Source organism: Mesorhizobium sp. P2_C7 (genome assembly GCF_056404515.1).
Map to the genome: position 1 here is coordinate 282,791 of NZ_JBFUDW010000004.1, position 57,671 is coordinate 340,461.

42 protein-coding genes (2 of these 42 running past the window's edge) are annotated in these 57,671 nt (G+C 60.7%); 22 read left to right on the forward strand and 20 right to left on the reverse strand.

The genetic code is table 11. The features are described from left to right. Positions 1–432, forward strand: partial view of an SMI1/KNR4 family protein gene (locus AC1D2G_RS11295; RefSeq protein ID WP_477225824.1) — the 3' portion only. 120 nt of this gene lie to the left of the window's left edge; the window shows 432 of its 552 coding nt (coding positions 121–552); its start codon lies beyond the left edge, outside the window; the stop codon is at positions 430–432. A 22-nt stretch (positions 433–454) separates the two neighbouring features. Next, entirely contained in the window at positions 455–1,417 is a 963-nt protein-coding gene (locus AC1D2G_RS11300; RefSeq protein WP_477225823.1) for a type VI immunity family protein, read from the forward strand. Here AC1D2G_RS11300 and AC1D2G_RS11305 read toward each other — a convergent pair. Genes AC1D2G_RS11305 through AC1D2G_RS11315 form a run of 3 tightly spaced genes read right to left on the reverse strand, consistent with a single transcriptional unit; the run spans position 1,395 to position 5,270 of the window. Then, complete coding sequence (locus AC1D2G_RS11305; protein ID WP_457155070.1) at positions 1,395–2,504, reverse strand: HEAT repeat domain-containing protein; 1,110 nt, start codon at positions 2,502–2,504, stop codon at positions 1,395–1,397. The two genes, AC1D2G_RS11300 and AC1D2G_RS11305, sit on opposite strands and share 23 nt — an antisense overlap. After that, entirely contained in the window at positions 2,504–2,932 is a 429-nt protein-coding gene (locus tag AC1D2G_RS11310; protein WP_457155069.1) for a DUF6484 domain-containing protein, read from the reverse strand. Before AC1D2G_RS11310 ends, AC1D2G_RS11305 begins: the two co-directional genes overlap by 1 nt. Positions 2,933–2,942: 10 nt before the next feature. Then, positions 2,943–5,270, reverse strand: a complete 2,328-nt coding sequence (locus tag AC1D2G_RS11315) for a type VI secretion system Vgr family protein (RefSeq protein ID WP_477413968.1) — start codon at positions 5,268–5,270, stop codon at positions 2,943–2,945. 249 nt (positions 5,271–5,519) lie between these two features. On the opposite strand from AC1D2G_RS11315, the gene tagH reads away from it, so the two are divergent. The 8 genes from tagH (at position 5,520) to AC1D2G_RS11355 (ending at position 20,114) form a co-directional block, all read left to right on the forward strand. After that, on the forward strand, positions 5,520–6,581 hold the full coding sequence (tagH, locus tag AC1D2G_RS11320; RefSeq protein ID WP_477225821.1) for a type VI secretion system-associated FHA domain protein TagH: 1,062 nt from the start codon (positions 5,520–5,522) through the stop codon (positions 6,579–6,581). A 333-nt stretch (positions 6,582–6,914) separates the two neighbouring features. Continuing rightward, positions 6,915–8,432, forward strand: coding sequence for a type VI secretion system protein TssL, long form (gene tssL / locus AC1D2G_RS11325; protein ID WP_477413970.1), 1,518 nt, complete (start codon positions 6,915–6,917; stop codon positions 8,430–8,432). Between the two features lie 22 nt (positions 8,433–8,454). Further along, positions 8,455–12,015 carry a type VI secretion system membrane subunit TssM gene (gene tssM, locus AC1D2G_RS11330; RefSeq protein WP_477413972.1) on the forward strand — a complete coding sequence of 1,187 codons (3,561 nt, stop codon included), beginning with the start codon at positions 8,455–8,457 and terminating at the stop codon, positions 12,013–12,015. Positions 12,016–12,145: 130 nt separating this feature from the next. Next, positions 12,146–12,919 (forward strand): PP2C family protein-serine/threonine phosphatase, encoded by a 774-nt coding sequence (locus tag AC1D2G_RS11335; protein WP_095080748.1) that lies wholly within the window; start codon positions 12,146–12,148, stop codon positions 12,917–12,919. A 5-nt stretch (positions 12,920–12,924) separates the two neighbouring features. Further along, positions 12,925–15,417, forward strand: coding sequence for a serine/threonine-protein kinase (locus AC1D2G_RS11340; RefSeq protein WP_477413974.1), 2,493 nt, complete (start codon positions 12,925–12,927; stop codon positions 15,415–15,417). 108 nt (positions 15,418–15,525) lie between these two features. Then, the gene (locus AC1D2G_RS11345) at positions 15,526–15,936 is read left to right on the forward strand and encodes a DUF1036 domain-containing protein (RefSeq protein WP_167391941.1); all 411 of its coding nucleotides are present in this window, start codon (positions 15,526–15,528) and stop codon (positions 15,934–15,936) included. Beyond that, the gene (locus AC1D2G_RS11350; RefSeq protein ID WP_477413976.1) at positions 15,933–18,263 is read left to right on the forward strand and encodes a M23 family metallopeptidase; all 2,331 of its coding nucleotides are present in this window, start codon (positions 15,933–15,935) and stop codon (positions 18,261–18,263) included. Before AC1D2G_RS11345 ends, AC1D2G_RS11350 begins: the two co-directional genes overlap by 4 nt. 204 nt (positions 18,264–18,467) lie before the next feature. Then, the gene (locus AC1D2G_RS11355) at positions 18,468–20,114 is read left to right on the forward strand and encodes a caspase family protein (RefSeq protein ID WP_477413978.1); all 1,647 of its coding nucleotides are present in this window, start codon (positions 18,468–18,470) and stop codon (positions 20,112–20,114) included. Positions 20,115–20,151: 37 nt separating this feature from the next. On the opposite strand, the gene AC1D2G_RS11360 is transcribed toward AC1D2G_RS11355, so the two are convergent. Next, on the reverse strand, positions 20,152–20,688 hold the full coding sequence (locus AC1D2G_RS11360) for an OmpA family protein (protein ID WP_477414122.1): 537 nt from the start codon (positions 20,686–20,688) through the stop codon (positions 20,152–20,154). A gap of 191 nt (positions 20,689–20,879) precedes the next feature. On the opposite strand from AC1D2G_RS11360, the gene AC1D2G_RS11365 reads away from it, so the two are divergent. Continuing rightward, complete coding sequence (locus AC1D2G_RS11365; protein WP_477413980.1) at positions 20,880–21,458, forward strand: DUF6931 family protein; 579 nt, start codon at positions 20,880–20,882, stop codon at positions 21,456–21,458. 22 nt (positions 21,459–21,480) lie between these two features. Here the strand turns inward: AC1D2G_RS11365 and AC1D2G_RS11370 are convergent, their stop codons facing one another. From AC1D2G_RS11370 to AC1D2G_RS11385, 4 genes are all read right to left on the reverse strand, one after another. Continuing rightward, on the reverse strand, positions 21,481–22,725 hold the full coding sequence (locus AC1D2G_RS11370) for a caspase family protein (protein ID WP_477413982.1): 1,245 nt from the start codon (positions 22,723–22,725) through the stop codon (positions 21,481–21,483). 19 nt (positions 22,726–22,744) lie between these two features. Then, entirely contained in the window at positions 22,745–23,854 is a 1,110-nt protein-coding gene (locus AC1D2G_RS11375) for an OmpA family protein (RefSeq protein ID WP_477301017.1), read from the reverse strand. 253 nt (positions 23,855–24,107) lie between these two features. Beyond that, a complete protein-coding gene (locus AC1D2G_RS11380; protein WP_477413984.1) occupies positions 24,108–27,605 on the reverse strand; it encodes an autotransporter in 3,498 nt (1,165 codons plus the stop codon). Between the two features lie 241 nt (positions 27,606–27,846). Then, positions 27,847–28,572 carry a hypothetical protein gene (locus AC1D2G_RS11385; RefSeq protein WP_477225811.1) on the reverse strand — a complete coding sequence of 242 codons (726 nt, stop codon included), beginning with the start codon at positions 28,570–28,572 and terminating at the stop codon, positions 27,847–27,849. Between the two features lie 191 nt (positions 28,573–28,763). Between AC1D2G_RS11385 and AC1D2G_RS11390 the strand changes: the two genes are divergently transcribed. Then, the gene (locus tag AC1D2G_RS11390) at positions 28,764–30,224 is read left to right on the forward strand and encodes a caspase family protein (RefSeq protein WP_477413986.1); all 1,461 of its coding nucleotides are present in this window, start codon (positions 28,764–28,766) and stop codon (positions 30,222–30,224) included. 128 nt (positions 30,225–30,352) lie between these two features. Here AC1D2G_RS11390 and eglC read toward each other — a convergent pair whose 3' ends face one another. Further along, positions 30,353–31,744: an endo-1,3-1,4-beta-glycanase EglC gene (eglC, locus tag AC1D2G_RS11395; protein WP_477413988.1), complete on the reverse strand. Its 1,392-nt coding sequence runs from the start codon at positions 31,742–31,744 to the stop codon at positions 30,353–30,355. A gap of 233 nt (positions 31,745–31,977) precedes the next feature. Further along, on the reverse strand, positions 31,978–34,554 hold the full coding sequence (locus AC1D2G_RS11400) for a glycosyltransferase (RefSeq protein ID WP_477413990.1): 2,577 nt from the start codon (positions 34,552–34,554) through the stop codon (positions 31,978–31,980). Between the two features lie 86 nt (positions 34,555–34,640). Between AC1D2G_RS11400 and gmd the strand changes: the two genes are divergently transcribed. Next, complete coding sequence (gene gmd, locus AC1D2G_RS11405; protein ID WP_477413992.1) at positions 34,641–35,681, forward strand: GDP-mannose 4,6-dehydratase; 1,041 nt, start codon at positions 34,641–34,643, stop codon at positions 35,679–35,681. A gap of 16 nt (positions 35,682–35,697) precedes the next feature. Here gmd and AC1D2G_RS11410 read toward each other — a convergent pair whose 3' ends face one another. Continuing rightward, positions 35,698–36,489, reverse strand: coding sequence for a sulfotransferase family protein (locus AC1D2G_RS11410; protein WP_477413994.1), 792 nt, complete (start codon positions 36,487–36,489; stop codon positions 35,698–35,700). Between the two features lie 140 nt (positions 36,490–36,629). Here AC1D2G_RS11410 and AC1D2G_RS11415 point away from each other — a divergent pair, with 140 nt between their 5' ends. From AC1D2G_RS11415 to AC1D2G_RS11425, 3 genes are read left to right on the forward strand one after another with little or no spacing between them, the layout of a single operon-like run. Then, positions 36,630–39,383, forward strand: a complete 2,754-nt coding sequence (locus AC1D2G_RS11415) for a hypothetical protein (RefSeq protein ID WP_477413996.1) — start codon at positions 36,630–36,632, stop codon at positions 39,381–39,383. Continuing rightward, positions 39,380–40,291 carry a UbiA family prenyltransferase gene (locus tag AC1D2G_RS11420; protein WP_477413998.1) on the forward strand — a complete coding sequence of 304 codons (912 nt, stop codon included), beginning with the start codon at positions 39,380–39,382 and terminating at the stop codon, positions 40,289–40,291. Before AC1D2G_RS11415 ends, AC1D2G_RS11420 begins: the two co-directional genes overlap by 4 nt. Before the next feature lie 51 nt (positions 40,292–40,342). Beyond that, positions 40,343–41,113 carry a glycosyltransferase family 2 protein gene (locus AC1D2G_RS11425; protein WP_477414000.1) on the forward strand — a complete coding sequence of 257 codons (771 nt, stop codon included), beginning with the start codon at positions 40,343–40,345 and terminating at the stop codon, positions 41,111–41,113. 48 nt (positions 41,114–41,161) lie between these two features. Here the strand turns inward: AC1D2G_RS11425 and AC1D2G_RS11430 are convergent, their stop codons facing one another. Further along, positions 41,162–43,099: a sulfotransferase family protein gene (locus AC1D2G_RS11430; RefSeq protein ID WP_477414001.1), complete on the reverse strand. Its 1,938-nt coding sequence runs from the start codon at positions 43,097–43,099 to the stop codon at positions 41,162–41,164. 286 nt (positions 43,100–43,385) lie between these two features. Between AC1D2G_RS11430 and AC1D2G_RS11435 the strand changes: the two genes are divergently transcribed. The 3 genes from AC1D2G_RS11435 (at position 43,386) to AC1D2G_RS11445 (ending at position 46,977) form a co-directional block, all read left to right on the forward strand. Then, complete coding sequence (locus AC1D2G_RS11435; RefSeq protein ID WP_477414003.1) at positions 43,386–44,102, forward strand: class I SAM-dependent methyltransferase; 717 nt, start codon at positions 43,386–43,388, stop codon at positions 44,100–44,102. A 238-nt stretch (positions 44,103–44,340) separates the two neighbouring features. Further along, positions 44,341–44,814, forward strand: coding sequence for a hypothetical protein (locus tag AC1D2G_RS11440; protein WP_477301031.1), 474 nt, complete (start codon positions 44,341–44,343; stop codon positions 44,812–44,814). An 84-nt stretch (positions 44,815–44,898) separates the two neighbouring features. Continuing rightward, positions 44,899–46,977, forward strand: coding sequence for a sigma-54-dependent Fis family transcriptional regulator (locus tag AC1D2G_RS11445; protein WP_477414005.1), 2,079 nt, complete (start codon positions 44,899–44,901; stop codon positions 46,975–46,977). 111 nt (positions 46,978–47,088) lie between these two features. On the opposite strand, the gene AC1D2G_RS11450 is transcribed toward AC1D2G_RS11445, so the two are convergent. The 8 genes from AC1D2G_RS11450 to AC1D2G_RS11485 form a co-directional block, all read right to left on the reverse strand. After that, complete coding sequence (locus AC1D2G_RS11450; RefSeq protein ID WP_095080707.1) at positions 47,089–48,132, reverse strand: NAD(P)-dependent alcohol dehydrogenase; 1,044 nt, start codon at positions 48,130–48,132, stop codon at positions 47,089–47,091. Between the two features lie 45 nt (positions 48,133–48,177). Next, positions 48,178–49,809, reverse strand: coding sequence for a chaperonin GroEL (gene groEL, locus AC1D2G_RS11455; protein ID WP_477225801.1), 1,632 nt, complete (start codon positions 49,807–49,809; stop codon positions 48,178–48,180). 77 nt (positions 49,810–49,886) lie between these two features. Beyond that, entirely contained in the window at positions 49,887–50,684 is a 798-nt protein-coding gene (locus AC1D2G_RS11460) for an iron-sulfur cluster assembly protein (protein WP_477414007.1), read from the reverse strand. 5 nt (positions 50,685–50,689) lie between these two features. Next, positions 50,690–51,712 (reverse strand): amidohydrolase family protein, encoded by a 1,023-nt coding sequence (locus AC1D2G_RS11465; protein WP_457154225.1) that lies wholly within the window; start codon positions 51,710–51,712, stop codon positions 50,690–50,692. 74 nt (positions 51,713–51,786) lie between these two features. After that, the gene (locus AC1D2G_RS11470; RefSeq protein ID WP_095080699.1) at positions 51,787–52,158 is read right to left on the reverse strand and encodes an MmoB/DmpM family protein; all 372 of its coding nucleotides are present in this window, start codon (positions 52,156–52,158) and stop codon (positions 51,787–51,789) included. Between the two features lie 16 nt (positions 52,159–52,174). Beyond that, positions 52,175–53,233, reverse strand: coding sequence for an aromatic/alkene monooxygenase hydroxylase subunit beta (locus AC1D2G_RS11475; RefSeq protein WP_477414009.1), 1,059 nt, complete (start codon positions 53,231–53,233; stop codon positions 52,175–52,177). Positions 53,234–53,280: 47 nt separating this feature from the next. Next, positions 53,281–54,342, reverse strand: a complete 1,062-nt coding sequence (locus tag AC1D2G_RS11480; protein ID WP_095080695.1) for an NADH:ubiquinone reductase (Na(+)-transporting) subunit F — start codon at positions 54,340–54,342, stop codon at positions 53,281–53,283. A gap of 54 nt (positions 54,343–54,396) precedes the next feature. Beyond that, on the reverse strand, positions 54,397–56,070 hold the full coding sequence (locus AC1D2G_RS11485) for an aromatic/alkene/methane monooxygenase hydroxylase/oxygenase subunit alpha (protein WP_477414011.1): 1,674 nt from the start codon (positions 56,068–56,070) through the stop codon (positions 54,397–54,399). A 555-nt stretch (positions 56,071–56,625) separates the two neighbouring features. Here AC1D2G_RS11485 and AC1D2G_RS11490 point away from each other — a divergent pair. The 3 genes in view from AC1D2G_RS11490 to AC1D2G_RS11500 are tightly spaced (at most 13 nt apart) and all read left to right on the forward strand, a layout consistent with a single transcriptional unit that may run on beyond the window. After that, the gene (locus AC1D2G_RS11490; RefSeq protein ID WP_477301045.1) at positions 56,626–57,099 is read left to right on the forward strand and encodes a hypothetical protein; all 474 of its coding nucleotides are present in this window, start codon (positions 56,626–56,628) and stop codon (positions 57,097–57,099) included. Beyond that, positions 57,096–57,419 carry a hypothetical protein gene (locus AC1D2G_RS11495; protein WP_477414012.1) on the forward strand — a complete coding sequence of 108 codons (324 nt, stop codon included), beginning with the start codon at positions 57,096–57,098 and terminating at the stop codon, positions 57,417–57,419. Before AC1D2G_RS11490 ends, AC1D2G_RS11495 begins: the two co-directional genes overlap by 4 nt. 13 nt (positions 57,420–57,432) lie before the next feature. Further along, a protein-coding gene (locus AC1D2G_RS11500; RefSeq protein WP_477414014.1) for a WD40 repeat domain-containing protein crosses the window boundary here: on the forward strand, positions 57,433–57,671 show its 5' portion. It continues 889 nt past the right edge of the window; only the first 239 of its 1,128 coding nucleotides appear in the window; the start codon lies at positions 57,433–57,435; its stop codon lies beyond the right edge, outside the window.

Here is a 57,671-nt window from a genome sequence, read left to right on the forward strand (position 1 = left end):
GAAGAGATCGCCAAGCTTGAGAAACGGCTGGGCATACCGCTGCCGGAATCATATCGCGAATTTCTGAAGCTCCACAATGGCTGGAGTGATTTCGATGCTGGCGGCAAGCTGCTGTCCACGCAGGATCACGACAGCAAATGGGTAAAAGACAAAATCGAGTTCTGGGGCGACCTGTGGCCGGATGACGAGGACAACCCTTTCGACAACGGTGCGATCCCGGTCATGTTTGGCGAAGATCTGAGCCATTTCCTGGTACTTGATCCGTCCCGCGTTAAGAAGAATGGGAAAGTCGACTTCATCGAGTTCGAGGACATGTACCAGAGTGACGCCTACAAGGACTTTACCGATTACTTAGTATTCAAGCTTGAGACTCTCGAATACATGATCGATGAGGAAGTGAACGGAACATCAAGCGACGAAGACAACGAATAGGTGTCAAATTGGGTGCAGGTTCATGAAGCTGCCTCCGCAACTGCTTCGACCCTTTTCCGTCGAAGGCAAAATCGCGTGCAAGGTAATGCTCGACCTGACGGTCTACCTGAAAGGCCCCACCCAGGCCGAGCTCGATTTCCTCATCGAGCTTTACCGGCAGGCCTCTCCGCCAGGCTCGATTCAGAAGATCGGGCTTGCAGAGTTTCCGTATTGGCTGCTGGCTTCCGCGCCTGAGTTGACAAGGAGTGGCCGCGTTGCGGCAAGGAACGGTCTTCCGGAGCCGTATCTTCAACCGGTTTACAGACGCATTCGTGAAGGCAGAGCGTTCGAGCTTCGCTATTGGGATCACGTTTCGATTGACGATCCGAGAGGCAGCTGGAGTTTTTCGTGTAACCGTATTCATAGACGTGACAGCGGCCTGCATTCGGCTGTCCGTGTCCTCGCTCCACTTGACACAGAAGTTGGCGTACTCGTCGGCCTGGCCCGCAATATTGTCGACAATGTTGAATTTATTTCTGGTCACGGTGGGCTGACTTTTGCCTACGATCCATGGGAACGACTTCCGGCGTTTGACTACATATACGCTCAAGCGAAGCGATACTGGGGAATAGACATAGAGAATCTGAACCTGACGCTTCCTGTCAGCAACCTCGGGATCAAAACGGTGAGCTGGCTGACACTTCTCGGCGAGGGCCTGTCAGCGATCGACGCTTCTTGGGCGGAACTGGTGAAAAGCTGCGCGTCCCTCAGTTCCGTCGACATCGAGCGCGGACGACGAGGCTACCTGATGCGACTTGGCTCAGAGCCGAATGTCGAAGACATGAACCGACCGAAAACGGTCAATGATGCCTATTTCGACGCAAGCCGCCTTCTGGAACCTCTTTTCCTTCGGGAACACCCAAGATTTTCAGGCAGACTTTTTTTCGAGAACGACAACACGGTCGAGTGGATCCACAGGTTCATCAATCCCTTGGGCTGGCGATAGGATCGGCAAGCAAGCGCCGCTCGATTGCCCATACTTTGACCCTGTCGGCAACCGGCAGATATGGAGGATCCTGGTCGAAATGTTCGGCAATCTTGTCTCCCAGCAAGTCGGGTTCGACTGAGAAAAGCTCGTCATGCTCTTTGGCTTCGGGGAAAAGCTCCAGGAAGGAAATGCCGGCGGCGGCGACCAGAGCAGGTGTGCGCATCTGGTGGATCAGCCAATGCAGAATGTTGCGGTCGCCCAGCATGCCGGCGCCACGTACGGCCAAAGGCGCGGTTTCAGGCGATTTGAACAGTCCACCCATCCAGGCGCGGACATCCCTGTCGGGTGAGGCCTTGACGGCGGCGCGCAACGCCGTCATTGCGTCAGCGCTTCTGCTGACGGCAACCTTGCGAAGTTCGGAGCTAGCCAGGTCGCCTGAACCGAGTTCCGCCAGTGACCAGGCGGCCCAGAAGCGTGGCAACTCTTCGGTATCATCCAACGCAGTGCTCAGTTGCGGAAGGAGATCGGCTCGTCCGATTTTTCCGGCAAGCCGCAGGGACGCGGCGCGAACTCGTGCATCCGGATCGCGCACAAGTCGAACCAGCATCTGCTTCGGGTCGACGCCATGCCCAAGGCAAGCCGATACGCCGAGATATCGCTTGAACGCATCCTGCGCTCCGATCCAGTCCCGCACCAGCGGCGCGATCGTTGCGGGCTGGTGCCACGCCAGCGCGCCGACCAATCCGCAAGCATCGTCCTCGCTTCGATTCCCATGCTCGACAACCTCGGCAATGCGGCGGCTGTCGTTCAATTCTATCGCCATCCATCCATACAGAAACAACTCGCCTTTCTCGGGGAAATCCTCATACACCGCAACGATGAACGGCCAAGCGGCCGACCCTGCGATACGCAAGCCATCCAGGTTGGCTTCCAAGCGCCGGTCGACACCGGCGACCACATCCAGGTTCGGCGGATCCGACGCCATCAAAGTGTCGCGTTGCGCCCAGAAGAATGCGACCTGCTCGGCGTGCTGCCTTACGACATCCGGCACTATCCGCCGACCGGGCGTGCCTTCTGATTTCGACTTGTCGCTTGCCGCCAACATCAATTGAGGTCGATCGAACCGCCACGGATACGATTGGTGGCGCTCGCCTGGCTGGTGACGAAAGTACCGCGAATGGTGATGCGGCCATCCTTTTCCATCAGGATCGTCGCCTTGCCGCATCGCAGCTCGATGCGCTCTTCCCCGGTAATGCGAACGCGCTCGCCGTCCCGCACGACCTGTGGCGCCGCAGTCTTGCGCGCCGGATCGACGATGCGGCCAACGATGAGCGGCCTGGCGGGATCGCCCTCTTGAAAGAGCAAAGCCACCTCGGAGCCGATCATATCGGACGTCAGCCCGGTCAAGCTGCGCGCGGGCAAGGCTGTCTGTTCCGGATTGCCGGGGAATACCACCAGCGGTGACGCCGCATCATCGAAACCGAGAAAGATGCCGATCACCACACCGTCAATGTGTTCGCGAACGTCACTCATCGCTGCATCCTCAATTCTCGCTGATCTTCGAGCCCTTGATCGTTATGTCACTCGATGCCTTGATGCCAATCTTGCCGCTTGCTTTGACCGAAATGTCCTTCCCCTCCAGGGCAATGGTACCGTCCTTCTTCATCATGAATTTGGCCGAACCACACTTGATCAGAATTTCGTCACCAACGGTAATAACCAGCTTTTTGCCGACATTGATTGAACTGTCTTCCCCGATCTGGATTGAACTCGCACCGGTCACTGACAGCGAACTCCCTCCACCAACCGTCGTTGTGTCATCGGCCGCGATGCTGGCGCTGCGCGCGGCACCAACGTTGAAAGACTGGGCGCTGCCTATAGTGACGCTCTGATCCGCTCCAACATTGACGCTCTGCGCCGCCGCTATGTTCCAACTGTCCGACGCGCCGATATCGTGGCTCTGCGCTGCACCGACAGTGACCGACCGTATGGCACCGATGGTGTTCATCTGTGCCGCGCCGACTGTTCGGGTCTCGGCGGCGCCGACCGTGTCGATGCGTGCTGCGCCCACCGTGATGGTCTGGACGATCCCCACCGTCTGGGAATGGTTGGCATCGATGTTCTCCGTCGAGTTCGACACGACATGGATGGTCTCGTTGGCCATGACCGTCAGCGAACGGTTGGCGCCCACCGTCTCGGTGTCGTTCGAGCCGATATTCGTGGTCTGGTCGACGCCGACCTTGACCGTCTTGTTGTTGCCGACGTCCTCGTCGAGGTTGTGGCCGACGGAGTGCTTTGCGTCGTGGTCGATGCGGTCGGACTGGTCGTGCTGGACCAGCTTGGTGCGGTCGTGCTTGATCAGAAGGTTGTGGTCCTTCTGCGCCTGGAAATTGACCAGTTCCGAGCCGGCCTTGTCCTCGAACATCAGCTCGTTGTAGCCGCCGCCGCCTTTGGAGGAGTCCGACTTCCAGCCGGACTGCGTGGCGCTGCCCGGCAGCCCGTAAGGCGGCATCTGTGAGGCGTTGTAGACCCTGCCGGTGATGATCGGCAGATCCGGGTCACCCTCGATGAAATCGACGATCACCTCCTGGCCGATGCGCGGTATCTGGATGAACCCCCAGCCGCTGCCGGCCCAGGTCTGCGACACCCGCACGAAGCAGGAACTGTTCTCATCCTTCTTGCCCAGACGATCCCAATGGAACTGGACCTTCACGCGGGCATATTTGTCGGTGAATATTTCCTCGCCGGATGGACCGACCACCGTCGCGGTCTGCGGCCCGCGCATGATTGGCCGTGGCGTGATCCGTGGCGGGCGATAGGCCACGGCGGTCGGCGCCACGCCTAGGATCACCTGGAAGTTCTCGCTGTCGACGTCGGCAAGGGCTCTATAGCCCGGGTCGAACAGCCTGTATTCGGCGCTGACCACCAGATATTCCTGGTTCTGGTCCTCGCGTGGAAAACCGTCCAGCGTGAACTTGCAGCCCGAATAGAGGCCGCGCACGGTGCCGACAGCGGCGATGCGCTGGTGCACGGCCTGGACTTCCTCGCGGCGGATCGCGGCCAGGCTGTCGCCCCGGCCCACTTCGAGATGCGCACCGGGCTGGCGATAGTTCTCGCCCGCCGCCAGCTTGTGGCTGAACGGCTGGGTCGACTTGGCCATGAGGTCGGCGCCCGGCTTCTTGAAATCATAATCGGTGTGGGCGTAGGCACCCGGGCGCACCGAACTGCCCGGTATCCATTCGGTGATGTATTCGACATCACGCCGGGAACCCTGGCCTTCAAAATGATAGGGCACTTTCTCGTAGCCCGGCGCAGGCTTCAGCTTGCTCATCGCGTCGACCAGGACAAGCGTGTGCTTGCCCTCGTCATGCTCGAAGAAATACAGGATGCCTTCATGCTCGAGCAGTCGCTGCACGAAATCCAGATCGGTCTCGTCATACTGCACGCAGTATTCGCGCGGCGGGTAGGATCCCTGCAGGCGCAGATCAAATTCCGCCACGCTGTATTTCTTGAAGATGTCCTTGACGATGTCGACGACGCTCTTGTTCTGGAAAATACGGCAATCGGTGGTGTTGCCGAGAAACCAGAGCCACGGCCTGACGACCGCTTCGTAATAGGCCAGCCGGTCCTCGATGCGGGTGAGCCGGAACTCGGATACGATGCCGCTGAACCAGCGTTTCGGATCGGATTCACCTTCGACCGAGACCGGACCCCCCAACATCTTCAGCGGATCGATATTGGGGTCCGTGCTTACGAACCCGGCCGTATAGGCGAAACAACGGCTGATCTCATCGCGCCCGATGAGATGCGTGAAGGTCAACAGGTCGGCGCCAACCGGTGTCTGCACAACCGTGGCACGTTCGTTCGGCATGGGTCGTGCCCCTCCTGGACGCGGCCGCCGGCGCGAAGGATTGAAGTTCCCGCATTGTGTTCAGGAACTTTTTCGACCCGCCGCACCAGGCCATCCGGAGCCTACCACATGTTGCCCTGCGGACCAAAGAGGGCCGGTGGCGCTTGAAACTTGCCTTGTCGAATCAACGGCTCGGAACGCGGCTGTGCTGTTCTACGCGCAAACTGCTAGAATGGTGCAGTATCGATCAACGATCCGCGGCGATCCTGGATGTACATCAGTCTGCAAATCAGCAATGTCGACGCCCTGCCCGCCGGCATCCCGACCGGCTACGCAGCGCGCGATCGCGGCTTCGAAATCGGACGCGATGCTTGTGACTGGACCTTGCCGGATCCCGACAAGTTCATCTCGGGCCGTCACTGCGAGGTTCTGTACGAGGCAGGAGCGTTCTGGCTGCACGATGTCTCGCGCAATGGGACCTTCATCAACGGATCGAGCCAGCGCATGACCGGCCCGCATCGGCTGGGCCATGGCGACAGGATGCTGATCGGCCGTTATGTCATCGTCGTGTCGATCGACGAGGAGCGCGCCACGGCAGGCTATCCCCAAGCCAACCAAAATTCGACGCCGCGAGAAATGCCGGTCGCGACGGGCCGGCCGCTGGAATTCGGAGGCGGGGCTTTCTTCGAGCCTGCACAGCAACGGTCCGGGCAGCGCATTCCAGTGTCGGCGTCCTCGTCGACCCCGACACCGCTGCCCTCGACCAGGGACGAGGTGCTGCGGGAGATCGCTATCGGAGCCGGCATTTCGCCGGAACTGCTTCAATTGCGCGACCCGCATGAAGTTGCCGCCGAAATCGGCGCGGTCCTGCGGGCGGTGGTCGAAGAACTGACCTTGCTGCTGAAAGCCCGCGCGGCCGCGAAAACGTTGGCCAAGAGCACACAACGAACGATGATCAGCGCCGCGGACAACAATCCGCTGAAGTTCGTTCCGGGGACCGACGACATCCTGGAAATCATGTTCGCCCGTCGCAGGGCCGGCTATCTTGATGCCAGGCGCAGCATCGAGGATGCATTCCACGATCTCAAGACGCACGAATTTGCCACCTATGCAGCCATGCAAACCGCGCTCTCCCGCCTGCTTGACGACCTGTCGCCCGAGGCGATCAGCAGGAAACTCCCGCCTACGTCGTTTACGTCGAAGAAGAGCCAGGCCTGGGACGCCTATGTCGCGACATGGCGGACCATGGAGGAAGCACACGAAAACGGCATGCTGGACATATTCCTGGCCTATTTCAGCGAGGCGTACGCCAAAGCCGACAAGCAAAAATAGGCGATCCCAAGAAACGCGTGGCCAGGAAACGGATGGCCAAGTAACGCATGGTACAGCAGTCGGCGAAGAAAAGTCCCTTCGACGCCCGGCATCCGGTTCCAATCGACGATTTCTGAGATTACGATCACGTACGACAGTTCGCCAAGCGGGTAAGACTCATTGAGCTGGGGGTCTGCGGCAAATGTCATGTGACGGCGGGATAGCGTTTTCCAGTCAATCGTCCTCCGGACACTGCCACAGCCGGCGGGGGTCGTATTTCCATTCCCCGACCAGCAACCGTTTTGCGCCCATCTCGCCCGATCGCGGCCACACCGCCTGCACGGACGGTCGGCGATGAGCTCGAAGGACGACCCCTTCGGCCTGGCGGGCAAGACCGTCATTCGCGCAAGTCCACGGCGCGAGAAAAAATCGCCACCAGTTCCCGAGCTACCTGCCGCTGACGGAGGCCAAGGCCAACCCTCTCCGGTCAAGGATTCAACGGTGTTCGATCCTGGTGTCGGGCGGCATACACCGCCGGGCTGGGCATCCGGAACCGTGATTTATCAAGGTGCGGCTTTGGGCGCCGCGGCCGGTGCTGCCTCTTCCGCCGCCGCGCCGGCCCGGGCGGTCGAGCAGGCGATCCTGTTCGACGCCGCGGACACGGTCAAATACGCCGCGGCAAACCCCATTCTCGCGGCGGCGGCACCTTTGCTGATGCTGTTCGGGCAGCTCAGGCTGATGCCCGTGGAAAGACAAGCGGAGCCACTGGCGCAACATGTCGCCGACGCGATCGAAAAATTCGACCGAACGATGGAGAAGACCGGCGTTCCCGAAGAGGATGCTCGGATCGCGAAATTTGCTCTGTGCGAAACCGCCGACGATCTCATCGGCAACCTGCCTTGGCCCAAGAGCGACGACTGGGCGCAAAACGCCATGCTGCGGCAGTTCTTTCACACCGAGATCACCGGCACAGGCTTCTACGAAGCCCTGAACACGATACTGGCCAATCCCGAGACGCACTACGATCTGCTCGAACTGATGCATGCCTGCCTGTCGCTGGGTTTCGAGGGCCAGTACCGAGGCGTGAGGCGCGAAGACAACAATCTCGAACGCGTTCGACGCGACGTCTACGAGACGCTTCGCTATTTCAGGGCGCGTGCAGGCGAGGACATCTCGCCGCGCTGGCAGGGCCTGGCGGCGACCATGGCGCAGCCGTCGTCCCGCCTGCCGCTCTGGGTCGTTGCAGCAGCGGCGACGGCGCTGCTGACAGCGGCGTTTTTTGCATTGCGGGTCTTCATCACCAATGAGGGCGACGCCACCGCCGGTGAATTGCTGGCACTCAACCCGTCGACACCAGTCGCCATCGAGCGCGCCAGCGTGGCGCCGTTGGCCGAGCCGGTGAAAGCCACCCCACCTGCAGCCACCGCGCAGATTGATCGCATTCGTTCGGCACTGGCCAAGGAAGTCGAAGGCGGCGGGCTGACCATCGGCACGAAGGGCAACTTCATCGTGCTGGAAATCAACAATGTCCTGCTGTTCCAGTCCGGCAGGGCCGAGGCGAAGCCGGAGTTCCAGCCCATTGCCGCCGACATCGCCGCGGCGCTGCAGCCCGAGCCCGGGCAAATCCGGATCGTCGGCCACACGGACAATGTGAAACCGCGAAAGTCGAGCCCGTTCAAATCCAACTTCGACCTTTCGGTCGCCCGGGCCAAGGCTGTCGAAACGATGATGGCACCGAAATTCAGCGATCCCTCGCGACTGACGGTCGATGGCAAAGGCGAGGACGAACCGATCGCCGACAATGCGACGCCGGAAGGCCGCGCCAAGAACCGCCGTGTCGATGTGATGATCCCCAGGGAGGAAACATTGTGAGCACGGCCTGTTGGAAGCGCCCATGACGCGTTGGCTGCTGCGGATGTTCAGCGTTATCGCGCTGGCCGGCTTCGCGGCGGCAGTGTGGTTTGGCGGGCCATTGATCCGCTTCGCAGATACCCGGCCACTGGGGCCCGCCTGGCTGCGCGCAACCATCATTGGCGTGATCGTGGCGGCGCCGGCGCTGTTCTACGGGCTGCGCTTCTGGCAAGCGAGAAAGGCGCAAAAGGCACTCGAGACCGTCGTCGCTCACAATGATGACCGCGATGACGATTCGCGGGTGCTGGAAGCTCGCATGAATGAGGCCGTGGCGGCGCTCAAACGGTCGAGCGGCAAGCGCAACTTCCTCTATGAGATCCCGTGGTACGTCGTCATAGGCCCGCCGGGTGCCGGCAAGACAACGGCCCTGGTCAATTCGGGTCTGAACTTTCCGCTTGCCGGTTCGGGGGACGCCCAGCCGGTGGCTGGCGTTGGCGGAACACGCTCCTGCGACTGGTGGTTTACCGACCAGGCCGTGCTGATCGACACCGCCGGACGCTACACGACGCAGGACTCCCATGCCGAGAGCGACAGGAAGAGCTGGCTCGCCTTTTTGTCGCTGCTCAAGAAATACCGCACCAGACAACCGATAAACGGCGTCATCCTGGCCATCAGCCTTGCCGATCTTATGAGCTTCGACGATCAGCAGCTCGACGCCCACATCGTCGAGATACGCAGCCGCCTGAGGGAAATCCACGAGACGCTGAAAATCCAGTTTCCAGTCTACCTGCTTTTCACCAAGGCCGATCTTGTTTCCGGGTTCATGGATTACTTCGGCGATTTCGACGAACCGCGCAGGCGAAAAGTGTGGGGCGCGACGTTCCAGACGGCGGAGCGCGACAGGAACATGGCCGCCGAGGCACCTGCCGAATTCGACGTGCTGGCAAACCGACTGGCAGACGAGATGGCCGACCGCCTCCAGGACGAGGCCGATCCGCTCACGCGCATCTCCATCTTTGGCTTTCCGGCGCAGTTCGGCGCGCTGCGGAGGCGAATTACCAGTTTTGTCGCCGGCCTGTTCGATCCGGCGCGCAGCCAGGTGAATGTCAGCCTGCGTGGACTCTATTTTTCGTCAGGCACGCAAGAGGGAACGCCGATCGATCAGGTGCTGGGCGCAATCGGCCGCGATTTCGGCAGCAACGCCCGCCCTCACCTTTCCGGAACCGGCAAAAGCTTCTTTCTGCATGATCTGCTTACGAACGTCATTTTTGCCGAATCCGGATGGGTTTCGTACGACAAAGCGGCTGCAAGGCGCGCAGCGATCGCCAGATTTGGCGGCCTCGGCGCAATAGCTTTGGTCGCTGCTGCTGCACTGGGTACGCTCGGGCTGAGCGTCGCGGCCAACCGGTCGCTGATCGCCTCCACAAGTCTGGCCATGGGCCAGTACCGCCAGACGGCGGCCCCCCTGCTCGAAAGCACGACGGTCACTGATGTCGACCTCGAAAACGTCATCGGGCCGCTCGACCAGTTGCGCGATCTGCCGGCCGGGTTCGAAACCGGTGACCTACCGACTCCGATCGAGGAGACGTTCGGCCTCAGTCAGCGGGAGAGACTTCTTTCGGCATCCAAAACGGCTTATCGGCAAGGGCTGGAACGAATGTTCCGATCGCGCCTGCTGATCCAGGCTGAGCGGACGATCCAGGCCAAAATGGCTGATCCCGTCGCGCTCTACGAACCGTTGAAAATCTATCTGATGCTTGGCGGCAAGGCGCCCAAGGTCGATGACGCGTTGATCGTTTCCTGGATGAAGCAGGATTGGGAGCAGAACCGATATCCAGGCGAAAACAACCGAGCAGGACGGGAGCAACTCGAAAAGCACCTGCGCGCCATGCTGGCATTGGACGACGCCTATGATCCGGTTTTCGAACTCAACCAGCCGCTTGTCGAAGCCGCCCAACGTTCTCTCGGGCGCATGAGCCTTGCCGATCGAGCGTCCGCATTGATCCGGTCAGCGATATACGCGGCAGCACTGGACGACTTTTCTGTTTCCCTGAAAGGCGGCCCGGAAGCGCAAGTGCTGTTCGAGCGCATCAACGGCAGCGATCTGTCAGGCCTTCGTGTTCCCGGTATCTACACCTATGCCGGCTTCCACACCTTCTATCTCCCGCAACTTTCGCGCATTGCGCAGATGCTTGTCGACGAGCAATGGGTTCTCGGCGGAGGCGGTGAGCAAGGCGACATCGATCAGCAGTTGCTCAAGCTGGGCCCCGAACTTCTCGATCGCTACGGGAAGGAGTTCGCAGCCGCGTGGAACAGCGTCCTCGACCAGTTGAAGTTCAAAGCGATGCTGACGGACAAGCCGCACTACATCGCGCTTTCTGCCGCTGCCTCCCCGACCTCGCCGATAAACCAGCTCTTTGCGGCGATCGCCAACGAAACAGCGCTGACGCGAGACCCTGGTGACGGCAACGGTCCTGGCGCCGAAGAAGCAGGTACGGCCCAAAACCAGCCGGGGCACGCCGCAGATCTGGGCAAGGGTCTGGCCCGCATCGGCATACAAATCGCGACCGGCAAATCGCAAAGTCGCGCCGGCACAAGGGCGGCCGACACACAGAACCCGAATCCAGGTGCGAACATTGAAGCGCACTTCAGACCCTTCCAGGTCTTGGTGAACGGCCCTGCCGGACACCGCCCAATCGATGCCTTGACCCAGAACTTCAGCGATATCTATCAGAGCCTGCAACTGGCGGCCGAAGTTCCTTCGCAGACGGAGCGCGTCAATACGAACCTGCAGCTGCAGATAGCCACCCTTCGCGCCAATGTCTCGCGTCTGCCCAAGCAACTTGGCCGGATGGTCAACGCAACGGCGGATGAGTTTGAAGGCAACGTCGCCGAAACCTCGGTGGCAAACTTGAACCAGATGCTCGACCAGACGGTGACGGCTCCCTGTGAGGCGGCGATCAACGGCCGGTATCCCTTCGCCGGCGACGGCACCGAGGATGTTGCCATGGCGGATTTCGCGAAACTTTTCGCGCCGGGCGGGCTGATGGACCGGTTCTTCGCACAAAACCTCGCATCGCTGATCGACATGACCGGCCAGGACTGGAGCTGGAAACAGGATGCGCGCTTTGGACGCGACCTGTCGAAATCGACCCTGAAAGACTTCCAGCTGGCGGCGGACATCCGCAGCGCCTTCTTTCCATCGGGCGGTTCAGTGCCCTTGGTCAGCGTCACCTTCACCCCATTCTCGCTGCATGGCGACGCCGATACGGCGATACTCGATGTCGATGGTCAGATCGTCCAGAGCAACCAGACAGGTAACGCGCCAAGCACCGTGACCTGGCCGATCGGTACATCGTCCGCATCCGCCAGTCTAAGCCTGACGCCGGAAATGCCAGGCCGCGAATCCGCCATCAAGTTCGAAGGGCCGTGGGCGCTGAAGCGGCTTCTGGACAAGGCTGCCGTCATCGGCAGCGACAGCAATATGCAGGCACGCTTCGTGATCGGCGGCCGCGACGTTACCTATACGATCCAGGCAGGCTCCGGCACCAACCCCTTCTTGCTCCCCGCGCTTTCCGGGTTCAGCTGTCCGAAAGCGTTTTGAGATGGGGATCCGCAGACCACGCAGAGACCTTAGTTTTCGATACTTTAATGTTCGAGCCTGTGGCAAAGTAACACGAGCGAGCGCCTGAAAGTGCGCCGCAGAGGACGCTTGAGAAGCGCTTGGTGGCAAAGTGAACACTGTCGCCCTTCCCTTTGAGAGCTTCGGGGTAAGCCACAAAGGCTGTGTCCGTGAGCTCAATGAAGACAACTATCTGGTCGAGCCACAAACTGGTCTCTGGGTGGTAGCCGACGGAATGGGTGGACATGACGCGGGAGAGGTCGCTTCGGCCAGTATCGTCGATCATCTGGCAACGATCGGCATTGCCAGCTCCGCACCTGATCTTCGGGCGCGCTTCGAGGACAGGCTGAGCAGGGCCAATGCCGAGATCCGCGGCATATCCGAATCTCGCGGCATAACCATTGGCTCGACTGTTGCCGCCCTGCTGGCGATGGACGGGCGGTTTGCCTGCCTGTGGGCGGGTGACAGCCGCGTCTATCTGATCCGCAACGCCTCGATCTCGCAGATCTCGAAGGATCATACCGAAGTTCAGGAGCTCGTGGACAGAGGCATGATCAGCGAAAGCGAAGCACGCACCTGGCCGCGCCGCAATGTCATCACGCATGCGGTCGGCGTCAGCGACGAGATCGTCATCGATTTCCAGCAAGGCGAAATCATGCCGGGGGACATTTTTGTGCTGAACACCGATGGGCTGACGGCGCATGTCACCGACGCCGAGATCGAGGCGGCGACCGTGTCCGCGACACCTCAGGCGGCCTGCGAAAAACTGTTGGAAACGGTGCTGGCGCGTGGCGGCACAGACAATGTGACGATCGTGCTTGTGAAGATCGGCGACGGGCGCGATGGGCAATCGCCACGTCCAGATCTCTACAAAGCGGGGGGTTGAGGCCGATGAGCGCCGACGACAAGACGCGAATATCGGGGGGCATGGCGAACACCGCCGTAGGCACGCAACTCAGCGGCATCTACGAGCTTGATGAGCGGATCGCTTTCGGTGGCATGGGGGAGGTCTACCGCGGTCATAACATCCAGACCGGCGACCACGTCGCGATCAAGATCGTCCTGCCCGAGTTCGCCCGTGACCAGACGATCCTTTCCCTGTTCCGCAAGGAGGCATTGATCCTCAATCGCCTGTCGCATGATGCGGTCGTGCGCTATCACGTCTTCACGATCGATCCCGGGATCGGCCGTCCCTACCTTGCCATGGAATTCGTCGACGGCGAGTCGCTGTTCGACATCATGCGACGTGGCGCGATGCCGACGGCAGAGGTGCGCAAGCTCTGCCATCGCCTCGCGTCCGGTCTGAGCGCGGTGCATCAGGCGGGCGCGATACACCGCGACCTGTCTCCTGACAACATCATCCTGCCGGGGGGCCGGGTCGACCGCGCAAAGATCATCGATTTCGGTATCGCACGATCGGCGACCGTGGGCGGCGAGACCTTGATCGGCGGAAAATTCGCGGGAAAGTACAACTACGTTTCACCCGAACAGCTCGGGCTCTACAGCGGCGACGTCAGCGAGCAGTCCGACATCTACAGCCTGGGACTGGTGCTGGTGGCCGCCTTGCGCGGCAAGCCGATCGACATGAGCGGGTCGCAGTTCGAGGTTATCGAAAAGCGTCGGACCGTGCCTGATCTCTCGGACATCGACGATGATTTTCGCGACATCGTCGAAGCCATGCTGCAACCGGATCCGCAAGACCGGCCGATCAGCATGGCGGAAATCGCCAGGATGACCCGTGACGACAACGAGGAGACAACGCCGCCGACTTCGATCACACCCCGCGATCGGCCGGCTTTGCCGCGAACCGGGGAAACCCTCTCGCCCGACACCAAGACCCAGGGCCGGCCATCCCACGTCGAGAGGCACGACACCGAAACGGCAACAGGTTCAGGTGGGCAGCCCTTCGTCCCGCATGTGCGGCCCGCGCATTTGTCCCAACCCCGGTCTCCGGCGCTCGCCGGCTCACCACGTCCGGTCACGGCTAATGTCCCTGGAAAATCCACAAAGACCCGAACCATCGCGCTCGCTGCCTTGGCGACGCTGGCTGTCGCCTCCGGCGCGGGCCTGTATCTCAGCGGCTTCATGACGCCTGCGATGCCGACGGCCAGCAAGCCATCGCTTTCGGCACCAGAGCCATCAAAGCCTGCACCAGAAACGTCAAAGCCGGCTCCCACGGACAATGCCGCGAACGCCCCTGAGCCGGCAAAGCCAGTTCCGCCCGTACAGCCGGAGGCCAGCGCACCACCGGCTGAAAACCAGCAAGATGCTGCGGTCGCCCAAAAGCCGCAGCCGGCCAAGCCCGCCGAAGTCCCCTCGCAGACCGAAGAACCCCCGAAGCCATCCGCAACGGCTGCGCAGCCGCCACCCGAAAAGGTGTCGCCGGCAGTCCAGCCCGATACGACGGCCAGCGACAGTCAAACGTCGGCTTCGCCGCCGGTCTCGACCGCTCCAGCCCCGCCAGCAGCCGAGAAGGTCTCGACGCCGCCGCCGGCCCTGCCAGAGGTTGTCGAGGGCCAAAAGCCCGAGCCACAGATCAGCCAGCCGGCAGCGCCCAAGGTGACCGTGCCGGCACCTGAGGTGACCGTGCCGGCGCCCGAGGTGACCGTGCCGGCGCCCAAGCCTACGGCAAGCCAGCCGGATGTCGCGAACACCGAGAGCCAAAAACCTGCGCCACCGGTAGCCAAACAGCCTGACCAGCCTGTCGTCGGGTTGAACGTGCCCAAGCCGGAGGTTCCGCCGATCGTCGATGACATCGCGCAACGAGTCTCCTGGGTTCGCGACTTCGGCGGCGGCGACTGTTTCTATGCCACCATGACGTCGGCAACCGACAAGGCGGCCGCGATCGAAGGATTTGGAACGGAGGTTCAGCCATTCGAGCGGATGCTTGGCGATTTCCAGGCAAGATTCCATGTCGAGCCGGATATCAGCGTCCGCCTCATTGAACCAAGCCAATGCGAAGTCACCAACTTTCTGCGCTTTCTGGGGCAGACCGCGGCCGACAAGCCGCAGCTTGTTCTCGATCGGACATCGGTGCCGAACGGTACGCCGATCAGTGGCACGCTGGTGACGCGTGGCGGACTCATTTCCAGCGTGCTGCTGATCGATCACAAAGGCATGGTGTTCAATCTCGACGAGCGCGTCGTCGTAAAACCGGACAAGGTCACCTTCAGAATCCCGATTGGTCTCGGCGCCGCCGACCAGGCCGCCGGAAAGGCGGTGCCGCAGATCATAATGGTGATCACCGGCCCCAAGGATATTCGGGCGGCTGCGTTCTCCACGCCCACACCAGCCTCGGTGCTGCTCCCCAAGATTCTCGAAGAAATCGAGACCGACGGATCTCAGTTCTCAGCCACGGCCAAGTATTTCCGGCTCGGCGGATAGCATGGGCGCTCGATGGAACCCCGCTCGTGTTTGCCGCAATCGTCCGCCGACCTGCCGATAAAGCAGCGTGGTCCGATTCGACCCGCCCTGCTCGCCCTGACGGGCCGCATGAGGCTTGCGGTCTTGTCAGGCGCCGCACTGCTGGCCGTGCTGTCCTCCGGCGAGGCGCGCGCCGAATTCACGGTCTGCAACCAGACGCTCGACGTCGTCAATCTCGCCGTCGGCCAGAAGGTCGACAATGCGGACCAGACCGACGGCTGGTGGACCATCGGCGCAAATCAATGCGTGAACGTCATCCGCGAGGAACTGACGAACCGCTACATCTACATCTATGCAACGGACGTGTTCGGCCATGCGATCCTCACCGGATCGACCGAAATGTGCATCGAGCGACGACGTTTCTCGATACGCGGCATCGACGAATGCTGGCAGCGCGGCCACATAGCGGCGCAATTTCTCGAAGTCGACACGCTTGAACAGGTGCGGTGGACCTTCTTCCTGACTGGAAGCAATCCGTGACGCACAATATCGACACGAGCTTCAGGCAGAAAAAGCAGGCGCGCGCTGCCCTTCGCAGGCGCACGCTTTGGCGCAGGCTCCTGGCCGGCCTCGCAGTGGTTGTCCTGCTTTCGATCGCCGGCGGTTTCTATCTCACCGCGGACTATTGGTCGTTCGGCGACGAAGACGAGGAGTTGCACGCGGTCGAAGGCGTGGACGATGTGCCGGCCGATGCGTCCGTCTACGTGCCCGCCATTATCGACCTGGCCGGGGACCCGATGTGGATCACGCTCGCGCCCGATGCCGGCGCCGCAACGAAGGGTCGCGTGATCCCGCGCCCGGCGGAACTCGATCAAGCCGACGTTTCGCCCCAGATCGAAATCCTGTCCGACGTCATGCTTAGCGCCAGCGAAAAATTCATGACGACGATACCGTCGACGCAGGAGGATTTTGCCTTCTTCCAGGCGCAGCGAAAGACCACTGCCGCGCCAACCGGCGATCTGCAGAACGATCTTGAGCCATCGCCCGCGGCGGGGGAACCCGCGCCTTCTTCGGACCAGAAGGTGGATGCCGACGATCCCGAAGCCGGCTGGGGTGAAACGATCGATGCGGGCGACGCCGCCCTTCCCGCATTCCAGAAGACCCAGATCGAAAACAACACCAGCGTCGCAGTCGTCACCAATGAGTATCAGCGGTTCGAGGCGACCGAGGACACGTTCGTGAAGATCCTCAACGACCGCAGCCTGGACAGCGTTGTGCTCGATGCACATTTCTCGGCCGACGATGCCAAGCTCGCAGGCGAGGCATTGAAGGCGCTTTTCAACCGGGACGGTCTGGAACCGGGTTATGTCGTTGCCATGCGCGGTTTCAGGCCGACGCGCGAGACGACCACGATGTCCCTCATGCAGGTTTCGATCTATGCCAAGAACGTGTTTGTCGGCACGCTGACGCGCAATGCCGCGGGCGCGTTCGTGTCTGGCGTCGATCCCTGGGTCCGCGAGGATCTGTTCAACTATTCGGGCGCACAGGCGGAAGGCACGCACAAAAGGCAGTACCGTCTGCTTGACGCGATCTACTCGACAGCAGCCCGCAACAGTGTTCCGACCGGGGTGATCGGCGAAGCGATCATGTATCTCTCGAGAGGACAGGACCTGGACGCCTTTGCAAGCGAGGACCAGCGTCTTGTGCTGATCTATTCGCAGACGCCGCGCGGCAAGGAGGAAGGTGCCGGGCGAGTGCTGTATGTGGGCGTCCAGGGCACCGAAAAGAGCCTGGACTGCTTCGTCTTCCAGCAGAGCGACGGCCAGTTTGCGTGCGTTACGGGTGACGATCTGGTTCGTTCTCTGACTGTCACCAACGGCATGGTCACGCCAGTCAACGGGGTCATGACCTCCACCTTCGGGCCACGCAAGCACCCAATCCTCGGGACCGTTCGCATCCACAAGGGCGTCGACTGGGCGGCGCCCGTCGGCACGCCGATCGAAGCGGCCTTCGATGGCGAGATCACCTTCCAGGGCGACGGCGGCAGCTATGGCAATCTGGTGAAGATCTCGCATGGAAACGGGCGCGAGACGCGCTATGCGCATATGCAGAAATTTGCCATCGCGGCCGGTGTCGGCACCAAGGTGAAAGCCGGCGACATCATTGGCTACATCGGCACCACCGGCCTCTCGACCGGGCCTCACCTGCATTTCGAACTTTACCAGAATGGCGAGGCCATCGATCCCCTGGGCACGGTTACCGCGATTGCGTCGGACGATTCCGCCGTCGAAACGCTCACCGACCGTATCGTCCATGTCGAAAGTGGTGGCAGCGCTCGTGCCAAGAATCCAAATTCTTCAGCGACCGGCGCCGGCCAGTTCATCACCAAGACCTGGATCAGGATGATGAATACCTACCGCCCGGAACTGGCGCGCACGCTGTCGACCGCCGACCTGCTCGCTCTGCGCTACGACGCCACGATCTCGMGTGAGATGGTGCGCAATCTGGCGCGCGAAGGCGAGGCCTATCTTCGGGCGCGCGGTCACCAGATCACCGCCGGCCGGCTGTATCTCTGTCATTTCCTGGGCATGGAAGGCGCGCATCAGGTCCTGTCGGCGACGGGTTCGGCGCAGCTGAGCGCTGTGCTCGGATCGGCCGTCATCCAGGCCAACCCGTTCCTCACCGGCAAGACAGCCAGTTACGTGGTGGACTGGGCCGAAAGGAAAATGGGCCAAAGGCTGAGCCGCGTGGCAACGGACGCCGGCCCACAGACAACGACCACGGAGATCCGCCAGACATCGCCGGAGTTCGAAAAATACAAGCAGGCCATCACGGCCCTCATAAGCTCGGCACAGAATACGCTTTGAACCTGCCGGCGCGGCACGCGCCGCTCAGGTGTTCGTGCTGCCAATTGATACCATGGACATTTTTTTCGGGCCGTTTGTGAACCAGGACTGCGGTCAAGATCACATATGCCCAGGAGCCATTTTTGGCACAGGCGACTCTGTCGCGGACGAAACCTAGCATGTGCAGACATCAACAGCGTGCCCCGGTGGGCGGAGGGCTGATCCATGAAAGCGTTCGCCGTCAATCTGAGCGGGATTATCCTGCTTTTCCTTGCCGCATTCGGCGCCCAGGCTGCCGCCGGCGCCGAGGCTGCCGCGCCCAACGCCAAGCGCGTCGCGCTGGTGATCGGCAACAGCAATTATGTCCATGCGGTTACCTTACCCAACCCCGCCAACGATGCCCATCTCATCGCATCGACGCTGCGCAATGCCGGGTTCGAGGTGATCGAAGGGGTCGACCAGGACAATCAAGGCATGCACAGCCTGATCAGCCGGTTTACCGAACAATCCTATGACGCGGACCTCGCGGTCATTTTCTATGCCGGTCACGGCATGCAGGTCGACGGCAAGAACTACCTGATACCGGTAGACGCCGACTTGACGTCGCCGGCCTATCTCAAGACCCGTACCATTCAGATCGACGACTTCATGGCAGCGTTGCCGCCCGACCCGGCGGTTGGCGTCATCATCCTCGATGCCTGCCGCGACAATCCGCTGGCAAGAACGCTGGCCGCCTCGATGCCGAAGAGCCGTTCCACTTCGTTGGGTACCGGTCTGGCGCCGGTCGAAGCAAAATCGGACGGCATCGGAACCGGCGGCCTCCTGATTGCCTATGCAACGGATCCCGGCGCCATCGCTTTCGACGGCAACGGGGCCGACAGTCCTTACTCGACGGCGCTCGCCAGGCATCTGACAGAACCCGGCGTCGAAATCCAGGGCGCGCTGACGCGCGTGCGCAGCGAAGTGACCGAAACCACGCAAGGTCGCCAGAGGCCCTGGCACAACGCATCGCTCGGACGCGAGGTTTTCCTGGGCAAACCCGTCGCGCCAGCGGCGCCTGCCGCAAATCCCGTGGCCGGGGTATCGAACGCCGCCGCGACACCCGCTGCTGTCCCTGCTGCCAGTGATGCCCCTTCGTGGGAAGTCGAGCAACGCCTTTGGGACGAGGCTTCCAAGCGCAGTTCCATTCCGTTCTACGAGGCCTATCTCGACCAGTTTCCGAACGGTCGCTTCGCCACCGTGGCGCGGTTGAGCATCGACGAATTGAACGACCCGAAGGCCCAAAATCGGCAGGTCGCGGCACTCGATGCGGACCAGGCGAACGCCAGTTCCGGTTCTACCGTGCGCACCTCGGTCGGCGTTCCGGACGCGATGGAGCAGACACCGGGCACCGAGTTGACGGAAAGTGCGATCGGCCTCGATCGCCAGGGGCGCATCGACCTGCAATTGCGCATCGAAGCGTTGGGCGACGAGCTTGGGCGCATCGACGGAAACATGGGCCTACAGACCCGTCAGGCGATCGGCCTCTGGCAAGCGAAGAACGGTCTCCCACAGACCAGCTATCTGACGCGCGAGCAACTTGCGTTCCTCGTGATCCAAACAGATCCGATGATGGAAGGCGTGCGCGCCAGATACGCCGCCGATCAAGCCCGCGCGGCGCAGCCGAAAAAGCAGATGGTGCAGAAGGTCAGCACGCCGAGGCCGGTGGCACAGAAACCTCGCAAACAACAGAAGGTTGTTCAGAAGCGGCGCAACCGTGAGACCGTAGCGCGAGAGGTTTATCTTCCGCCGCGCCAGGACAACAACGACTTCCTCACCAAGGCGCTGATCTTCGGCACCGGTGTGGTCGTGGGCGGCGTGCTCAAGAACTGACAGCCGACATTCGAAGGACCGCCGTGGTTTTGGGCGGCTATTGCGTCTTTATCCGCATTTCCACGCGGCGGTTCACCGGATCGTACGGATTGGGGCTGCGCGGATTCTTTTCGCCCATGCCGATCGCGTTGAGGCGTGCCGTCTCGATGCCGCTGGCCGTCAGGAATGCTGCCACCGATTGCGCTCGTCGTTGTGACAGGCCCTCATTGTAGTGCACCGTGCCAGTGGCGTCGGTGTAGCCTTCGACGACGAAGTTGAACTTGCTCAACCGGTTGTCCTTCAGGGCCTTGGCGAACTCGTCGAGTTCAGCGCGCGCAGTCGGGTTGAGTTCGGCCGAATCCAGGCCGAAATTGATCATCATGTCGAGGCCGGTTTTTTCGCCCGGCGCGTCACCTGCCTTGCTCTTGCTTTTGCACTCCTCCTCGGAGCCGACACAAATTCCTCGCGACTTGCCGAGATCGGCCGCACCGGCAAAAAACTTCACAATGTCTTCTGATTTCTGAACGGGGTCGGCGAAAGCGTGGGTCGAGCAAAACACGACCGCCAACACAAAGGCTGAACTGCTCCACTGCATAGCGGCTCCTCCTGTTTGAGCACCAGATTTCGAGCGGCTGCCATCATACCAAATTCCAAGGCAATTGTCTGTCGACAAACGCTGGGGGCATGACAATGCCGAGAGTTGTTGCCGCGTCACGGGTTGAGACTTGACCCGCGCCGCGCCTGGGGCTTGAGTGGCCGGAGTTCCTCGATGAAAGCGCGGCGGTCATGGCCAATGGGCTCCGATTCAAAACGGCACGGGATCTTTTCACGGCTTGTCCCGCTATTGCACGGGACATGAGAACCCCTCCAACCGAACAGCAACCGATCGAGTTTTGCCGCGGCCTCCTCGCCGGACGCGTTCCCGAGGAAGCGATTACATTCTGTGCCTACCTGCTTCCCGAGCGGGCCGCGGTCTGGTGGGCCCATGAATGCCTGAGCCACCTAACCGACCTGTTCGACGAGAGCGATCACGAATTGCTCGCGCTTGTCCGCGACTGGGTGGGTGAACCGGACAGTCCCCACCTTCGGGCAGCCGTCAGCAAAGCCGCGGCGACAGCGCCAGCAACGCCGGTCGGCTGGATTGCCCTGGCCGCGGGATGGCGCGACAATAGTTCGGCCAGGGCCGCGACGATGGCATCGGCCTTGCAACCCTTTCCTGCGGCCCATGCAGTCAATGCCGGGATTCTGGCCGGACTGGCACGTGTCGCGCTCGCGGACCGGTTTTCCGTTCTTTCGGCATTTGTCGAAATGGGCATCCAGATGGCCGAGATCGAAGCGCTGCGCCAATCAGCGGATGCATACTAGAGCGTCCGGCACCATCCTTGCATTACTTGCAGCCACCTTGAGCCCATTTGGCCAGCGCCACCTTGAAGCGCGTTCCAAGCGGGTGTTGCAGGCGCAAGACAGACACGTCGTTGGCGGCGAAATTCTTCGCCTGTTCGCACAGCCGCTCCTCGTTCCATTGGTGGCAGCCGTCACAGTGCTTGCCCTCCCATACCGATTTGTCCAATCCCTCCACCGGGCTGAAGCGCGGCTTGCTCTTGATGAGCTCGGCAATGCTTTTGCCGTCGATTTCCGGATCACCGAAATCGATAGGGTGGTTGAAAAAGATGGGGTCGTCCGAGGCAAGCTTCGGGATTTTCTGACGCAGCACGTTGAGTGCCAGCTGGGCGTCGTCACCGGAGCCCGACGGATTTGCCGTGGCGTTGCGCACCTCCGAGCCGCCTTCCGGTTGCGGAGCGGTCGCCTCGCCGACGATCAGCGGCGCGTTGAGATCGATCTTGTGCAGGACGACCTCGGTTGTCAGCGAGACATTGATCCAGGGACGCTGCTTGCCGGCGGTTGCCTGGAAGACATCGGCTGTAACACGGTTCATCGCTTCGGTGATGGAAACATTGGCTTCGCCCATATGCGCGAGCAGCGCCGAAGCGAACGGCGAATGTTCGCCCGATCCGTCATAGGCGACCTGGCTAGGACTGGTGGCGAACGCGACAAGCGTGCCGGCGCCACCGTTCTCGATCGGGATTTCAGCAAGGCCGCTTTTTGCTCCCTTGACGCCGGCGGTCTTTGCCAACACCTCGGCAAGCGGGTTGTCACGACAGGCATCGAGGAAGATCAACCTTATGCTGGTCTCGCGCGACATCTGCCGCAGAACGAAATCCACCGGCACCGCCTCGAAGTCGAGCGAGGTCTCGTCCTCAAGCGCTGCATCGACCGGAAGAAGATAGTTGCTGCCTGAAACCTGCAACCCGTGCCCGGCATAGAAGAAAAGCGCGATGTCGGCGCCGCGAACCTGCTTTGCGAACTGTGCAATCGTCGTCTGGGTCTGCAATTTGGTCAGGTCGAAGCCGGAAACGACTTCGAAGTCCAGGCTCTTCAGGCGTTCGGCCATGGCCTGCGCGTCGCGTACCGGATTGGTCAGCGCCGGGGCATGCTGATACTGGGAATTGCCAAGGACCAGCGCAACACGGCGTTCGGCACTGGCAGCCGACAACGTCAAAAGCAGTGCCAGCGCGACAAGCCCGATGCCGCGCATAAGGCCACCGCAACGGGCAATCAGATCGAAACTCACCGGGACAACAGATCCTTCCTCAGTTGACGAGCTTGGTGGCGGAAAACTCGATCCGCCGATTGAGCGCCTTGTTCTTCGGCGTGTCGTTGGCGGCAACCGGATGATCCTCGCCGTAGCCGGTCGCCGTGATCTGCGTGCGTGGAATGCCCGCGGCGACAATGGCGTCGGCAACCGCCTGAGCCCTGCGCTCCGACAAGAGCTTGTTCTCGACAGGCGACCCATCGGAATCGGTGTGTCCGGAAACCTCGACCTTCAGGCCCGGGCATTTGCCAACGACACCAACGACCTCCGCGAGCAGCGGGCGGCTTTGGCTGTCGAGCCGTGCGCTCGCCGTTCGAAAGTAGATCGCTCCGGTGCGCGACAGCACGGCGAACCTGTTGAGGCACTCCTCGTCGCTGAAGTTGGTCTTCGCCGCATCGGTGGCGACAGGGCCGACGTCGGCAGCACTCGCCACGACGGTTTGCACAGTGGCAGGTTTGCTGCCGTCAGCGGTAAACACGAAATCGAACGACACCGAAGCCGTCGGAACAATATTGGTCACATTGGCCGCCTGCTGGAGTTTGTCGACGTTCGGCAGCAGCCCGAAATCTTCCACATGCACGGCAACAGGAGCCTCCGACGCCACCGACACCATGTTGTCGCTGATCATGGTCACCACGATGTTGGCCGAGAGATCCTTGTCGACCCCGTGAAGGTTGAGACGGAATGGAAGAACGGCCTTCACGCGCCGCTTGGTCGCCAGGTCGGCAAATGCCGCGGGATCCACCTTCGCGGTCAATTCAGCGGTGGGAAATTTGAATGTCTCGAAGAAAAGGAACCGCATGCGGACATTGCGAAGGTCGACCCCCGTATCGACCGAATTGAGGTCGAAGGAGACCTTGGCATCGCCCGCCGAACTGAGGCTGCCGGAAATATTCCTGATCTTGTTGGTTTCGACGATCGTGTTCTTCTTCACCGACTGATAGGTGAGTACCGAAGCGGTCGGATCGAGCGTCCAGTTCGGCTGAGCGTTCGCGCTTCCCAGCCCGGGCAAAAGCAACACGGAAAGCGCAACGATCAAGCCAAGTGTCTCTATGGCGAGCCAGCTTCTTGACCGTGACTTCCACCAGAATCCGACGACTTCGAACATGGAACCCCCCTGCCTATGACAACAGACTTCCGTATCGACATCACGACCATGCGGTGTCGATGGAGAGCATAGAACACTTGCTCTCGCTTGGCGAGCATCTGCTGATTGCGCGGTGCGCCATTTCCAGATGACACGAATTTCGGATCCGCCACACTAAAGCGCGTCACGTCTGAATGATTCAGACGACGCTCTTAGGTCTGTCTACGCATGTCGTTCTCCCAAAACGGAGCCACTTTTGGGCGACATGCATTAGCTAGAAGGCGATTTTCACTCCGAGTTTGGCGCCGACGGTGGAACTGTCGGACGACGCCTTGCCACGGACTTCCCCGTTGACGGTGGTCAACTCCGACACCTTCAGGTTGAAGCCGGTCGACAGCGCGGCGGAAAAATCGGCATCGTCGAAGTCGATCTCCCTGGTGTCGATTTCGGTCGTGTTCTTGTAGCCGAAACGCTGCTGCAATTCGCCCCGCGCATACGGGCTGATCACCATGCCGTTGCTTAGCGTGTAATCGCCATAGATGCCGGGCTCGAACTTGATCGCGCCAAAAGAAAGCCGGCTCTTGCCGAACTCGTTGCCGCCGCTGTCGGTGTAGGGATCGCCACGGAACGAAACGCCAAGCAGGCCGCCGCGCAGATCGAAACGGGTACGCTCGCCCAGCTTGAAGATGTGGCCGACCGATGCCGTAACCGCATAGCCCTCGGTGTCATAGCTGCCGGTGGTGCCGAGCACGCCGCTCGTCACATCGCTTCCGCCGATGAAGCCGGAGGCGGAGACCAGCGCGTAGTCGTAGTTCTTGCGAAACAGCGCGTAGCCGCCGAACATGCCGGCCTTGTTGGTGCCTTCTCCGATGGCGTCAAATCCCCGGAACCCGCCGAGGTTGACATCGGTCGAGGCATAACCGGCGAAAACGCCGAGGTTCAGGCCATACTCATTGTCGAACTGGAAGTGTTTGGCGGCATTGAAATCCAGGCTGATGGCGGCCGAAAAATCATTGGCATCGAAGCTCGGGCCGGGGCCATTCAAACCGCCGCCACTGATGTCGTAGCCGTCATGCTCGGTATGGGCGAACTGGCCGGAGGCGAAGACGCCGAAGCTGGACGAAACCGGCACCATTGCCCCCCCGGTTGCGGGCGAGAGGTTGAGGTCAGCATCGAGCGCATCACGGTTTATGCCGTAGAGGGCGTCGATTGCCACCGTGACCGCGCCGGCGTTGGTGGCGCTGGTGGGCGCCGCGGCAATACCGAAATTGGCCGGCGTGGCACGCAGGAACAAGCCGCCATTCGGGCCAGTTACGACCTCATAGGTGAAAAGCGAACCCGGCGTGCCGGGAATGCCCACGACGCTGAAGGTTCCGGCAATCGGCGCGCCGGTCGAGACGATGAGCGGGATATCGGTTGCCTGGGCGAATTGCGGCGTGCCCAGCAGATTGACGATGATGGTGTTGGCGCCGGTCGCCGAAAACGCGCTGGCAACGAGTTGATCCGACTGCAACGTCTGCTGGTTGATGTCGAGACTGATGCTGGCGCCGTTGAGGGTGAGGCCGCCGAGCGTCAACACGTCGTTGGCTGCACCGTCCGTCATGTTGATCAGCGAATTCGTCGCGATGATCGAACCTGGCATATTGACGTTGCCGTTGATGAACAGCGTCGAGCCGTTGCCAAGATTGAGCTGGTTGATGCCTTGCGTGCCGCCGCTGAAGCGGAGCGTTGAGGCGTTGGCCGAGAAATTGTCGAAGCCGGTGAAGTTCTGGCTCTTGCCGCCGGCAGCGAGGTCGGTGCCGGTGACGGTGCCGTTGGCGCCCGTGCCGCTGAACAGGACCCCGTCGGCAAGGTTGAGCGGATCGACCGTGCCCACATTATCGATGATCAGCGTGTTGGCGCCGATTCCGGTGATGCTGCCGCCAATCGTGCCGCCGGAGAGATGGACGTGGTCTGCGTCGATGCCACCCTCGATGGTGCCGCCCGAAACTGAAACCTGGTCGAATCCGGCACCGCCGCTGACACTGCCGTGGATGGTTCCGCCGGAGACGGCTACGGTATCATCGCCGTCGTCGCCAGTTACGTTCCCAGTGATGGCGCCGCCGCTGACGGTTATCGTATCGTTGCCGGTGCCGCCGTTGACCGAACTGGCGATGGTGCCGCCCGAGATGCTGATGTGGTCATCGCCGTCATTGCCGGAAACCGACCCAGCGATCGTTCCGCCGCTGATGGTGATTGTATCGTTGCCGAGATCACCGATGATTTCACCGGTTACTACGCCACCGGATACAAAAATCCGGTCGTTGCCATCATTGCCTTCGATAAAACTGTTTATCGTGCCGCCGCGCAGATCGATCGTATCATCGCCCGCGCCGCCGCTCACGGCGCCGCCGAGCGTGCCGCCGGTCATCAGGAAGCTGTCGTTGCCATCTTCCAGGCCGACAGAATCGACGCCGTCCCCACCCTCACCAAGATCGATCCCGATACTGGCGTTGCCCGAGATCGTGACGTTGTCGTTCTGGCTGCCGGCGAAAATCGAACCGTCAATCCTACCGCCGCTCACGTCATAGGTGTCGCCGCCGCCGTCGCCGAAAACCGAACCGGTCACACGGCCCGCGGTCATGTTGAAAATATCGGCGCCGTCGCCGAGGTCGACGATGCCCGGAGCCGCGGTCGTCCCGATGGTGCCGCCGTTGATGTTGACGGTGTCGTTGCCTTCGTTGCCGAATATGCTGCCGCCGATGGTGGCTCTGCCGCCGATCGTTATCGTGTCGTTTCCGATATCTCCATCAACGTAGAGATCGATCGCGGCATTGCCGTTGATCGTGATCTGGTCGTCGCCTGCGTTTCCGGTCACGTAGCTGTGGATCGCGCCACCGCTGATTGCCAGCGTGTCGTTGCCACCGTCGCCGCTCAGACTACCTTCGAGGATGCCACCGGTCATGGTGAAATGGTCGTCGCCGTCGCCAAGCCCGATAGAACCTCCTCCTTCCGAGTCGCCGTAAACTATGGCGCCGTTCTTGATGGTGACGATATCGGCGCCGCCATTGGTGAAAACAGACCCGGTGACAACGCCGCCGGCGCCATCGACGACGCTTGTATCGCTGCCAATGGTGATGGTGTCGATGCCGTCTCCGCCGAAGACTGAACCGTTGATTTGACCGCCGGTCATCTCCAGCGAATTATTGCCTTCGCCAAGGTCGACGTCCTGAATGCTGCCGGCCTGGATGACGACCTTGTCATCGCCCGCCCCGGTATTGAGATTGGCCATGACGTTGGGGCCGAATGGCTCGCCGTCGAAATCCCCATATGACATCTCAAACTGGTCGTTGCCGCCAAGGAGTTGGACGGTCCCCGCTCCCGGCTCCAAGGTGGTCGTAACCTCCGACGTTATCGGCGGCAGGCCACTTACGTTGGGCGTAGCCGTAATGTTGTCCAGGATGCCGCCAACGATGCTTACAATGTCGTCGCCATTGCCGTCATAATTGTTGACGATGACAGTCGACGAGCTGTTGTCTTGCCCTTGGTAACCCTTGAACCCTGTCGCGAATGCGCCGTTGATGTCCTGGACATTTCCCGTTGTTGTGCACTTGACCGTGACCGACGTCGTTTCGAACGTCGTCACGGCCGAGATGCCTGAGCCAACCGTTGTCGCGGTGCCGCTCGCGGCAGCGGAGCAGGCTGCCGCGCCGGATATTTGGAAAGTGGATGCGGCCGCCAACGCGAGCAGCGAAACACCTGCCAACTGATAGGCCTCGCGCGGCACTCTCATTCGACTCCACCTTACGAGAAATCGATACCGTCACAAATTAAGGCAATTAAGATAGGTCCCCGACCCATCTGATGGGGCTCGTCGACTTGCTTGACCTTGAGTGTACGTGGCGGGCTGCTCTGCGGCAATGGTTAGACGTTCTCCCTCGGACCACTATAAGGCCATCTGTGGCGAGAAGGTCACTATAGAAAAGCTCGAAGCGAGCTGTTTACACCCATGTTCACAGTTCAAAGGGCACATCTTAGAGATCAGAATAGGCCGCGGAAACGGTCAGGTCTCCCGCATGAGCAACCTTGCGATTGTAGCTTGCCCATATTTCGCCGCCACATTGCTGCGCCCAGCGGTGACAGAAAGAAAAATCGGTGGGCAAATCCACGTCCGGCGTCACGATCTTTGAAAAAGGCGTCAGAAAGCTCTCGAACTGTGCGGTGTATTTGTTGTTTCTGTAGCGCGACCGGTTCACCGTTTCGGGCAGTTTCTCAATTATCGTCGTCACACAGTCGCGGGAAACCAAGAAGATGCCCGTGCCACATAGCGATACCCTGACAAAGCCGCCCATCTCTTCGCGCGGTTCGATGATGGTTCCGAGGAACTCCAGACTCCGCGCGAAGGCCTTGTCGAAGGGCAGTTTCGACAGCGAGTGGAGCTTGCGAAGATCGACCAGGCGCCGGGGATACAAAGTGCCGACCACCGGCTTGTCCAGCGCCAGCATCGCCGCGATGAGTTCAGGCGCAAAGCCCATGTCGCTGTCGATCATCAGGATGTGGCTGCAATCCGGCTTGTTGTAGTAGAAATTCGTCAGCAGGTAGTTCCGGGAAAACGGGATATCCGTGTACTCGATTTCCGACAGCGAGAAGGCGTAGCTGGACAGGCTCTTGTGGGTCAGGGCCGCGAAGAGGCTGCGAACGAACACGCTTTTGTAGGCTGCTCCATAAACCGGCAGCGCAAGGTTGATCTTGATCGGCATCGTGTCCTCCACAGTCCCGTGACTGAGCATAGAAACCCGTTTTCCCTATCTTTGACATGATTCTTGGTATAAATTTTTGCAGGCCTTTGGCGGCACGGGGTCCATACGCTCAGGCATGACTGTATTTGCGTGGGGTGCGCTTCGAAGGTTGCAAGACCAGGATTGACGCAGACCGGAACGGGCATACTGATATGACCCATTGCCACAAACTCCTGCTTCGCATCCCGCTGCTTCTGCTTCTCGTGCTTTTTGGCTCAGCTGGCGCTCGCGCCGCGGTCGAGCAGAACCCGACGCCGCAGCCCCGTAACCGGCTGGCGATCGTCATCGGCAATTCAAACTATCAAAGCACCCGGCTCGAGCATCTCCCCAATGCGGCAAACGATGCCACACGACTTTCGGAGAGCCTGAAGCGGCTGAATTTCGAAGTCCTGACGGGAACCGATCTTTCGACCGAGGGTTTCACCAAACTTCTTCGAGACGCCGATGCAAAGTTGCCGACCGCCAGTGCAGTCTTGATTTTCTATGCCGGCCATGGCGTGCAGTTGAATGGTGAAAACTACCTGCTCCCGGTCGATACGCCCGACCCCGAAAGCCTCGAAAAACTGGTGGCCAGCGCCATCAAGCTGAATGACGTCATCGCCCGGTTCGCGCGCCGGGACCGCCAGACATTCATATTCCTGGACGCGTGCCGCAACAATCCGCTCGGTCCCGGCGCCGGCGCGGGCAATGGTCTGGCGCAAGTCGACGTCGGTGAAAACACGTTCGTTGCCTTTGCCACGCAGCCCGGCAATGTCACGGCCGATGGCGGCGGCGAGAACAGCCCGTTCACCGTTGCGTTGCTGAAGAATCTCGAAATCCCCGGGCTGAGCGTCTCCGACATGATGATCCGCGTCCGCAACGAAACCGAAGCATTGACGGTTGGCCGTCAAGTGCCGTGGGATCAATCGAACCTGCGCGAGCAGTTCTATTTCACGGAGCAGCAGGCGCTCGATCCGGCACAGTTGAGCGCAAGCCTTTCGCGAATTCTGGCCGACCCCATCGCCAAGAAGAGATTGCAGGTCGAGCTTGCCTCCAGCGACCTGCAAACTGCCGTACTTGTCGTCGGGCAGACGTTGCGGTCGGTCGAGATTCCGGCACCGTCAGCCGGGGTACCCGAGCCGGTTGGCACTCAGGTCGCCAATCTGTCGCCAACTGAAAGCGTTGAGGACGCTCGCCAAAACGTCGTCTCCGGCCTCGAAACCCTCATTGTCGGCGCATCGCCGGGCGAAGCGGAAAAGGACAAGGCGGGCGATCTTGCGCGCAGCATCCAGACGGAACTTCGTCGCCTGGGTTGCTACCGGATGCAGGTTGACGGCGATTGGGGCACGGGCTCGATCCGCGCCCTCACCGACTATTACAAAAACACCAAACAGGTTGCGTCGACGACGGAGCCGACCGTCGGATTGCTCGGCGATCTCTTTCTGCGCTCCGGCAGAATCTGCAAGCAGCCGGTCATCGTAAAGGCCAAGCCGGCTAAAGTTGCGTCGGAAGCCGACCCCTCGCAAACCAGCTCCGGCCGCAAGGCCGCGAAGCGCTCGCAGGCCGCACCGCAACGCCCCGCAGCGCCCCCGCCGGACATTGGTGCGGGCATAGGCATTGGTGGCGTGTTCTAGGGATATTGGCGGTCAGGCCCGCCTCGTTGCCGCCCCTTGATTGCATGCTTATGGTGCCGTGATTTGCGCTGACATCACCGAGTCCGGCCGCCACTTCGCTGTGCAAATCCGTGCCCGAACGACCCCGCCTAGACAATCCAATCGTGTAACGAGTAGGCATGGATGTAGTCGATCTGCATCTCCGCAGGTGTCGCAAGCCCGTCGGCGGGCGTTCCCGCGATGCCGCCAACCGCGAGATCGACCAGCATATACATCGGCTCGTGCATGTCGGCAGGCGTTGCGGCATGCGCGACTTCGACGTTGTCGAAATACCAGACGAGTTCGTTTTCCGTCCACAGCACACCGTATTTGTGGAACCCTCCGGTATCCGCGACATAGGGCGTGGAGGATACTGTTGTATGCGTTCCCGTCTCGTTCGTGTGGCTTGTCAAAAGGAGCTTGTTTGGATCCTGACCGGTCATCTCTATGGCGTCCAGCTCCGGTGGCCACGAGCCGTCCGCCGGCAGAAGCCAGAAGGCCGGCCATGCGCCCTGTTTTTCGGGCATGTCGGCCCGAATTTCGAAATAGCCGTAGGTCTGCGCGAAGGAGTCGTGCGTCGTCAGCAAACCTGACGTGTATTGGTAGTTGTTTATGTAGGGCTTGATTGCATCAGGGGCCTTGGCGGCGGTAATCGTGAGCACGCCGTTCTCGATACTGAACGGCTTGACGGAACTCGTCGGGGCATAGTTGGCATCGATATACCATTGAAGCTCGCCGTTGCCGGTGAGCGAGCTGCCGTTGGCGCCTCCCCACCAGAAGTTGGTGTTCCAGGTGCCGCTCGAACCATTCCGCAGGTTCAGTGTGTTGAACTCGTCCGCGAAGGTGAGTTGCAGATGCGACTTGTCCAAGGCCAGGTCGAACTGGCTTGCGGCGAACTGGTCGATCGTCTTGTTGGCGAAGACGAGAAACTCGTTGCCGGATAGATCAAGTCGGACGTTCGCTCCCGACTGGACCATATTGGCGTGCACCTGGTCGAAGGAGGTGAAGCCGTAGCTCCCGACGCGCACCGTATCGTCGGCGCTGAAGTCCAGGATCAGGTCACTGCCGTTGCCGGGGGCGACGATGAAAATGTCCGCCCCGGAGCCGCCCTTGAGAACGTCGTCGCCCTTCAAACCGTCGAGCGTCTGTTGGCCGGAACCGCCGGTGATGATGTTGTTCAGCTCGTTTCCGAAAGCATATTGCTTGTCGCCCGTGACAGTCAGGTTTTCGAAATGCGCCGGGAGCCTGTAATTCATCCAGGTCGAGATGGTGTCGACGCCCTCGTTGGCCAGCTCGACCGCCTTGTTCTTCGTGGAATACAGATAGTAGATATCATCGCCCTTGCCGCCATACATCGTGACGCTGACGTTGCCGTCGCCATAGAGCGAGTCGTTGTAGATGCTGCCATAAAGCGCCGGGCCGGAATTCGTGGCCGAGTACCATTTTGTCGAGGATCCGCTGTAGGCGAGTGGAACGCCATAGGCGTTCAGGACGGTGGTCATTGTGGTCTTGCTCCTCGACTCGATGCCAGCCCCAGCATCTATGGAGGGGACGAGAAGCCAATGTCTTTTTTGGTCTTCGACTTAGGAGGGTTACCGAAAGCTTAACGCCAGCTGGCTGCTGTTCCACAAACGCCCGATCACCATCTCAAACCCACAAAAGCCCTGCCCGCTGGATCGCGTTGCGGCCGTCCGTGGCTCACCCCACGCGCCTCGGTACGGCGCCCTCGCCTGCTCTAGGTATTCAGGATGGAATTCCTATATCCTTGGACGTCTTGAAGGCGATTTGCGATCACCTTGCCGACCGCCTCCGGGCTGTGCACTTGAGCCATGTAGGTCCGGGCACGCCCGCCGACCGCGGTGACGGCCTCAATATTGTCCGCAAGTTGCGCCATCACCCGAGCAGCTTCGTCTATGTCGGGATCGGCCCATTTCTGCCCTTCGATGAAATACGGGTATTGATCGGGCTCCACGTCGATCAATCGGTATGGAATAGGAAAACCAGTCTGCGTGCTGACAAAGTCCTTGCTTCCTGAAAAGTCCGTTGCAATGACCGCCTTGCCCATGGCCATGGCTTCGGCAATTCCCAATCCAAAACCTTCCGAGCGATGCAACGAGATGAAGACATCGCACGACTTTGTCAGGCAATAGGTTTCGGCTCGAGTCAGAACCTCGTCAATCAAGACAACCCGCTTGTCGGTCTGCGCCAGGCCACGAATTGAATTCAGAATTGCTCGTTTGTGCGGGCTGTTGCCCATTGTCTTAATGATCAAGGAAACCCGCCGATCGCGGTCCTGTCCGAACGCGCGAAGATAGGCCTGCAAAACGGCATCCGGGTTCTTTCGGTCCGGGTAGGACGAAAAATCGAACGCAAACAGGAATGCCGTGGAATCTTTTGGAATCTGGAAGCGCTCCCGGTTCGCCTCGATGTTAGGCGGAACGGAAATAGCCACTGGAATGTGCACGACGGGACGGTCCGTACCAGCTATGAACGCGTCGCGGACGAAGGCCGTCGGAGCCCAAATCTCGTCCACATGCTGCAAGCTGGTCAGCCATTGCGGATGGATCAGAGGCAGCTCCCAGAAAGGCCGGACGATATTGTATCTGTTGTGCAGAACACCGACGCCGACGCCTTGAATGGTTGACCCCAGCATGTCGGCGTTTACGCAGAAAACGTTCACCATTTTGGACGGCCGCGCAGCGATGCGGTGCGTCAGGGCTCTGTCCCTGTGCGACGAAAGAACCTGCTCGTCAAAATTCGTGACATCGTAATTGATGCCCGCGCTCTCAATCGATCGGGCGAGCGAACGCATGGCTTCACCGACGCCCGTCTCTGAAAAAGGGTAACCGATGAGGGATAGACCAGGCGCAAGCGTAGCCTGGGTTGTCGTATCGAAATTCGTGGGCCAGGCACGCCTGAACATCGCATCGAGAAATTGTTTTCGCCTGGCCGGCGGCACCATTCTGTAGAGCCAGCGAATGTGAGGTTGGGCTCTTACGAGAGTTCGATAGGCACGACGCGCGACACGCGCCGCGATCATCGAGGCTTGTTTGGCGGAACCGTCCGCCACTGCGTTTGGGTTGGTCTTCGCAGATCCAAGTTGGCTCATTCTTTCGGCGACCGTTTTCGTGAACCTGGGAGGGATTCCGGCCGACGATGCGCCGCCGGACATATACCAGTCGGCATAGTTGATCTGGGATCGCCCCTCTTGGAGGGGGAAGTAAGATTGCAGGTCGCGCCTCGTCGTCCACAATGCGTGCGCAAGCTGAGTGACCACGCCACCGGGGTTGGGCCTGATGTCAGCTGGACGGTCGAGATTGTCGGGCATCAAGGTGAAGGGATCGCCCTCGAAAGGCTCGAGTTTTTCGCGATAGACAATTCGCGCCAGGCTCGGAATATCGGTGCCGTCGGAAAACGTCCCGAAGCCATAAGGCACTGCAGAAAACCTGCTTGCCCCATAGGCCTCCAACTGGTCGTGATAATCGGCCAACAGGTTTTCCAACTCCTTGGTCGACGTTGGCTTCCACCGCTGCTGGTGCTTTGACAGGACACTCTGGTCGCCGGGAGTGATCCCGCTGAAATGGAAGAAGGCGAGTGGCGAGCCGTTGACCTCGTATCGTTCACTCGTCTTTTTGATCGTGCGGGTATCGAGGTTCCAGTACGCCACGTTGTAAGCTGGATCGCGCAAGATGTGCGTGCCCGAGCAATAGGCCGGCCACAGGTCCATGAACTTCTGGTCGACGAAAATCCCGTCGCTCAGGCGATTGGCGACACACTCGTTTCGCAGGCGCGTCTCCCACCATTCCAGCAAGGCTGACGTCTCGTTCGTCCTGGCCAGGGCTAGGAATCCCAGATTGTAAATCCCGGCTTGCATGAAGGTCAGGTCGTTTGGGCCTTCGGGATGGAGGTTGGGAGCCAGCGCATGCGGCGTCAGGACGGACGTCGCGCCCTCATCGAACGCCTGCAAGATCTCGTCGAAACGGCGATAGGCAAGGATGTCCGGATCCAGGTAAATGACGCGGTCAAAACCCTCGGCGAAAAGCCGCCGGAATACAGTCGGCTTGATCGCCGTGTTGAGCTCCATGACGTCGTAACGAAAACTGAAGGCGCGACGATCGGGCAGATCGAGATCGTCGAAGAAGACATGAGCGTCGAACTCGGGAAAGGCATCCTTTTCCAGGTCTTGCCGACGTGTGTCGGCGATGGCAAGTATGCAGGAGAAGTCTGGATGGTGGCGAGCAAACGAAGACGCAAGCGCCCGGGAATAGTGGAGATAATTCCAGGACGAAATCGTAAAAAACGCATTCCTCATGCTTAGCCCGAATCTTCCTTTGCCTTCGCGTCAAAACGTTGCCATAGCGCACGTCAAGGGCAATCCACAATCGCAAGGGACAGGCTGTGGCAAATAAGACTGCGTTGATAACGGGCATCACCGGGCAGGATGGCGCCTACCTGTCAAAGCTGCTGCTTGACAAGGGATACCGCGTGGTCGGCTCCATGCGCCGTACGTCCGGCATCGGCACATGGCGCCTGCAAGACCTGCAGATTCTGGACGAAATCGAATTCGCGTCGATGGAACTGACCGAAGATTCAAACGTGCGTGCGGTGCTGGAGAAGGTCAAGCCCGACGAAATTTACAATCTCGCGGCTCAAAGCTTTGTGGGCGATTCCTTTACACAGCCCATCTACACAACTCAGGTCACCGGGATCGGTGCATTGAGATTGCTTGAAGGCGTCAGGACCGTTGTCCCCACGGCGAAATTCTATCAGGCTTCAACGTCCGAAATGTTCGGAAAAGTGCAACAGGTTCCGCAGTCCGAAAAAACCGCTTTCTATCCGCGCAGTCCCTACGGCATCGCCAAACTGTTCGCGCATTGGACTGTCGTGAACTACCGGGAAGCATACGGGCTGCATTGCTGCAGCGGCATCCTCTTCAATCACGAGTCGCCTTTAAGGGGCGTGGAGTTTCTCCCTCGAAAAGTGACGCTTGGCATGGCCAAATACGCATTGAGGGGCGAAGGGCCGCTGCGGGTCGGAAATCTGGAGGCGAAAAGAGATTGGGGCCACGCCAGGGACTACGTCGACGCGATGTGGAGGATGCTGCAAACGACGACCGTGATGGATTTCGTGGTGGCGACCGGAAGAACGCACACCGTTCGTGATTTTGTCGAAATGGCCGCGAGCGCCTGCGGCATCTCCCTGGACTGGCAAGGAACGGGGCACAACGAGATGGCCATCGACCGAGCCACCGGGAACGTCGTTGTATCCGTCGATCCGGCTTTCTACAGACCATCGGAAGTCGACCTTCTTGTCGGCGACCCTTCTCTTGCGAAAGAAGTGCTGGACTGGAGTCCCACGGTTGGACTGGAGGATCTGGTCGCCGAGATGGTGGAGGTCGATATGCATCGGGTCTCCTCGAACCACGTTTCCGGGTTTTAGGAGACAGGGGGACGCTCTAGTACCCCCATAGCCCAACCAGATCGCGACCGGTCAGGTCGCTGGCCATGGAAACTTCGGTCGCGAACAGCTTTTTCAGATCGCCTGCAACGTCGTCGGCGATTTCCGTTTCGAACCCTTCCGCGCGATTGTCCCAGTACTTCTGGCTCACCCTGACGCCGAGGAATTGCTGCAATTGCTGCTCCCATGCTCCCTTCTCGCGGACCGGGTGCGGGCGGATCAGGTCCTCATAGATCAAGACCAGTATTTGGTTGCGCGGAAAGGATTGATAATAACGGCGCAGATGCCTGCCGTAGAAAGAATGTTCGATGTTCATGGATGCAGAATACCAGGAATTATCCTGCGCCCTATGACTGGCGAACCCAATCAAGCCATTCCTGATATACGAATTTATGTCCAGGCTTAGTTCCGGCCCCAGCGATGCGTCGATCTTTCCCTTCATGTGCCGGTACTGCGAGATCACACGGCTGACCGGCTCTCTCAGAGTCGCTATGATCTTTGCTTGCGGATTGTAAGATCTTATGCGCTCCGCCACCTGCGCGCTTGAGAGATAGACGGGCGAAATGTCGGCGAGATAGCGGTGGTCGACCGCCGCCTCAGCGAAGTGCGTATCGTATCGGGCCTCGGTGATGTCATCGTCGATACCGAAGCCGTTGATTTCCTTCTCCTCGGGGACAAAGACGTCTCGCGTGGCGCCGAGCATCCTTGCAAGGCTGCTGGTGGCAGTGCGCGGCGCGCCGATACCAATCAGATTTGCCCGCCCCGATGTGGGCGTCTTCAACGCTGGCAATCTTGCCTCCCGGGAACGCCGGCGACCAGGCTTGGCTTCAACATTCCTAATGTTCCTGTTGACGCGCCATGGCGATCATTGTCGAGCACCGCGCGCGCCACTATGAGCTTCGATGGAAAGTCTGATGGGGAAAATTATTGGTGACCGCGGCAATTACGGCCCACGTCCATAGCCAGGCAATTTCGACGCCGGCGTTCCGGCGCATTCGCGCTCGCGATGTCGCAATGGCGCTGCTGCTTGGGCTCCTCTCCCTGTTCGTCTACAATGCCAATATGCGGTCGATCACAGCGGCGGACAGCTATGCGGCGCGCTACCTGCCCTTTTCAATCTGGCAGAATCACAGCCTGACCTTGAATCCAATTCTAACCACGGTGGCTCAAGGACGAAAGCCTCCGGCAACGCCAGAGAAGGATGGCACTGCTCATTGGATCCTGAAGGTTGGGGGAGACCGATATGTATCGAAATTTCCCATTGCCGTTCCCGTCATCCTTTCCCCATTCTATCTGCCGGCAGTCATTTATCTGGACCACCATGGTGCCGATCCGCTGCTGTTCGACCAAGTCGCCCGGATCATGGAAAAGCTTTGTGCTTCTTCGCTGGCGGCGTTGTCAGTCGGTTTGCTCTATTTGCTCCTGCGGCGGCGGACCGACGAAGGGTTGGCCGCCATTCTGAGCCTGCTTTACGCATTTGGCACGACGACATGGGTGATCAGCAGCCAGGCCCTCTGGATGCATGGGCTCGCCCAGCTGCTGGTCGTGGCCACCATGCTTTTGCTCACCGGACCGGGCACGACATTGCGGGTCGTTCTCGCAGGACTGCTTTGTGGGCTTATCGCGGCCAACCGCCAGCCCGATGCCATATTGGCGGCAGGTCTGGGTATTTATGGCCTGTGGTGGGCTGGCCGGATGAGACCGCTTTTCGTCTTGTCGGGCATGGTCCCAGTCGCTTTGACCCTGGCCTATAATCTCATGATCGTCGGCAACATCGCGGGGGCTTATGCGCTGCATGTTCGGCCCGGCGATTTCAACCACGACATAGTGGGCGGCATCGCGGGCCTTCTTGTCAGTCCGACCCGAGGGCTCTTCGTCTTCTCCCCGTTCCTGCTGTTCGTTCCCATTTTTTGTCGTCGCGTCGTACTTGAGCGCTCAGGACGAGGGCTGACGATAGCCATTGGCTGCGCCATGATCGTGCAAGTGTCGTTCTACGCCATGATCGATTGGCGGCAGGGCATCTCTTGGGGCCCCCGATGGGTCACCGACATGCTGCCCATGCTGATGTGGATGCTGCCACCTGTCGTGAAGGCCCTGTCCCGGAACGGGCGTGTGGCATTCGGACTTGCATCGCTCGTGGCGATCTCGATCCAGACGATCGGCGCCTTCTGGTATACCGGCATCGCCGACACGCCCATCGTCACCGCTCACGGACCGGGCAGAATGCAACCTGCCTGGGACGTCCACAACGCAGCGTTTGTCGCCGAACTCCGTCACCCGCATGTCCAGGCCGACCTGATCGTCGATCTGCATGGCAACATCGATGCGGTGAATGTCCTGCCCCCCGGTCAAGGCACCGGCGGTGAAGCAGGCAGGCAGCTTGAGGTCCTCGGATGGGCGCTCACCAACAACCACTCCCCCAGCGACGTCGCCGTTCTGATCGATGGCCAATGGGGCGCCGCAACGCGGGAATTCTTTGCCAGGACCGATGTCGAGAAGGCGATGGGCCAGGCGAGCCCGGCTGGCTGGCGCGTCACCATTCCAATCGACCAGGTGGGCCCGGGTGAGCATCTGTTGGCGGTGCTGGTGCGCGCCACGGAGGGCGGCGAGCCGCGTCTCATGAAGCAGACCTCCTTCGTCCTGGCGCCGGACAATGAGGCGCTTGAGCATGTGACGGATCTTCCAAGTGCGGCGCGGCGCGCCCGGCAAACGCTCGCAAGTCATCAGCAGGCCGGCGGCTATTGGCTGACCTCCTTTACGAGCGCGACGCGATTTGAGCAGCCGCGCCAGGAAATGAACACCTATCTCAACGCCGTCATGCTTGACGTCGCCGGCCCCGTGGCCGAAACCGCGGGCGCAAGCGACATGCTTGCAAGGACGCGCCAGTTCCTGGCCGCTCAGATCGAGCCGAGCGGCCTCGTTCGATATCACGGTCGACCAGATGCGCCGACGATCGGCACTCTTGGCTGCGCCATCACGCCCGATTCCGATGACACCGCCCTGGCATGGCGGGTCGCGCCGAGCGAAAAAAGCGAACTGCTGCAACCCGCGCTTGCCACGATAACCCAGTTCAGACGGCCTGACGGACTCTACAAGACCTGGCTTGCGCCACGGGACAAATACCAATGCCTCGATCCCGGACGCGACGCCAATCCGGCGGATGTTGGAATCCAGATGCACATATTCCTGTTTCTCGAACAGGTGGACAAACCGGCCGCGCGTTCGCTGTGCGAAGCGCTCTCGAAAAAAGCTGGCGACGACGATATCTGGGTCTACTACGCCGGTGCGCCGCTCATGATCTCTCTGCGGTTGGCGGAACTGGAAAAGGCCGGCTGCTTGCCGCAGTTCCCACAGGCGCAACTGCTGACCGACATTCCCGGACAAGAAATCTGGCTGCGCGCCGCCGACCAGCTTCGGCAAATGGACAGCCATGCCGGCTCATATGCTGCCTACCAACGCACGGCCGACCTGCTGACCGATATTGCTGCGGATGACTTTTCCTTGATGAGCCATACGCCTCCGCTGCTGTATCACAATGACCTTACAGCGACGGTGAAACGATTCTATTGGTCGCAAGATTTCGGATATGCGCTGTGGTTGCGGCTCTATTTCGAGAACGAACGTATGCTATCAAAGCTTCCTTGTGGTTCCGGCGGCCCGGAACAAAAATGTGGTGAGAAGTGACGCAAATCGCGAGCGACACAGTCGGTCAAAGTCGCCCCCGGGCGACACAGCTGTCCCGTTGGCTTTCTTGCATCCGTTTCGATGAAGTCGCCGCGCTTCAGGCCACTCCGATCATCGGTGCGGTCCTTTCGATCGGAGCGCTGTCAGCGAGCCATGCGCTGACCGTAGCCATTTTGATAGCCGGCAACCTGTGCCTGATGGCTCATGTGTTTGTCCTCAACGACTGGTCCGGAATCGACGGAGATCTCAAAGACCCGGACCGAGCCAGCCGAACATTCGCGGCAAAAGGTCTGACACGCAGGGAAGTCGGCTATCTTGCCGGCTCATTGCTGGCGATCAGTCTGCTCCTGTTTGGGCTGATAAATACGAGGGCACTCGTTGTTGCAATAACGGTAGCAGGGCTAAGCGCCTTGTATTCCAGCCCGACCCTGCATCTGAAGGGTGCGCCGCTTTTCAGCTCGGCCCTGCATTTTGTCGGCGGCTGCATGCATTTCCTGCTCGGTTATGCGGCTTTTGGCGCGATCGATGCACAGGGTCTCGTCGTCAGTTGTTTCTTTGGATTGGTATTCACTGCCGGGCATTTCACGCATGAGGCGCGCGACTATGACGTCGACTTGCTCAACGGCATACGGACGAACGCCGTGGCGTTTGGCAAGACCAGGAGTTTTGTCGCAGGCCTCGTGCTTTTTATCTCGGCATATGCGCTCATGGTCGCGCTGGCCGTGCTCGGATTGGTTCCGTTCGCCCTCGTCTTTGCCGCCGCATTCATTCCGGTACATCTGTGGGCTTCGCGCCGCGCCATGCTGGCCGGCCTGACGTCCGAGAGCCTCTATCGACTGCAACGGTGTTACCGTGCGCTCTTCGCCACCATTGGCATCGTTATGATCGCGATGGTCGCTTTATCCTAGCCGGCAGTGTCGGGTTCCACACAACAGGCGACTTTCCGGCCTCGAGGTTCCATGCTTTCCGTAATCGTACCGGTCTTCAACGAAGCAGTCACATTGCCGCACGTGTTGGCGATGGTGAGCACAGCACTTCCCGCCGTGGCGAAGGAAATCATCATCGTGGATGACGGCTCCTCCGACGGCACCCGTGAGTGGCTCAAGGCCAATTTTCCAACCGGTTCTCGCTGTGCCACGTCCCTGACCGTCGACATCGACGGAGGTCTGGTCTTCACTGAGGAACCGGAGATTGCCCCGGTCACCGTGCGCGTGTTCCATCACGACAGAAACAGCGGAAAAGGCGCCGCGCTGCAGACCGGGCTGGCGGCCGTCAAGGGCGACGTCATTGTCATCCAGGACGCGGACCTTGAATACGATCCTGCGGATTGGACGGTTATGTATGACCTTATCGTCAGGCGAAAAGTTGCAGATGTCGTCTACGGCTCACGCTTCTACGGCCGGCCTCATCGCTCGCTCTATTTCCACCATTATCTGGCCAATCGCTTCATCTCCCTGGTGTTCAATCTTCTCTACAACCAGACGCTGACGGACATCGAGTGCTGCTACAAGATGTTCACGCGAGACGTCATGAGCCGGCTGCGTCTGACCTGCAACGACTTTGGTTGTGAAATTCAGCTCAGCGCCCAGATCGCGCTTGCCGGCCGCTGGCGGATCTACGAGATCGGCATCAGCTATTTCGGCCGCACCTACGAGGAAGGCAAGAAAATCGGATGGCGCGATGGCGTCAAGGCAATCTGGTATCTCGCCCGCTTCCGGCTTTTCTCTTGAACCACCCACGGCGGCGCACCAAGAGATGCGCCGCAAATGCTGAGCTCTTCACCGTCCGCTTTCGGCAGCCAAGTTGATTTTCTCCAGTTCTGCCGCAAGGGTCGTGGCATATTCCTGGGTCTCAGCCCGCGACTGTTCGAGGCTTCTCGCGTATTCGGTCGCGGCTTTGTTCGCCTCCCGCAACTGGGCCACTGTGTCTTCCAAGGAGCTCGTGTAACGCGCCGCCTCCTCGGTCTGAGCCCGCGACTGTTCAAGGCTTCTGGCGTATTCGGTCGTGGCGTCATTCGCCTCCCGCAGCTGAGCCACCGTCGCTTCCAGGGATCTCGCGTAATGCGCCGCCTCCTCGGCATTTTTCGACCGCTCTTCCAGGGCGACCTGCAAGCTGTGCACATATCGGCCAACCTCGCCCTTCAGGGCATCGCCGCTGGCGGCCTCCTCGGCCTGGGCCCGGGACTGTTCGAGGCTTTTGGCGTATTCGGCCGCGGCCTCGTTCGCCTTCCGCAACTGGGCCAATGTGTCTTCCAGGGAGTTCGCGTAACGCGCTGCCTCCCTGGCATCTTTCGATCGCTCTTCCAGGGCGACCTGCAAGCTGTGTACATATCGACCGACCTCGCCCTTCACGGCATTGCTGTTGGCGGCGATGATCGCCTGGGCGGTGCTTCGCTCGAGTTCGATTTTTTCCAGATGCTCGATGCCAATCGTCACCAGGCTTGATGGAAATTCGCCTTCCTGCCGCCTGATCCAGTCGGCGCTTCCCGCGGCCGCAACGGCCAGGGACACACCGTCGAAAGTCAGTCCCGTCTGCTTTGCCACGGCGCTGGCATGGCCAAGGCCATCCCGGTCCTGAAAAAGAATGGCGTCGAAATGCTGGGCGCGGAGGTGTCTCAACAACTGGATCGTTGAAGCCAGAAAGGGCGGCTGGGCCAGCGGGCCGTCTACGTCGAGATATTCGATGTCGAAGGAATGGCTTTCGGCAAAGGCCGCGAAGGCATTCTCGTCTGCCTCGGTGAACGCGCCGATGTCGACGATGGAAACGTCGATGCCGGCGGCTATGGCGGCGTCAACCGCGGCTCTCGCCGCGCCGTCACCACGGACAGGCTTCCAAAACAGGTCGCCGACAAGGCATATTTTTCGCTGGCCCGCGCCCCGACGCATGACGCGTAGGCGGCCTGACGATCGCGGCGGCGCAGGCGGATGCTGAATGCCGGCATAGACATCGTCGAATGACTGCTTCACCGCGCCGAAAACGGCCGGATCAGGCACGCGGCCTTCGGCAGCGCCACGCAGTTCGGAACAGATCGGCGCGATCCATGCAGACCACACACCCTGACGGCAATCCAGATCCTCGGGTTCTTGATGGTGCCGCAGTTCCCGCGACAGAAAGCCATCGATCTCGGCAGCGGCATCCGGGATGGATCTTGGCCACGCGATCTTGAGTTCATCGCCGAGACGGCGCGCGACCGACCTCCAGTCGTCCAGCAACGTCGAATAGTCGCAGAACGCCCTGTCGACGTCGCGCGTGTGTTCTTCGGCGGCCAGATTGTACCGCAACCATAGCAGGCCCCCCCGCTCCAGAGGCCAGGATTGCCAGTCACCTGCAAGGCTCTGTCGCTTCGCCAGCGAAAGCGCGACTTCCATTGGATTGCGCGAGATGACGACCGCGACGCACCGTATTCCCAGTTTGGCCAGGGCGGCGCGCCACAAGGGAAACAGCAGCGAGATCCGCGGATCCTTCAGCACGAAGAGCGGATCGTCGCCATATTCATCGACGATCAGATCTTTCAACCTGTCGATGAAGGCTTGTGCCGCGGGCCGTTGCAGCCATTCGCTCGACGGTCCCTGGACATCGTTTACGGGCGATTCCGCCAGGTCCAGGATCTGGTCGTTGAGGCGCACGGCGGCTTCCGGCTCCCAATGGCCGATCTCGTTGCCCAGTCCCGCTGGATTGAGGTTGCGCGGCAGGGAGGCACCGAGAAGGCTGAGCATGCGCGCCAGCGCGGACGTGCCGCTGCGGTGCATCCCGACGACAACTATGGCGGTTCTGCTGGTCATAAGAGTTCCAAGGATACTCGTCCGGCACCTAAAGGCGATCGAACCCTGCGGAGGGACGGCGCCATGCGCTCCCGATTGCGGTCGGGGACATCAGTTGAACTGTTGGCAACGATGGACCCCGCATGCATAGTCGCCGCCTGGCGCACATAACCGGCATGTGATGTTCGGGGCAAATTTTTGTCTCCTGATAGAAGCAGGACTTGGATTGGAGATTAGAGAGATGCACTCCAGAGCACCAGTGACCTCCGGTGACCAAGACAGAGCCCGGGCGACCGTTTCAAAGGTGCCGCATTGGCACCACAAATTTGAAGTGTACCCCGGCGTGGTCACGCCGGGCTCCTACGATCCCCAGTTCCTGCTCGAAAAACTGCGATTGCCTAAAGATATGACCGGCCTGCAGGTGTTGGACATAGGCCCGTCGGACGGCTTTTTTTCGATGAACATGGCTCGCCGCGGAGCACAGGTAACGGTGGTCGATTATCGGGCCAAGAATGGCCATGGATTCGAAGCCATGGAGCAACTTACCGGTCTGGAATTCGATTACAGGCAGATGAACCTGTACGACATCCCGGGTTCTGATATTGGCGAGTTCGATATCGTGCTGTTTCTAGGTGTTCTTTACCATCTGCCCGACATGATGCGCGCGCTGAACATCGTTGCGCAGCTGTGCCGGAGCCGCCTGCTTATTGAAACGCAGTTCGAACCTGAGTTGATGCCCGGCGTCGCGGTTGCGCAGTACTACGAAGCAGGGACACTTGCCGGCGACATCACCAATTTCTGGGTCCCCAACAGGGAATGCCTTTTTGCCATGTTGCGCGACGTCGGCTTTCAAATCGATCGTGACGAGAGCTGGGGCAAACGCCTTCTGGTGGACGCGTCATCAACCACCATGGCAAGGACGAAGATGGGCCTTGCCTACGGGCTCGTACCCACCTGAGGGATCGGCAGCCAACATCGATCAGTGCGGCCGCATTGACCTCCCACAGGCGACCCTGAAGTCATCTATCGTTTGTCGTCCGCTTCCAAATGTGTAGCAGCCACCTGCTACCAGCGACCAGAACTCTGGTGCTAAATGTTATCGATGGCGAACCTCACCGAGGCGGTGTAGGCTCACCTCAAAAGAAGAAGAAGTGAGCCGTACCCTCGGCCAAGCCCGAGCGAATCTGGGAGGATTCATGGTTGAGATCATCTCCAAGCGGGATGGCCCGCGGCGCGAGGACGTCCAGGTCAAAAGGCTGATCGAGCAGAACCGCTCGACCATCGTTCGCCTTGCCGACCAGATCAGCGGCGGCGGCTATTCAGCTTCCAGGCAGCCACGCCAGCAACCCAAGGCGGAAGGCCTGATCATCCATGTCGGCGGCAGCGCGGCGACCGCCTCCGAAGCGAGCCCGTCCATCCGTGTCACCATGAACGGCCGCGTGATCTCCAAGGATCAGAACACCGGCCGCCAGCTTCATCATATCGGCGACATCCGCAACCGGGACGGAGACCAGATCTTCGTCCTGGCAACGAAGCAGAACGGCTTTTTCTCGCCCGTCGACGAAACCATCGCCCAGGTCCTTGCCGAGCTCGATGGATCCCGGCTCACCGCGACCTACACCGAAGACCAGCTTGCCGCCGACATCGGTGCCAAACTCGGCATCGACTGACGACCGGCGTTCGGGCGTCCCCTGCACGTCCAATCCGCGACAGCATACAGAAATGGCATACCTCAAAGGTACTGTGATGGCTGAATGAGACACGCGAACGGCCCCGATCAGATGAAGACCGATGCACTTCCGGCGCGCGCTTCAATCGCCACCGGACAATTGATCCTGGACAACATCGACTATGACGAGCGCGCCACCATGCGCGCCTGGGAGAGTTTTCTTTCCGACGAGCCTACTTGCGCCCGCGATCCGGTCCACGTCCGCTCGCTGATCCACGATTCCTGGTACCGCAGCGCCACCGGCGGCATCAATGCGCAGGGCATCGAAGCGCCGCTGAGCAGCGATCGGAACGAGATCGAATATCTGACCCGCGCCAATGCCGAACTGCTCTCGGCGGCGAGGCGCTCATTCGCGTCGCTTGGCCAGTTGCTGGACGGAACGGGAGCGATGCTGGTGCTTGCCGACAGCGATGGCGTGCTGATCGACGCCATCGGCGACAAGAAGACACTGCATGACGGCATGGACATCCATCTGGCAGTAGGCGGCAAATGGAACGAGGATGCCGTTGGAACCAACGGCATTGGGACCGCGCTGTGGACCGGCGAACCGATTTTCGTCCACGCGGCCGAACATTTCTGTGCCGGCATCAAATCCTGGACCTGCGCCGGCGCGCCGATCCGCGATCCCCTGGACGGCAAGATCATCGGCGTTGTCGACCTGTCGGGCTATTCGCCGATCTTCCGGCCGCATAACACGGCGCTCGTCGCCGCCACCGCCAGGCAAATCGAGAAGGCTCTCGCCGAACAGCAGCAGGAGCAGCGCACACGCCTGCTCGAGGCGTTTATTTCCTCGGCACCCAGCTACCGCCGGAAAGACGGGTTGGTCATCGTCGATCATCGTGGCCGCGCGATCTTCTGCAACAACGTGCCCAACGGCGACGCGACGGAGATGATGGACGGCCCGATGGAGCCGGGCCGCGGACGTTGGCTCATGAACCTGCCGGCCTCCGGCTCGGAGACCGATCTTGCCAACGCGCTGCCGGCGCACCTGCGATCCTGCCATGTCACGCCGCTGAAGCTGGATGGCGACCTTCGTGGCGCGGCCCTGGTGTTTCCCTCCGTACCGGCCGTCTCGAGCATGACGGTGATGCGTCGGGAGGGGGACAAACACCTGCGGGCAGCCGCGGCGATGATCATCGGCGAAAGCGAAAAATTGCTGGCCGCCGTCGATGTCGCTTCCCGGGTGGCCGGATCGAACGGTGTCACCTCGTTGCTGATAGAAGGCGAAACCGGTGTCGGCAAAGAGCTGTTCGCCCGGCTTGTCCATGCCGGCAGCCGGCGCACCGAAAACGACCCGTTCATCGCCATGAACTGTGGCGCAATCACCAAGGAGCTGTTCGGCAGCGAATTGTTCGGCCACGTGGGCGGAGCCTTTACCGGAGCTTCGCGGGACGGCAAGCCCGGCATCTTCGAACTCGCCAATGGCGGTGTGCTCAGCCTTGACGAAATCGGCGAGTTGCCGCTCGAAATCCAGCCCTTCCTGTTGCGTGTCCTGGAGGAGCGCGTGGTTCACCGCATCGGCGACTCGAGGGGCCGGCCGGTGGACGTGCGACTGGTCGCATCGACCAATCGCGATCTCAAGCAGGAAGTCGCGGCCGGACGCTTCCGCAGCGATCTCTATTACCGCATCGGCGCGGTCTCGATTCATGTGCCGGCCCTGCGTGAGCGCGGCGACGACGTGCTCTTGCTGGTCGAGCATTTCAATCGTCAGATCGCAAAACTGGCGGGCACTGATCCCCTGGAGTTTTCAAATGAAGCACTCGACGCGCTGCTGGCCTATCGCTGGCCGGGAAATGTGCGCGAATTGAAGAACCTGGTCGAGCGCCTGCACATACTGGCGCGCGACGGCACGATCGGACTTCAGGACCTTCCCGAAGAAATCAGTGCGGGCAACCGCAACGCCATGGCCATGCACAGCGACCATCCCACGACCATGCTCGAAGCACCCGTGTGTACATTCGAGGATGGAGAACGCCAGGCGATCAAGAATGCGCTTGTCGCGGAGGGCGGCAATCTCAGCAAGGTTGCGCTGAGGCTCGGCATTTCGCGGCCGACGCTTTATCGCAAACTCGGCCAATACGGCATCCGGCGCGGTTTCCTCTAAAGCGCATCGCGGGTCACTTTTGGGCGACATGCACTAGATCCAATCATCGGCAAAAAAAACCCGCGGCATTCGCGCCGCGGGTCGGGGAAAGTTCGGCGACCGAAATCGCCTTCAGGGAACGATGACACCACGACCGGTGAACCGGCGGTTCTTGAAATCGTCGAGCGCGGTGTTGATGCTGGCGAGATTGTATTCGGTGTAGTGCATCTTCACCTTGCCGTCGGCGTTGAGCTCCATCAGTTCGACAAGCTCAGTGAAATTGCCGACCAGGCTGCCGCCGATGTTGATCTCCTCGATGACGAGATGCGCGGTCGGTACGTTGATGTTGCCGCCATAGCCGACGACGAACAGTTGCCCGCCCTTGCGCACCATCTTCCAGCAGATGTTCTCGACACCGAGTTCACCGACGAAATCGATCACCACATGCGCGCCGCCGCCGGTGATCTGGCTGACTTCCTCGACAATGTTTGGTCCGCCATCGAGGACGAAGTCGGCGCCAAGGTCCTTGGCCAGCACCCGCGCTGCAGGTTCGCGATCGACTGCGATGATGCGGCAACCCGAAATCGCGTGCAGCGATTGCAGAGCGATATGGCCAAGCCCGCCTATGCCGAGGAGCACGCAGTAACTCCCCGGCCGCAGGAGCTTGGCGGCGCGCTTGGCGGCGCGGTAGGCGGTGATGCCGGCATCGGCCAGCGGCGCCACCTCGATCGGCGTGATGTTGGCATTCAGCTTGATCAGCGAGCGTTCGCTGGTGATGAAATATTCGGCGAAACCGCCGTTCATGCCAAGGCCGGGGAACTGACCGTTGTCGCAGTACATGTCCTCGCCATGGCGGCAGTTGAGGCAAATGCCGCATGAGCGGAAGGGGTGGCAGATCACCGCGTCGCCGCGCTTGACCGATCGGACGCCACTGCCGACCTCCTCGACCCAGCCGGCATTTTCGTGACCCATGATATAGGGCAACAGCGTGCCTTCAGGGTCCATCGTTGGCTTCCACACCCCTTCGATGATGTGCAAATCGGTGCGGCAGAGGCCCGCGGCGCCGACCCGCACGATCACCTCGTCGGGCGCGGTGATCGTCGGCGCCTTGACCTCCTCGATCTTGAGCCGAACATTCATCTTCGGATCGTATTCGTAAAGTCTGGCAGCTTTCATGGCTGTGTCCTTTCAACGTCGAAATCGTTGCGTTGCAATGTTGCTTCAGGCGCGGCCTAGCTTTTCCGAGCCGCCGCCGCGCGCCGGTCCGGCCGTCGGATCCTCGTCCTCGGCGAGATCGCCAATCAGCGTTTCGGTGGTCAGGATCAGCGTCGCCACGGAAGCTGCGTTGGCGAGCGCGGTATAGGTCACGCGGACCGGATCGATGATGCCTGCCTCGAACATGTTCTGATACGCGCCGGTCGAGGCGTTGTAGCCATAGCCGCCATTGATGCGGGTGACCTCGACCACCACCGCTTCGGGATCGGCGCCGGCATTGGCGGCGATACGCCACAGCGGCCGTGACAGGACCGAGCGCACCAGGCGCACGCCCTCGGCGACATCGCCATCGACGCCGGCCGCGACCTTGTCGAGCAACGGCGCGATCTGCGCGAGTGCCGAACCACCGCCGGCAACGACTCCCTCCTCGGACGCGGCGCGCACCGCATTCAAGGAATCCTCGATCAGCTGGATGGTCCGCTTCTGTTCAACAGGCGTGACACCGCCGGCGTAGAGGATCGCGGTGCCACCGGAGAGCTTGGCCAGGCGTTCGCGCAGCTTGTCCTGGTCGATGTTGGGCTGCGAGGCTTCATACTGGCGCTGCACCTGGGCGCGGCGCGAAGCAATTGCGCCGGGGTCGCCGCCGCCGCGAATGATCGAGGTGTAGGACGAACTGGTCTTCACCCGGTCGGCCGTCCCGAGATCCTCGGCGGTGACGTCCTCGAGCCGGCCGCCGAGATCGCGCGCGATCACCCTGCCGCCGGTGATGATGGCCAGATCCTCCATCATCGCCTTGCGCCAGTGGCCATATTCCGGCGGATGGACGACCAGGTACCGTCCCGGTCCCTGCTTGCCGAGCAGCGTCACCACCACCTCCGGCGACATTTCCTCGGACACGACCAGCAGCGGCCGGCCATCCGCGTCGGCAATGCGGCGCACCGCATCGAGCTGCCCGGGCTCCTTGATCTTGAGGTCGGTCATCAGGATGTAGGGCCGTTCGAGCACCGCCTCCATCTTCTCCTGGTCGGTCACCATGTGATGCGAGAGGTAGCCGCGTTCGAAGGACATGCCCTCGACGACATCGAGCGTGGTCTCGGTGGTAACGCTGAAATCGGTGGTAATGACGCCTTCGGCGCCGACCCGCTGATGGGCTTCCGCCACCAGCGCGCCAAGCTTGGTGTTGGTCGCCGCGATATTGGCGACCGAGGCCAGGATGCCGTTGCCCTTGGCGGGTTTGGCGGAAGCCTTGAGCGCCGCCACCACCGACGCCACGGCAAGGTCGATGCCCTTGCACAAATCGACGGATTTCACGCCGCGCTCATTCGCCTCGACGCCGCCCTGGATGAGCGCGTTGGCGAGCACGATGGCCGTCGTGGTGCCGTCGCCGGCGATCTCGTTGGTCTGCATCGACACTTCGCGGACGACCTGCGCACCCATGTTCTCGAAACGGTCGTGCAGTTCGATCTCGGAGGCGATGCTGACACCGTCGCGGGTCACCATCGGCGTGCCGATCGGCCGGTCGATCATTGCGTTCATGCCTTTGGGGCCGAGCGTCGGCTCGACGGCGGCTGCGAGCCGGAAGACGCCACGGGCGAGAGCACGGCGGGCCTCGGAATTGTGAAGCATTATCTTGGGCATGATTCCTCCTTCCGCCTTACGGGCGGGTTGTTGGTTGGGGGCCTCGTGCGAGGGAGGCCGTTGCTGTCAGCTCTGCTTCAGGCGGTCGGTGCAGTCCTGGCCGGCACGCGATCCAGAATGAAATCGACCAGCGTCGGTTCGCCGTCGACCACATCCAGTTCCTTGTATCTCGTCTGCTTGAGCCCCCGGCACAGCGCGCCGTTGAACTCCATGTTGATGCGCACACCGCGCAGCTCGGCGAGATGAGCACCGAGTGCGCCAGGCGGTATGGGCTGGCCTTCCCAGGTCACGAAGACGGGATCGTCGGCCCGGCGATCGAGAAAACGCTCGAGCAGGGCCGCCCTGTATCTCGGCTTCTGCTTGGCCGCCTCGCCCGGCTCGAACCGCGCGACGTCATAGGCCGCAAGGTCCATGCCAAGGATTTCCCGATCGGTCAGGCCGTGCAGCCGCAGGCCGCGCAAAACCGCCTCCTGGCGTCGCTTGAAGGCCTTCATCCTGAAGGTCTCGCGCAAGGCGGCGAGATCCTGGTCCTCGGCAAGCACGGCAAAGATGTCGCCGAATGTCTTGCCGGCTTCCATGCCGCGATTGACCTCCTCCGCGAACATGTGGTCGTGCAGCTTGACGCGATAGGCCGGTGCCCAGGAGAGCTGGTCGAGCGCCTTGCGGACGCCGTCCAGCATCAGGAACGCGAAGTTGGGCGAACACCAGTAGGTCGGCAGGCGGAAGTCGACCTCGGCGCTGCCGTCGCCCATCACCTCTGCCCGCTCGACGAAGCCCATCTCGGTGATGGCTTCGTCGAGTTCCGGGTCGTTGACCTCATCAAGGCGCCGCCAGAGTTCCTTCTCGCGGCTGCCGGAAACGCTGGCGGTTGCCATGGCCCCTACTCCGCAGCGATGCTGAAGGGCGTGCTGGCCAGCGCCTTCTTCTTGGCCTCGACGTCGATGTTGTAAAGACGCGCGGCGTTGAGGCCGAGTATCTTCTCCTTGATCTCGTCGGTCAGCTGCACGCCCCGTTCGGCGGCGATGTCCTGCGGGATCTGATAGGCCCAGAATTTGTCGACCAGCCAGCGCGGCGTCCAGATCGCATAGTCGGAACCGAACAGGATCTTCTCCGGCCCGAGCCAGAACAAGAGCTCGGCAATGACTTCGCCGAAATAGCGCGGGCGCGCATGGATGAACGGCAACGCAACCGCCAAGCCGCCATAGACGTTGGTTTCCTGCGTCGCGATCCAGCAGAAATCGTCGAGGCGCGGCAGGCCGCAATGCTCGACAATCCAGTTGAGGTTCTGGAAATCCGTCGCCGCGTGGTCGACGTCATGGACGTCGAAGGCGTCCTTCGAGAGCGGGATGATCGTCGGGCCCTTATGGACGTGGATGTTCCTGATGCCGAGCTTGTCGCAGAGTTCGAAGCATTTGTAGGCATCGGGATCGGTGAGCTTCCAGCCCTTGGACGCGCCGTTCCATTCGGCCGTGTACATCTTCACGCCCTTGACGTTGTAGGTCTCCTTGAGGAAGTGGATGTACTCAAGCGCCTTCTCGCCGTCGCGCGGATCGAAGGCGCCGTTGACGATGAAACGCTCGGGATAGCGCTTGGCCACCTCGGCGTTGCGCTCGATCGTGTTGAAGCCGTTCTTGTAGAAGTCCTTGAGATAGGTCGACTGGACGATCGCCACATCGTCGGGACCGTCGATGAACAGGTCGCGATAGAGATCGTCGGCGCTGTACTTCTCGAACTTGCTCTTTTCCCACAGCTGGTCCTTCGGGCTCAGGCCCGTATGATAGGCATAGAAGCACTCGATGAACTGCTTGCCGTGGATATTCTTCTGGTTCTCCGGGCTGCCGTCCCAGAAATGAGTGTGGCCGTCGACCACGAAAATGTCCTTGCCTTCCGGTGTCCTGTACATTGTTGCCTCCGCAGCAATCGCGTTGATCGGTTCGGCGCGCCGCACTCGCGCGGCGCGCCGGATTTTCGTGGCGGCTATTCGATGTATTCGAACATCTCGTCCATGTTGCCGAACAGGATCACGGTGTTGTCGTCGACGCGAACCATGCGGCCATAATGGGTGGAGGTGTTGACCTCGAAGGTCTCGGCCGAAATCTCGCGGCCGAGATATTCGCCGATCGCGTCCATCTTGAAGATCAGCTTGCCGTCGCCGTCGATGCGGATCAGCGCGGGCTGGTAGGTGATGGTCACCCCCGGCTTCTGGCCCATGAATTCGGCGATGGCGCGAGCCTCGACCGAGTCGTTCATGGTGACGCCGCACTGATGCGAAATCGTCTGCTCGAAGGTGATGTCCTTCATCGACTTGAAGATGTTGGAATGGGTTGCGTCGCGTGCTGCTAGTGACATGACAAGTTCTCCTGTTTCAGCGCTTGAGGCCGAGTTCGCCGAGGATCTGGCCAATCCGCTCCTCGGATTTGGCGCGGACATCCGCGAACGCAACCGGCTTGGAATGCGGCATCGACCAGATCGGCTGCAGGCCGGTGGCTGCCTTGTCGGCGAGCGTGCCGTGTTTCTTGACCCAGCCCTGGAAGAGCTTCTTGTTCGCCGCGCCATGCTTCTCGTCATGGGCGAGCATGTGGATGAGGTCGATTGTGTTGGCGAGGTTGCGCTCGTAATCGGCCTCGGCGGCCGAAATCACCGCCGGCGTGATGAAGTCGTGGTTGGCGGCGGCGATCTGCATCAGGAAGCCGGAGCGGAACACTTCGCCCACCAGCGGCTCGAAGACGATGTTGATGGCGAAATACTGTTCGAGATAGTCGGTCGCGCCCATGATGGTCTCGACCGCTTCGCGCGTGCCTTGCCAGTTCTTGTCCTCGAGCCAGGCCTTCTTGCCGAGTTCGTCGTCCCAGCCGGGAAGGTCCATGCCGATCTCGGCAAGGTAGAGCGTGATGTCCTGGGCAAGCCTGAGCTTGTAGGACGAGTTGGTCAGCGTCGCGTTGTTGATCATCTGGGTGTAGCCGTAGCGCTGCGCCTGCATCAGCGAGGTGCCGAGCCCGAATTCGGCGTGTTTCCAGGCGCCGAGCTGCGTCTGCAGGATCTTGACCCAGGCCTTGTCGAAGGTCTTCGGTGCGCCCGATTTGCGGGCATTGTTGATGACGCTCTGCACCATCGTCTCGATCTTCGACTGGCGCTGGTAGTGCGTGCGCTCCCATTCCTGGTCGGGGGCGCGGAAGGCATGCCAGTTGGAACTCTGCGCGGCGGTGTTCTGCTTGACATAGGCGCCCTTGCCGTCGGCGAAGGAGATGATCCAGTCCTGGATCAGGTAGCGCTCCGGGTCAGGCTGAACGTCGACCGTCATGTCCTCGTAGTGGGTGGCGCGCTGGCCTTTCGGATCGAAATACCGGTATTTCCGGCTATCTGAATCGGCGAAGATCGCCGCGCCGGCGGCTCCGGATCCGACTGAACTCGAGGTTGCAGGCATAGTCTCTCTCCCTTGTTGCAGTTGTGGTTGGCTTGGCACGGCCGCCCTCAATGGGCCGGCGTTGCACCTGCCGATGTGGTGAACTTGTCGAAGAAGATCCGCTCCGTTTCGAACCCGTTCATGAACAGGACCGGCTGCAGCGCATCGATCATCGGCGGCGGGCCACAGGCATGGACATCGCCCTGCCCGTCGACCGCCAGTTGCTTGAGCTTGGCGTCGACGCTCTGGTGCACGAAGCCGCGTTCGCCCTGCCATTCGGCGTCGTCATTCGCGTGCGACAGCACGGGAATGAAGGTGACGTCGGAATGATTGCCGACCAGCTCGGCGATCCTGTCGAGATAGAACAGGTCGTTGCGGGTGCGGGCGCCGTAGAAGAAATAGACCGGACGTTTCTCGCCGCTCTTCAGGTGGTCGTTGAGGATCGACCAGATCGGCGACATGCCCGATCCGGCGCCGACCAGGATCAAGGGTCCTTGCCGTTCGTCGCGGCGGAAACAGGTTCCGTAGGGTCCGACGACGGTGACTTCGGCTCCGGCCCTGATGCCTCCGGAATCGAGTTCTCCCGAGAACTTTCCCTCAGGGTATTTTTTGATGATGAAGGAGAGTTTTTGGGTTTGGTCCGGCGTATTTGCCATGGAGAACGAGCGCGTAATCGTCTCCCCTTTTTGCGTGGTAACCGTGATGTCGACATATTGCCCCGCCCAAAACTTCATCGGGGAGCCGAGTTCGATTTCGATGCCGCGAATGTCGTGGGTCAGCTGCTCGATGCGAGCAATCCGGCCCTTGTACGTTTTCACGGCGATCGCTTTCGCCAGAATCTCCTCGTCGTAGTTGAGAAGCTCGACTTCCAGGTCGGAGTAGGCGATGCAACGGCACAACAGGACGTGCCCGCTCTCCTTCTCCATGTCGTTCAGTGCGAAGGTCGAGTATTTCAGCATGTCGACCTCGCCTTCGAGCAACACGCTTTTGCAGGCCGAGCATTGCCCTTCCTTGCAGCCGTGCGGTAGGGCGATGCCCTGGCGGAATGCGGCGTTGAGCACCGTTTCGCCATTCTCGACCTCGAATTCGACGTCGACTGGGCTGAGCCTGACCGTGTGGGTTTCCGACATACGGACCTCCAGTGAAAGGTAGGGGCGGGACGGACCCGCCCCCCTTTGGCCTGATCAGTTGCAGGGATTGATCGTGAAGCCGGCGCGGTATTCCGCCAGGTGCTTCTCACGGTCCGCGGGCGACATGGCACGCAGCGCGTTGAGCGGCGATCCGAGCGTGTTGCCGCGCACATCGTCGAGCGTCCACATCTCCTTGTCGTCGAAGCGCAGATGCGGCTGCGGAACCAGCGTCTTGCCATCGGAGCGGACGAAGTTCAGGTCCTTGATGGCATCGGCCAGATCCCAGCCGTCATAGAGCGTCTCCCATTCGCGCTCGCCGCTGAAGCGGCCCATCGCGGGTGTCGGACGGCCCTCATACTCGTCGGCGAAGGCGACCGTGGCGGTCCAGCGGTCGAGCTCGTGGGCGAAGGTGTAGAGTTCGCCATTGATCTCGCCGACCACCATGTCCTCGCGGATCAGGCAGGGAACGAGGCAGGACCAGCAGCGGTGCGGATAGACGTAGCCGACGTCGCTGTTGAAGAGCAGCACCTTCTCGCCCTTATGGCTGAGCTTGGCGTACCATTTCCAGAAGTCGCCGAACTCGGCGTACCAGCCGGGATATTTGTGCTCGAACCACTCGAAGTCCTTGTCGGTCTGGGCTTCGATGCGCCAGAAATTGACCGGCCAGCCGACCGCGAAGAACTGCCCGACCTTGTGGACGTAGTTCTTCTTGGTGATGCGTTCCCAAGCGGCCTGGACGTCGTCGTGATGGACCTTGATGCCGTATTTCTCGAGCGGCAGCATGTAGGTGCGGTAGTAGTCCTCATAGATCCAGCGGTGCCACATTTCCGCGTAAGACTCCTTGTTCTTGTCGCGGTTGGTGGTGCCGTATTCGATGAAGGTGCCGATGGCGGCATCGACGATCGCGTGGTTCTGCCAGAAGGCGTAGCGCAGGTCGCGCTCGAGCAGCAGGTGGTTTTCCGGTTCCTTGAGCGCCGCCATCAGCAGCGAATGGCCGTTGCCGATATGCCGGCTCTCGTCCGATTGCACCGACAGGAAGACGGTCGGCAGCGCATAGTCACCGTTGCGGGCGGCTTCCGAAGGCATGGCAACAAACAGCGTGTTGGTGAAGGCGGTTTCGGCAACCACGGTCAGGTACATGCAGGCGGCGGTCATCGTGTCGCCGGTGATGAAGCCTTCGGCGAACTGGCGGCCGATGGTGGTGGCGTAGCACTTTCCGAAAGCTTCCTCGGTGATGTCGAAGCCGGCCGGATCGATGTAGTTCTCCATGTACCATTTCTTCAGGTTCATCTGGATCGTCGAGTGACGGAACTCGTCGATCATCTGCATGGTGAAGCCGGTTCGGAGTTCCTCGCCGGGTGCGATACGGGCGACCATCGCCATCGAGCGGGCGGCGGAGATTTCCGGGAACGGAATGATGGCCAGGAAGAGCTTCATCCACTCGACCCAGCGCGGTTCGACGTTGCGGAACATGTCGCCGCGCAATGCCGCATCGAGCGCGCCATAGACGCGGTTGTCCTTCTCTTCCTGCATCGGGAAGTAGGAGCGCAGGACCTGCTTCATCGGATCGCGCGGCGTCTTGTTGATCTTGTAGTCGGTCGGAAATGTCATCGCTTCCTGCACGTAGGAAGGATTCCAGCCGAGATCGGCAATCTTCTTGGTCGCCTCGCCGACGGAAATTCCGCGTTGCGAGGTAATCTTGTTGAGCGTCAGAGACGTCATGGTCATAAGCCTCCACCAGGTTTGGGCCGCGGGTCCCTTGACCCCGGCATGAAGCGGCACAAAGCACCGCCAGTGAGAGTGCGAACGGCATGACAAAGGGTTGCGCATTCAGGCGCGACTCATGGTCCGGCCATTCAAGTGGATCGCGGCAAAGGTTTTCGAGGCGTTTTGGCAGAGACCCGCGACGCCAACCGCATTTGCGATGGGCGTATCGAAACGCTGCTTCCTCCGTTCCTTCGTTCTTTTGGCACCGCGCCAAGCGCGATGGGCTTCTTGTGAAAATAATCAAAGCAAGCGTCGTGCCAGTTTGAAAACGAGGTCGGCGGCCAGCGCCTAAAACAAGATCGCCATCTTTTCGGCGTATGAGCGGACAGCAAACTGTAACGTTATTTTACAGATGTAACTTACGACTGTAATATTAATCATATATTCGCAACTGCAACATATCTAGTTCGCAGCTGCAACAAATATCAAAATACGCAGGTCTCTATTTAATTCTTTGTCTTTCTCTACTATTTGATGCCAACAGCCCATGGGCGGGCCTGGCGCTGGAGAGAGACCATGCCGAACGATAAGGACAGGAGCGGGCCACCCCGACCGATGTCCAGCCATGCCGACGGCGTCACCGGCGATCTTGTCAAGCTGATGCCCCGCGATCTGGTCTTTGTCATGCGCTTCATGGGCGAGAGCCAGCACCGCCTGCAGAGCCATTTCCAAGACTTCATCCGGGCCGAGCTTGCCGCCGGCGGCGTCACCACGGAGACGCATCCGATGATCCATCTGTTCATCGAAAACCATGCGATCCTGCTGCGCGACTTCGTGTTTTCAGGCGTTTCGCTGACACGCCAGTTCCGCGTCGACGAGATCGAGCGGCTGACCGGCGACACGACATCGATGATCCGCGTCGATATCTGGGACCAGCTCAAGAGCCACATCGAGACGGCCGAAAGACAGTTCCAATCACAGGCCGGCGCATTGCCCAAATTGCTGTCGGCTTTCGAAAAGCCACCCGGGCCTTTGGGGAGCGAGAAATGACCGGCGGACCCGATACTGCCAGGCGTGACGCGCTGCTTGCCCGCCGGCTTGATCTCGTCGCCGGAGTCTCCGCCCTCACCGCCGAAGCGATGCGGCTCAACCAGAAACGCGCCGGCATCGAAATGGACGTACTGCGCCTGGAGCTGGAAATCGGCAGAAGCGGCGCCAACGCGCAACTGGTGCAGGATTTGCATGAGGCAGAGCGAAGTGCTGCGGCGATCATGCAGGCATGCACGGCTTGCGAGGACCGCATCGTCGCGGCCGAAGGCGACATCGAGGACGTTGATCGCCGGCTTGCCGCAACGGCGAACGAGAACTGACGGGAGAGATGGCATGAACCAGCAGACGATGCAGAACCTGACCTTGTTCGACCTTCTGGCCCGCAGCTGGCAGCGGCCGTCGGCGATCGCCGATCTGCGCTTCAGCGCCGACGGTTCGGCTGTCGCCTTCACCTCCGTCGACGGCACCGTCGCCGTTGCCGCGGTCGCGGATCACGAGCCGCCGGAGTCGCGGATCAGGGTGAGCAACGATCTCGGCCAGACGACGATCCGCCCCCGGGAAAAGCCACCAGT

Bases quoted from the DNA above. Each gene is read 5' to 3' on its own strand.
- AC1D2G_RS11365 (WP_477413980.1), top strand. From the start codon at position 20,880: ATGGCCAATGGGCTCCGATTCAAAACGGCACGGGATCTTTTCACGGCT.
- AC1D2G_RS11480 (WP_095080695.1), bottom strand. From the start codon at position 54,342: ATGTCGGAAACCCACACGGTCAGGCTCAGCCCAGTCGACGTCGAATTC.
- AC1D2G_RS11360 (WP_477414122.1), bottom strand. From the start codon at position 20,688: ATGCAGTGGAGCAGTTCAGCCTTTGTGTTGGCGGTCGTGTTTTGCTCG.
- AC1D2G_RS11375 (WP_477301017.1), bottom strand. From the start codon at position 23,854: ATGTTCGAAGTCGTCGGATTCTGGTGGAAGTCACGGTCAAGAAGCTGG.
- AC1D2G_RS11475 (WP_477414009.1), bottom strand. From the start codon at position 53,233: ATGCCTGCAACCTCGAGTTCAGTCGGATCCGGAGCCGCCGGCGCGGCG.
- AC1D2G_RS11390 (WP_477413986.1), top strand. From the start codon at position 28,764: ATGACCCATTGCCACAAACTCCTGCTTCGCATCCCGCTGCTTCTGCTT.
- AC1D2G_RS11435 (WP_477414003.1), top strand. From the start codon at position 43,386: ATGCACTCCAGAGCACCAGTGACCTCCGGTGACCAAGACAGAGCCCGG.
- AC1D2G_RS11380 (WP_477413984.1), bottom strand. From the start codon at position 27,605: ATGAGAGTGCCGCGCGAGGCCTATCAGTTGGCAGGTGTTTCGCTGCTC.
- AC1D2G_RS11305 (WP_457155070.1), bottom strand. From the start codon at position 2,504: ATGTTGGCGGCAAGCGACAAGTCGAAATCAGAAGGCACGCCCGGTCGG.
- AC1D2G_RS11490 (WP_477301045.1), top strand. From the start codon at position 56,626: ATGCCGAACGATAAGGACAGGAGCGGGCCACCCCGACCGATGTCCAGC.
- AC1D2G_RS11425 (WP_477414000.1), top strand. From the start codon at position 40,343: ATGCTTTCCGTAATCGTACCGGTCTTCAACGAAGCAGTCACATTGCCG.
- AC1D2G_RS11430 (WP_477414001.1), bottom strand. From the start codon at position 43,099: ATGCTCAGCCTTCTCGGTGCCTCCCTGCCGCGCAACCTCAATCCAGCG.
- AC1D2G_RS11440 (WP_477301031.1), top strand. From the start codon at position 44,341: ATGGTTGAGATCATCTCCAAGCGGGATGGCCCGCGGCGCGAGGACGTC.
- AC1D2G_RS11495 (WP_477414012.1), top strand. From the start codon at position 57,096: ATGACCGGCGGACCCGATACTGCCAGGCGTGACGCGCTGCTTGCCCGC.
- AC1D2G_RS11470 (WP_095080699.1), bottom strand. From the start codon at position 52,158: ATGTCACTAGCAGCACGCGACGCAACCCATTCCAACATCTTCAAGTCG.
- tagH (WP_477225821.1), top strand. From the start codon at position 5,520: ATGTACATCAGTCTGCAAATCAGCAATGTCGACGCCCTGCCCGCCGGC.
- AC1D2G_RS11485 (WP_477414011.1), bottom strand. From the start codon at position 56,070: ATGACCATGACGTCTCTGACGCTCAACAAGATTACCTCGCAACGCGGA.
- AC1D2G_RS11340 (WP_477413974.1), top strand. From the start codon at position 12,925: ATGAGCGCCGACGACAAGACGCGAATATCGGGGGGCATGGCGAACACC.
- AC1D2G_RS11385 (WP_477225811.1), bottom strand. From the start codon at position 28,572: ATGCCGATCAAGATCAACCTTGCGCTGCCGGTTTATGGAGCAGCCTAC.
- AC1D2G_RS11345 (WP_167391941.1), top strand. From the start codon at position 15,526: ATGAGGCTTGCGGTCTTGTCAGGCGCCGCACTGCTGGCCGTGCTGTCC.
- tssL (WP_477413970.1), top strand. From the start codon at position 6,915: ATGAGCTCGAAGGACGACCCCTTCGGCCTGGCGGGCAAGACCGTCATT.
- AC1D2G_RS11400 (WP_477413990.1), bottom strand. From the start codon at position 34,554: ATGAGGAATGCGTTTTTTACGATTTCGTCCTGGAATTATCTCCACTAT.
- AC1D2G_RS11355 (WP_477413978.1), top strand. From the start codon at position 18,468: ATGAAAGCGTTCGCCGTCAATCTGAGCGGGATTATCCTGCTTTTCCTT.
- AC1D2G_RS11450 (WP_095080707.1), bottom strand. From the start codon at position 48,132: ATGAAAGCTGCCAGACTTTACGAATACGATCCGAAGATGAATGTTCGG.
- tssM (WP_477413972.1), top strand. From the start codon at position 8,455: ATGACGCGTTGGCTGCTGCGGATGTTCAGCGTTATCGCGCTGGCCGGC.
- groEL (WP_477225801.1), bottom strand. From the start codon at position 49,809: ATGCCCAAGATAATGCTTCACAATTCCGAGGCCCGCCGTGCTCTCGCC.
- AC1D2G_RS11315 (WP_477413968.1), bottom strand. From the start codon at position 5,270: ATGCCGAACGAACGTGCCACGGTTGTGCAGACACCGGTTGGCGCCGAC.
- AC1D2G_RS11300 (WP_477225823.1), top strand. From the start codon at position 455: ATGAAGCTGCCTCCGCAACTGCTTCGACCCTTTTCCGTCGAAGGCAAA.
- AC1D2G_RS11465 (WP_457154225.1), bottom strand. From the start codon at position 51,712: ATGTACAGGACACCGGAAGGCAAGGACATTTTCGTGGTCGACGGCCAC.
- eglC (WP_477413988.1), bottom strand. From the start codon at position 31,744: ATGACCACCGTCCTGAACGCCTATGGCGTTCCACTCGCCTACAGCGGA.
- AC1D2G_RS11310 (WP_457155069.1), bottom strand. From the start codon at position 2,932: ATGAGTGACGTTCGCGAACACATTGACGGTGTGGTGATCGGCATCTTT.
- AC1D2G_RS11445 (WP_477414005.1), top strand. From the start codon at position 44,899: ATGAGACACGCGAACGGCCCCGATCAGATGAAGACCGATGCACTTCCG.
- AC1D2G_RS11460 (WP_477414007.1), bottom strand. From the start codon at position 50,684: ATGGCAACCGCCAGCGTTTCCGGCAGCCGCGAGAAGGAACTCTGGCGG.